General features: G+C 48.8%; 53 protein-coding genes (1 of these 53 running past the window's edge). 36 read left to right on the top strand and 17 right to left on the bottom strand.

Annotated elements, in window-relative coordinates; all coding sequences use genetic code 11:
- On the bottom strand, positions 1 to 1,220 hold the 5' portion of the coding sequence (locus GOU96_RS04640) for an MATE family efflux transporter (RefSeq protein ID WP_071179779.1). It extends 163 nt beyond the left edge of the window; only the first 1,220 of its 1,383 coding nucleotides appear in the window; its start codon is at positions 1,218 to 1,220; its stop codon lies off the left edge, out of view.
- Positions 1,221 to 1,337: 117 nt separating this feature from the next.
- Positions 1,338 to 2,111, bottom strand: coding sequence for a triose-phosphate isomerase (gene tpiA, locus GOU96_RS04635; RefSeq protein ID WP_001254171.1), 774 nt, complete (start codon positions 2,109 to 2,111; stop codon positions 1,338 to 1,340).
- 243 nt (positions 2,112 to 2,354) lie between these two features.
- Between tpiA and GOU96_RS04630 the strand changes: the two genes are divergently transcribed.
- Entirely contained in the window at positions 2,355 to 2,705 is a 351-nt protein-coding gene (locus GOU96_RS04630) for a 5-carboxymethyl-2-hydroxymuconate Delta-isomerase (RefSeq protein WP_001133286.1), read from the top strand.
- Between the two features lie 19 nt (positions 2,706 to 2,724).
- Positions 2,725 to 3,165: a DUF805 domain-containing protein gene (locus GOU96_RS04625; protein WP_000058340.1), complete on the top strand. Its 441-nt coding sequence runs from the start codon at positions 2,725 to 2,727 to the stop codon at positions 3,163 to 3,165.
- A gap of 128 nt (positions 3,166 to 3,293) precedes the next feature.
- Here GOU96_RS04625 and GOU96_RS04620 read toward each other — a convergent pair whose 3' ends face one another.
- Together GOU96_RS04620 and GOU96_RS04615 are read right to left on the bottom strand one after the other, a co-directional pair.
- A complete protein-coding gene (locus GOU96_RS04620; protein ID WP_019829437.1) occupies positions 3,294 to 3,653 on the bottom strand; it encodes a DUF3135 domain-containing protein in 360 nt (119 codons plus the stop codon).
- Positions 3,654 to 3,791: 138 nt separating this feature from the next.
- Complete coding sequence (locus tag GOU96_RS04615; RefSeq protein WP_001887300.1) at positions 3,792 to 4,409, bottom strand: helix-turn-helix transcriptional regulator; 618 nt, start codon at positions 4,407 to 4,409, stop codon at positions 3,792 to 3,794.
- A gap of 359 nt (positions 4,410 to 4,768) precedes the next feature.
- Here GOU96_RS04615 and GOU96_RS04610 point away from each other — a divergent pair, with 359 nt between their 5' ends.
- From GOU96_RS04610 to GOU96_RS04600, 3 genes are all read left to right on the top strand, one after another.
- Positions 4,769 to 5,059 (top strand): co-chaperone GroES, encoded by a 291-nt coding sequence (locus tag GOU96_RS04610; protein ID WP_001026274.1) that lies wholly within the window; start codon positions 4,769 to 4,771, stop codon positions 5,057 to 5,059.
- A gap of 53 nt (positions 5,060 to 5,112) precedes the next feature.
- Positions 5,113 to 6,747, top strand: a complete 1,635-nt coding sequence (groL, locus tag GOU96_RS04605; RefSeq protein WP_000729140.1) for a chaperonin GroEL — start codon at positions 5,113 to 5,115, stop codon at positions 6,745 to 6,747.
- 220 nt (positions 6,748 to 6,967) lie between these two features.
- Positions 6,968 to 7,528, top strand: a complete 561-nt coding sequence (locus GOU96_RS04600; protein ID WP_001039513.1) for a VC2662 family protein — start codon at positions 6,968 to 6,970, stop codon at positions 7,526 to 7,528.
- 37 nt (positions 7,529 to 7,565) lie between these two features.
- Here GOU96_RS04600 and epmB read toward each other — a convergent pair whose 3' ends face one another.
- The gene (gene epmB / locus GOU96_RS04595; protein WP_001120179.1) at positions 7,566 to 8,588 is read right to left on the bottom strand and encodes an EF-P beta-lysylation protein EpmB; all 1,023 of its coding nucleotides are present in this window, start codon (positions 8,586 to 8,588) and stop codon (positions 7,566 to 7,568) included.
- A 32-nt stretch (positions 8,589 to 8,620) separates the two neighbouring features.
- Here epmB and efp point away from each other — a divergent pair, with 32 nt between their 5' ends.
- A complete protein-coding gene (gene efp / locus GOU96_RS04590) occupies positions 8,621 to 9,187 on the top strand; it encodes an elongation factor P (protein WP_000246893.1) in 567 nt (188 codons plus the stop codon).
- Between the two features lie 113 nt (positions 9,188 to 9,300).
- On the opposite strand, the gene frdD is transcribed toward efp, so the two are convergent.
- Genes frdD through frdA form a run of 4 tightly spaced genes read right to left on the bottom strand, consistent with a single transcriptional unit; the run spans position 9,301 to position 12,626 of the window.
- A complete protein-coding gene (gene frdD / locus GOU96_RS04585; RefSeq protein ID WP_000611152.1) occupies positions 9,301 to 9,663 on the bottom strand; it encodes a fumarate reductase subunit FrdD in 363 nt (120 codons plus the stop codon).
- A gap of 10 nt (positions 9,664 to 9,673) precedes the next feature.
- Positions 9,674 to 10,057 (bottom strand): fumarate reductase subunit FrdC, encoded by a 384-nt coding sequence (frdC, locus tag GOU96_RS04580; protein ID WP_000071094.1) that lies wholly within the window; start codon positions 10,055 to 10,057, stop codon positions 9,674 to 9,676.
- A gap of 2 nt (positions 10,058 to 10,059) precedes the next feature.
- Positions 10,060 to 10,818, bottom strand: coding sequence for a succinate dehydrogenase/fumarate reductase iron-sulfur subunit (locus GOU96_RS04575; protein WP_001276017.1), 759 nt, complete (start codon positions 10,816 to 10,818; stop codon positions 10,060 to 10,062).
- Complete coding sequence (gene frdA / locus GOU96_RS04570) at positions 10,818 to 12,626, bottom strand: fumarate reductase (quinol) flavoprotein subunit (RefSeq protein ID WP_001166594.1); 1,809 nt, start codon at positions 12,624 to 12,626, stop codon at positions 10,818 to 10,820. Before frdA ends, GOU96_RS04575 begins: the two co-directional genes overlap by 1 nt.
- Positions 12,627 to 12,934: 308 nt before the next feature.
- On the opposite strand from frdA, the gene epmA reads away from it, so the two are divergent.
- The 5 genes from epmA to cysE all read left to right on the top strand — a co-directional run bounded on the left by epmA (position 12,935) and on the right by cysE (position 17,222).
- Positions 12,935 to 13,909, top strand: coding sequence for an elongation factor P--(R)-beta-lysine ligase (epmA, locus tag GOU96_RS04565; protein WP_000185041.1), 975 nt, complete (start codon positions 12,935 to 12,937; stop codon positions 13,907 to 13,909).
- A 129-nt stretch (positions 13,910 to 14,038) separates the two neighbouring features.
- Entirely contained in the window at positions 14,039 to 14,473 is a 435-nt protein-coding gene (locus GOU96_RS04560; protein ID WP_001158897.1) for a rhodanese-like domain-containing protein, read from the top strand.
- 166 nt (positions 14,474 to 14,639) lie between these two features.
- On the top strand, positions 14,640 to 15,104 hold the full coding sequence (gene secB, locus GOU96_RS04555) for a protein-export chaperone SecB (protein ID WP_000796512.1): 465 nt from the start codon (positions 14,640 to 14,642) through the stop codon (positions 15,102 to 15,104).
- 189 nt (positions 15,105 to 15,293) lie between these two features.
- Complete coding sequence (gene gpsA, locus GOU96_RS04550) at positions 15,294 to 16,328, top strand: NAD(P)H-dependent glycerol-3-phosphate dehydrogenase (RefSeq protein ID WP_000005325.1); 1,035 nt, start codon at positions 15,294 to 15,296, stop codon at positions 16,326 to 16,328.
- 72 nt (positions 16,329 to 16,400) lie between these two features.
- The gene (cysE, locus tag GOU96_RS04545) at positions 16,401 to 17,222 is read left to right on the top strand and encodes a serine O-acetyltransferase (RefSeq protein WP_000806519.1); all 822 of its coding nucleotides are present in this window, start codon (positions 16,401 to 16,403) and stop codon (positions 17,220 to 17,222) included.
- A gap of 115 nt (positions 17,223 to 17,337) precedes the next feature.
- Here cysE and GOU96_RS04540 read toward each other — a convergent pair whose 3' ends face one another.
- From GOU96_RS04540 to argE, 3 genes are all read right to left on the bottom strand, one after another.
- Positions 17,338 to 17,877, bottom strand: coding sequence for a PadR family transcriptional regulator (locus GOU96_RS04540; protein WP_000056565.1), 540 nt, complete (start codon positions 17,875 to 17,877; stop codon positions 17,338 to 17,340).
- Positions 17,878 to 18,235: 358 nt separating this feature from the next.
- Positions 18,236 to 20,866 carry a phosphoenolpyruvate carboxylase gene (ppc, locus tag GOU96_RS04535; protein ID WP_248430167.1) on the bottom strand — a complete coding sequence of 877 codons (2,631 nt, stop codon included), beginning with the start codon at positions 20,864 to 20,866 and terminating at the stop codon, positions 18,236 to 18,238.
- A gap of 206 nt (positions 20,867 to 21,072) precedes the next feature.
- Positions 21,073 to 22,209 carry an acetylornithine deacetylase gene (argE, locus tag GOU96_RS04530; protein ID WP_001130852.1) on the bottom strand — a complete coding sequence of 379 codons (1,137 nt, stop codon included), beginning with the start codon at positions 22,207 to 22,209 and terminating at the stop codon, positions 21,073 to 21,075.
- Between the two features lie 155 nt (positions 22,210 to 22,364).
- Between argE and argC the strand changes: the two genes are divergently transcribed.
- The 4 genes from argC to argH all read left to right on the top strand — a co-directional run bounded on the left by argC (position 22,365) and on the right by argH (position 27,064).
- Positions 22,365 to 23,366, top strand: coding sequence for an N-acetyl-gamma-glutamyl-phosphate reductase (gene argC, locus GOU96_RS04525; RefSeq protein WP_000921317.1), 1,002 nt, complete (start codon positions 22,365 to 22,367; stop codon positions 23,364 to 23,366).
- 9 nt (positions 23,367 to 23,375) lie between these two features.
- On the top strand, positions 23,376 to 24,164 hold the full coding sequence (gene argB / locus GOU96_RS04520) for an acetylglutamate kinase (protein ID WP_001281564.1): 789 nt from the start codon (positions 23,376 to 23,378) through the stop codon (positions 24,162 to 24,164).
- A 75-nt stretch (positions 24,165 to 24,239) separates the two neighbouring features.
- Complete coding sequence (locus tag GOU96_RS04515; RefSeq protein WP_000049176.1) at positions 24,240 to 25,454, top strand: argininosuccinate synthase; 1,215 nt, start codon at positions 24,240 to 24,242, stop codon at positions 25,452 to 25,454.
- A gap of 233 nt (positions 25,455 to 25,687) precedes the next feature.
- Positions 25,688 to 27,064 carry an argininosuccinate lyase gene (argH, locus tag GOU96_RS04510; protein WP_134986608.1) on the top strand — a complete coding sequence of 459 codons (1,377 nt, stop codon included), beginning with the start codon at positions 25,688 to 25,690 and terminating at the stop codon, positions 27,062 to 27,064.
- A gap of 250 nt (positions 27,065 to 27,314) precedes the next feature.
- Here the strand turns inward: argH and GOU96_RS04505 are convergent, their stop codons facing one another.
- The 3 genes from GOU96_RS04505 to GOU96_RS04495 form a co-directional block, all read right to left on the bottom strand.
- Positions 27,315 to 27,569 carry a DUF3624 domain-containing protein gene (locus GOU96_RS04505; protein ID WP_000742079.1) on the bottom strand — a complete coding sequence of 85 codons (255 nt, stop codon included), beginning with the start codon at positions 27,567 to 27,569 and terminating at the stop codon, positions 27,315 to 27,317.
- Between the two features lie 231 nt (positions 27,570 to 27,800).
- Complete coding sequence (locus GOU96_RS04500; RefSeq protein WP_000809403.1) at positions 27,801 to 29,255, bottom strand: dihydrolipoyl dehydrogenase; 1,455 nt, start codon at positions 29,253 to 29,255, stop codon at positions 27,801 to 27,803.
- A gap of 71 nt (positions 29,256 to 29,326) precedes the next feature.
- A complete protein-coding gene (locus GOU96_RS04495) occupies positions 29,327 to 30,058 on the bottom strand; it encodes a glutathione peroxidase (protein ID WP_230612688.1) in 732 nt (243 codons plus the stop codon).
- Positions 30,059 to 30,197: 139 nt separating this feature from the next.
- On the opposite strand from GOU96_RS04495, the gene oxyR reads away from it, so the two are divergent.
- Positions 30,198 to 31,091: a DNA-binding transcriptional regulator OxyR gene (oxyR, locus tag GOU96_RS04490; protein WP_001914100.1), complete on the top strand. Its 894-nt coding sequence runs from the start codon at positions 30,198 to 30,200 to the stop codon at positions 31,089 to 31,091.
- Between the two features lie 75 nt (positions 31,092 to 31,166).
- Here oxyR and GOU96_RS04485 read toward each other — a convergent pair whose 3' ends face one another.
- Entirely contained in the window at positions 31,167 to 33,644 is a 2,478-nt protein-coding gene (locus tag GOU96_RS04485; RefSeq protein WP_267781448.1) for a penicillin-binding protein 1A, read from the bottom strand.
- Positions 33,645 to 33,786: 142 nt separating this feature from the next.
- Here GOU96_RS04485 and pilM point away from each other — a divergent pair, with 142 nt between their 5' ends.
- The 15 genes from pilM to GOU96_RS04410 all read left to right on the top strand — a co-directional run bounded on the left by pilM (position 33,787) and on the right by GOU96_RS04410 (position 50,167).
- On the top strand, positions 33,787 to 34,803 hold the full coding sequence (pilM, locus tag GOU96_RS04480) for a type IV pilus assembly protein PilM (protein WP_267781446.1): 1,017 nt from the start codon (positions 33,787 to 33,789) through the stop codon (positions 34,801 to 34,803).
- Positions 34,793 to 35,377: a PilN domain-containing protein gene (locus tag GOU96_RS04475; RefSeq protein WP_071179300.1), complete on the top strand. Its 585-nt coding sequence runs from the start codon at positions 34,793 to 34,795 to the stop codon at positions 35,375 to 35,377. Before pilM ends, GOU96_RS04475 begins: the two co-directional genes overlap by 11 nt.
- Positions 35,370 to 35,960: a type 4a pilus biogenesis protein PilO gene (locus GOU96_RS04470; RefSeq protein ID WP_000157690.1), complete on the top strand. Its 591-nt coding sequence runs from the start codon at positions 35,370 to 35,372 to the stop codon at positions 35,958 to 35,960. The genes GOU96_RS04475 and GOU96_RS04470 overlap by 8 nt, the downstream gene beginning before the upstream one ends.
- Positions 35,950 to 36,468, top strand: a complete 519-nt coding sequence (locus GOU96_RS04465; protein ID WP_267781462.1) for a pilus assembly protein PilP — start codon at positions 35,950 to 35,952, stop codon at positions 36,466 to 36,468. The genes GOU96_RS04470 and GOU96_RS04465 overlap by 11 nt, the downstream gene beginning before the upstream one ends.
- A gap of 25 nt (positions 36,469 to 36,493) precedes the next feature.
- Complete coding sequence (locus tag GOU96_RS04460; protein WP_000788428.1) at positions 36,494 to 38,209, top strand: type IV pilus secretin PilQ; 1,716 nt, start codon at positions 36,494 to 36,496, stop codon at positions 38,207 to 38,209.
- 186 nt (positions 38,210 to 38,395) lie between these two features.
- Positions 38,396 to 38,920 (top strand): shikimate kinase AroK, encoded by a 525-nt coding sequence (gene aroK / locus GOU96_RS04455; RefSeq protein WP_000818616.1) that lies wholly within the window; start codon positions 38,396 to 38,398, stop codon positions 38,918 to 38,920.
- Positions 38,921 to 38,947: 27 nt separating this feature from the next.
- A complete protein-coding gene (aroB, locus tag GOU96_RS04450; RefSeq protein WP_000439809.1) occupies positions 38,948 to 40,033 on the top strand; it encodes a 3-dehydroquinate synthase in 1,086 nt (361 codons plus the stop codon).
- Between the two features lie 54 nt (positions 40,034 to 40,087).
- On the top strand, positions 40,088 to 41,563 hold the full coding sequence (locus GOU96_RS04445) for an AAA family ATPase (RefSeq protein ID WP_044127028.1): 1,476 nt from the start codon (positions 40,088 to 40,090) through the stop codon (positions 41,561 to 41,563).
- Positions 41,564 to 41,632: 69 nt separating this feature from the next.
- Positions 41,633 to 42,466: a Dam family site-specific DNA-(adenine-N6)-methyltransferase gene (locus GOU96_RS04440; RefSeq protein ID WP_000744680.1), complete on the top strand. Its 834-nt coding sequence runs from the start codon at positions 41,633 to 41,635 to the stop codon at positions 42,464 to 42,466.
- Positions 42,467 to 42,592: 126 nt separating this feature from the next.
- Positions 42,593 to 43,267, top strand: a complete 675-nt coding sequence (gene rpe / locus GOU96_RS04435) for a ribulose-phosphate 3-epimerase (protein ID WP_000651337.1) — start codon at positions 42,593 to 42,595, stop codon at positions 43,265 to 43,267.
- 19 nt (positions 43,268 to 43,286) lie between these two features.
- Complete coding sequence (locus GOU96_RS04430; protein ID WP_267781442.1) at positions 43,287 to 43,967, top strand: phosphoglycolate phosphatase; 681 nt, start codon at positions 43,287 to 43,289, stop codon at positions 43,965 to 43,967.
- Positions 43,968 to 44,094: 127 nt separating this feature from the next.
- Positions 44,095 to 45,111, top strand: coding sequence for a tryptophan--tRNA ligase (gene trpS / locus GOU96_RS04425; protein ID WP_000042609.1), 1,017 nt, complete (start codon positions 44,095 to 44,097; stop codon positions 45,109 to 45,111).
- A gap of 174 nt (positions 45,112 to 45,285) precedes the next feature.
- Complete coding sequence (locus GOU96_RS04420) at positions 45,286 to 46,041, top strand: substrate-binding periplasmic protein (protein ID WP_267781460.1); 756 nt, start codon at positions 45,286 to 45,288, stop codon at positions 46,039 to 46,041.
- Between the two features lie 268 nt (positions 46,042 to 46,309).
- A complete protein-coding gene (gene xds, locus GOU96_RS04415) occupies positions 46,310 to 48,919 on the top strand; it encodes a GlyGly-anchored extracellular endonuclease Xds (RefSeq protein ID WP_267781440.1) in 2,610 nt (869 codons plus the stop codon).
- Between the two features lie 261 nt (positions 48,920 to 49,180).
- Positions 49,181 to 50,167, top strand: coding sequence for an immunity 49 family protein (locus GOU96_RS04410; RefSeq protein ID WP_258503426.1), 987 nt, complete (start codon positions 49,181 to 49,183; stop codon positions 50,165 to 50,167).
- Between the two features lie 58 nt (positions 50,168 to 50,225).
- Here the strand turns inward: GOU96_RS04410 and rimO are convergent, their stop codons facing one another.
- A complete protein-coding gene (rimO, locus tag GOU96_RS04405) occupies positions 50,226 to 51,638 on the bottom strand; it encodes a 30S ribosomal protein S12 methylthiotransferase RimO (RefSeq protein ID WP_174500060.1) in 1,413 nt (470 codons plus the stop codon).
- Between the two features lie 253 nt (positions 51,639 to 51,891).
- On the opposite strand from rimO, the gene GOU96_RS04400 reads away from it, so the two are divergent.
- The 5 genes from GOU96_RS04400 (at position 51,892) to GOU96_RS04380 (ending at position 57,634) form a co-directional block, all read left to right on the top strand.
- Positions 51,892 to 52,473 (top strand): aminodeoxychorismate/anthranilate synthase component II, encoded by a 582-nt coding sequence (locus tag GOU96_RS04400; protein WP_000925686.1) that lies wholly within the window; start codon positions 51,892 to 51,894, stop codon positions 52,471 to 52,473.
- A 397-nt stretch (positions 52,474 to 52,870) separates the two neighbouring features.
- On the top strand, positions 52,871 to 54,082 hold the full coding sequence (locus GOU96_RS04395; protein ID WP_000215474.1) for an aspartate aminotransferase family protein: 1,212 nt from the start codon (positions 52,871 to 52,873) through the stop codon (positions 54,080 to 54,082).
- A 131-nt stretch (positions 54,083 to 54,213) separates the two neighbouring features.
- Entirely contained in the window at positions 54,214 to 55,233 is a 1,020-nt protein-coding gene (gene astA / locus GOU96_RS04390) for an arginine N-succinyltransferase (RefSeq protein ID WP_113629132.1), read from the top strand.
- A gap of 9 nt (positions 55,234 to 55,242) precedes the next feature.
- Positions 55,243 to 56,700 carry a succinylglutamate-semialdehyde dehydrogenase gene (astD, locus tag GOU96_RS04385; RefSeq protein WP_114812242.1) on the top strand — a complete coding sequence of 486 codons (1,458 nt, stop codon included), beginning with the start codon at positions 55,243 to 55,245 and terminating at the stop codon, positions 56,698 to 56,700.
- A 142-nt stretch (positions 56,701 to 56,842) separates the two neighbouring features.
- A complete protein-coding gene (locus tag GOU96_RS04380) occupies positions 56,843 to 57,634 on the top strand; it encodes a DUF1338 domain-containing protein (RefSeq protein ID WP_000189091.1) in 792 nt (263 codons plus the stop codon).
- The last annotated feature ends 37 nt before the right edge of the window (positions 57,635 to 57,671 follow it).

Here is a 57,671-nt window from a genome sequence, read left to right as displayed (position 1 = left end):
CGCATAAAGCTCCACTGAAAAGCCTTGAGTGGTTGATGTAAGGCGTTAAGGGCGGAAACCAACATCATCACCACGCCTTGGAAGCCGTAGCTGACCGGTACGACTAACAGATAGTGCCACAGCAGATCGCGCACGGCTTGCTCTTGAGAAAACAGCGCTGCCAGTGGAATGCTCAGCGGTACCATCATGATAAACACCATCAGTTGAAACAGCAGAGAAAAGCGTAGGCTCAGAAAGAGTCCGGCAAAGCTGCGTGCAGGATTTTGCGCCCCAAGATTTTGCGCCATGAAGGGGGTGAGGGCAGACGTGAGCGACATCAGTACCAAAATCAGAATCGACTCAATGCGCTGCGCTGCACCATACGCGGCCACCGCTGCAGTGCCGTGGCTTGAGAGCATGATCATCAGCAGTGCGCCAGAAATTGGGTTCATTGCGGTAGAAAGCGCAGCCGGAGTGCCGATTTTTAAAATCTGTTGCCAGTCATCGCGCAGATGAGGCAGCGATGGTATGGCGAGCAGTTTTTCACGCTTGATCAGCAAATAGAGTGAGCCGATTAATGCCCCCAACCAAGAGAAAGCGCTAGCAATCGCAGCACCTTGGATGCCGAGTTCAGGAAATGGGCCGTAGCCAAAAATCAGCAGTGGGTCGAGCGCGCCGTTAATCAGCCCCGCCAGCATCATAATTTTGGCGGGTGTTTTGGTATCGCCAGTGGCGCGAATCGCGCTGTTACCGGCCATAGGTAGCACGAGCAGGGGAATCGTGAGGTACCACACCACCATGTACTCTTTGATAAGAGGGATCAGCTCATGGCTGGCACCAAGCAGCAAAAACAGCGGTTCTATGGTCAATAAACCGAGTGTCGAAGCTGCGGCCACTAGCAATAAGGCGAGCAGTAACCCATGACTAGACACGCGCGCGGCTTGTCGCCCATCGCCTTGTCCGAGCAAGCGCCCTATGCAAGTGGATAACCCAACCCCAATGCCCATGGTAATACAGTTGACCGCAAAGGTGACCGGAAAGGTATAACTGATTGCCGCCAGCGCCTGTGTGCCTAATAAGGAAATAAAGAAAGTATCGACGAGGTTGAACATCAAAATGGCCACCAAGCCGAAAATCATCGGTACGGTCATTTGCCGTAAAACGAGGGGGATGGGGGCAGAAAGCAGGCCGTGTTTATCGTGCATAAGCTGGGCAACGAAGGGAAACAAGGTGCCTAGCATACCTGAACTTAAAAACAGGGACTAGGGAAGGCAGCCTAGGGAGTGAATTGCGAGGGGCTAAAAACAACAAGGCCAGCATTATGCTGGCCTTGAACGATCAGTGGCGAGAATCGCAAATTACGCTTTTTTCGCTTCTGCTGCGGCTTTGGCGATCGCGGCAAAGCCTTTCGCATCCAGTGATGCACCGCCAACCAGCGCACCGTCGATGTCTGGTTGTGCAAAGTAAGAGGCTGCGTTTTCTGGTTTTACAGAACCGCCGTACTGGATGATCACTTGCTCTGCCACTGCAGCATCTTTCGCAGCGATCAGTGCACGGATTGACGCGTGGATACGCTGTGCATCATCTGCTGTCGCGGCTTTACCCGTACCGATTGCCCAGATTGGTTCGTAAGCGATGATCGCGCCGTTCAGTGCTTCAACGCCGTAAGCATCGATCACTGCGTTGATTTGGCGAGCACATACCGCTTCTGTTTCGCCCGCTTCGTTTTGCGCTTCAGTTTCACCGATACAGAAGACTGGCGTTAGGCCGTTTTCTTTCAGGAACGCAAATTTCTTAGCGACGAACTCATCCGATTCTTTGTGGTAATCACGACGCTCAGAGTGACCGATGATGATGTGCGAAGCACCGAAATCTTTCAGCATCGCAGGAGACATATCACCTGTGTACGCACCACTGTTGTGAGTATCGGTGTTTTGTGCACCCAGGATCAGCTTGTTGCCGCCTTCTTTGATCAGGCGCTCAGCCAGATCCAAATACATTGCTGGTGGCGCAACGACAACATCAACACCTGCAACACCTTCAAGTTCTGCATTCAAGCCGTTTAGCAGGTCAGTGACCATAGCTTTGCTGCCATTCAGTTTCCAGTTACCCATCACAACAGGACGACGCATAGGAATATCTCCATATCTAATCAATGTAAAAAATAAACTCGCAGGACTATAGCAGAATAAATTCGTCAGATCATGACTCGTATCATGTCTTTATGGGATCTCACTGACGCGACAAATCAGCAATCGAGTGATCTGAGTGACAGATTATTCGGTAGTGGCTCGGTTTTTGTGGTTTAACTTGTTATTACTATCCCTCTCTCTAAGTCGGAACCACTTTTATCCACCGTTAGCAAGGAACTGCCAATGCCTAATCTCGTTATGGAATACTCAAACTCAGTCGATGAACGCATCAATGTGCAAGGATTGCTGGAAGATTTGCATCGAGCCGCGATTGATTCAGGACTGTTTGAAATAAGTTCGGTAAAATCTCGCGCGCTGCGCTGCCACCATTGGTTGATTGGGGATGAAGGCGACAGCGTTGATTTTATTCACCTCAGTTTTGAGTTGCTGGCAGGACGCAGTCCTGAGCAAAAGCGAGAGTTATCGCGTAAGCTGATGGAGATTCTGGCGGCGAAAGCCAGCCATGTGCGCAGTTTGACCATTAATATTCGAGATATGGATACAGACTGCTTTCAAAAAGTCATCAATCGATGACCTTGTTTAGGTAAAAGTCATGTCGTTACAAACACTGTTGTTTTCTTTTCAGGGGCGTATTGGTCGCCAAGCTTTCTGGCTGTGGAATATTTGCTACTACGCCATGATTGCCGGCTTTGCAATGGGATCGAATCTGCTATTTCCCGATGTTGCGCACCTGATCTTGCCGGTTTTTCTGCTAGTAGTCCTAGTGCCAGATTTGGCGATTACCGCTAAGCGTTGGCATGATCGTGACAAATCCAGCTGGTGGTTGCTACTCAATGTGCCGCTTGTGATTGGCCGCATGACGATTCCGGCAGGAGAATTGGCCGTGAATACCCAACCCGGGATGCTGGAAACACTTATCTCGTTTGTGGCGTTACTGTGTGGTGCATGGATTTTGGTGGAGTGCGGATTTCTTTCTGGCACGGATGGCAGTAACCGTTTTGGCCCCGATCCGAAGTGGATCAAAAAAAGCTAGTCTAGCAATAAGCGGTATCAAATGCGTAAGAGAGGAGGTTTCTCTCCTCTCTTTATTGTCATCCCTAAACCACCGCTTTTAGCGGTGGTGATTGTTTCTTGCCACTTTTGCCATCTCGGCTGAGAGCGTTATCGCCAGCCGTCGTCTTGAACCATTCTCGGGCGAAACGGCACCACATCCGCGACGGTTTCTTGCTGCAAATCGCCCTCCAATGCATTGCGAAAACGCACCATTTGTTGGCTCAGTTCACGCATTAAAGTTACGTTGGCGTGTACGGGGTTTTTACATTGACCCACCACGCGATCAATATGGCTCTGCTGTGCCCAAAGCCTTTGCTGCATGGCGTGCGAGGCAGAGAGGATCATCTCTTCGCACATCTCCTTCTTAAACTGATCAAAAGCATCAGGATGGTGCTTTGCGAGGGCGACCAACTCATCAAAGGGTGGTAGCACCTGATTACAGGGTTCGGGTGAGTGTGGGGGCGTCATGTGGCAATCCTCCGCCTTTGGCTAAACTGATGCTTTTGTCAACAATACTAGCTTAAGCGATTTTTGCGCAGTTCGGCGGAACGAATATCGCCCTTCTTATAAATAAGACGAAAAGGGCGAAAAACAGCATGAGAGAGATTATCGCGCGGCAATAAAGTAGGTGCAGCGACGCTCTCCGGCGACAATGTGTTCGCGGCGTTCGATATGGCATTCTTCGCCCAATAAACGGCGAAAAACATTCAACTCAGATTGGCACAGGCTGGGACAGCGGGTGGCTGCTTTGCAAATCGGGCAGTGGTTTTCAATCAAAATAAAGCCGTCGGCCGTCGGCTCTAACTCGGCCATATAGCCTTCTTGTTCACGCAGGGTAACCAAAGCTTCGAGTTTTTCTTGTAGAGAGTGGCACCCCACTAAGGCGTTGTGATAGGCAGCAAAGGTTTGGGCTTCCCGTTCCGCCGCCACCTTGGCGAGTCCTTCTTTACCAAAAATATGCTCGACCGCATCAATCACTTGAATGGTCAGCTCACCATGACGATCGGCAAACTGATTGTGTCCTTTCGCGGTTAAAGACCAATGGCGAGTCGGACGACCGACCTTGACTTTCACATCATGAAACGCCAGCACACCTTCTTCTTCCAGACTTTGTAAATGCTGACGAGCGCCCATGGTAGTGATACCTAGGTCTTCAGCCAACTGTTTGGCGGTTACTGTGCCTTCACGTTTGAGCGTGTGAAGAATGCGGTCAACCGTTTTCATCGTCTCTTATTTTCCTAACAAGGTGTGGTTTCTAAGCGGAGTCATTGCGTCTGTCACCATTCATTTTGGGTGTTGCTGGATCGGTGCCTCTTTATGCTGCCGTTATTATGGAATGCGAATTTAATAAAGCAAACTATTTACTATGCCTAAGGACTCGCTAGCGGGCTGCCGTCGATCACCGGCAGGATCGAAAGCGCCACCCTGCTCAGATCGATTTGCTGTTTGAAAATGTTAAATTAATCACGTTTTTTTACGCTTGCCCCCTTGGGATATGCTGCAAGTTCCCCCACATATGTGACACATGCTGATGATCAGCGTTTTATCAACCATACGGAAAATTAAATCAGGAGAGACGACCGATGAATATTCGTCCATTACATGACCGAGTGATCGTTGAACGCCAAGAAGTTGAATCAAAATCTGCTGGTGGAATTGTTCTAACTGGTTCTGCGGCGGAAAAATCAACGCGCGGTAAAGTGTTGGCAGTTGGTAAAGGCCGCATTCTAGAGAACGGTTCAGTTCAACCTTTGGACGTGAAAGTAGGCGACACCGTGATCTTCGCAGAAAGCTACGGCACAAAAACAGAAAAGATCGATGGCAAAGAAGTGCTGATCTTGGCTGAACATGACATTTTGGCAATCGTTGAATAATTGATTCTGAATCCCAACGAAATCAATAACTGAATTTAGAAAGGAAATGAAAAATGGCTGCTAAAGACGTACGTTTTGGTAATGACGCTCGTGTAAAAATGCTAGAAGGCGTAAACATTCTGGCCGATGCGGTAAAAGTGACCTTAGGTCCTAAAGGCCGTAACGTAGTTCTCGACAAATCTTTCGGTGCACCAACCATTACTAAAGATGGTGTATCGGTTGCGCGTGAAATTGAGTTGGAAGACAAATTCCAGAACATGGGCGCACAAATGGTCAAAGAAGTCGCTTCTCAAGCCAACGACGCTGCGGGTGACGGTACAACCACAGCAACCGTACTGGCTCAAGCGATTGTGAACGAAGGCCTAAAAGCGGTAGCGGCAGGCATGAACCCAATGGATCTGAAGCGCGGTATCGATAAAGCGGTTATCGCTGCAGTAGAAGAGTTGAAAGCACTGTCAGTGACTTGTGCCGATACTAAAGCGATTGCGCAAGTAGGTACTATCTCTGCTAACTCAGACTCTAGCGTGGGTAACATCATTGCTGAAGCGATGGAAAAAGTGGGTCGCGACGGCGTGATCACCGTTGAAGAAGGCCAAGCGTTACAAGACGAGCTGGATGTGGTTGAAGGTATGCAGTTTGACCGTGGCTACCTGTCACCGTACTTCATCAACAACCAAGAATCAGGCAGTGTAGAACTGGATAACCCATTCATCCTGCTGGTGGATAAGAAAATCTCTAACATCCGCGAACTGTTGCCAGTACTGGAAGGTGTAGCGAAAGCCTCTCGTCCACTGCTGATCGTGGCTGAAGATGTGGAAGGCGAAGCGCTGGCGACTCTGGTTGTCAACAACATGCGCGGCATCGTGAAAGTGGCAGCGGTTAAAGCTCCTGGCTTTGGCGATCGTCGTAAAGCGATGCTACAAGATATCGCGATCTTGACTGGCGGTGTTGTGATCTCTGAAGAGATCGGTCTGGAGCTGGAAAAAGCGACTCTGGAAGACCTAGGCCAAGCGAAACGCGTTTCTATCACCAAAGAGAACTCAACCATCATCGATGGTGCTGGCGATCAAGCCGCGATCCAAGGTCGTGTTGCGCAGATCCGTCAACAAATCGAAGAAGCCACTTCTGACTACGACAAAGAGAAACTGCAAGAGCGCGTAGCAAAACTGGCTGGCGGCGTTGCAGTAATCAAAGTGGGCGCAGCAACCGAAGTGGAAATGAAAGAGAAGAAAGATCGCGTAGAAGACGCGCTGCACGCGACTCGCGCAGCGGTAGAAGAAGGCGTTGTTGCGGGTGGTGGTGTAGCCCTGATCCGTGCAGCTTCTAAACTCTCTTCTCTGGTGGGTGACAACGAAGAGCAAAACGTGGGTATCCGTGTCGCACTACGTGCGATGGAAGCGCCACTGCGTCAAATCGTGAAAAACGCGGGTGACGAAGAATCAGTGGTTGCCAACAATGTGCGTGCAGGTGAAGGTAACTACGGTTACAACGCGGCAACGGGCGTGTACGGTGACATGATCGAAATGGGTATTCTGGATCCAACCAAAGTAACTCGTTCTGCTCTGCAATTCGCAGCGTCTGTTGCGGGTCTGATGATCACCACTGAAGCGATGATCACTGAGCTGCCGAAGAAAGATGCACCAGCAATGCCAGACATGGGCATGGGTGGCATGGGCGGCATGATGTAATCATCCCCCTTAGCAGGAAAAGCCGGAGCCCAAGCTCCGGTTTTTTTATGCCGTGGTTATGCTAAAGCATGGTTAAGCTTGGTTAAGCTTGGTCAGCATGACCAAGAACATGACCATAAACTGCGCGGAAAAATGACACAATATTCACATTACCTTATGCAAGATATGGATAATGTTGCCTAGTTTTCCCCCTTATCCATCCTGATTGGAGGTTATTTTTATGAACAAGCCGTTTGCTTTGATGGCGCTTACTGCAGCGATGGCTGCACCAGCCGCATTGGCTTCAACACCAGTTATGTTCTCTTCTATCGATAATTTCAACACGCCAGATGCGAACCAAGTTGCGGGTGTACGTTTGTCGGCACTGCACGGTAAAGTGAATGAAGTCAAAGGGGTTGATTTCTCGATTCTTGGCCTGTCTGAAACTGACAAAACCACAGGTGTGAACTTTGGCTTATTCTTCGGTGCAAGCAAAGTGAACCAAGAGATGACGGGTGCATCTCTGGGTCTTTTGAACTGGAACACGGGTAATACTTACGGTGCGAACCTAGGTTTTGTGAACCTGACTCATGATGTGAAAGGCGCGAACTTGAGCTTTGTGAACTACTCAGAAGGTAACACTCTCGTTGACTTAGGTGCGGCCAACTTCTCGAACACTTCAACAGTGCAGTTTGGCCTATTCAACAAAACGGAAAAAATTGAAGGCGTACAGATTGGTTTGATCAACTGTGCGGACAACGGTTTCTTTAAGTGTTTCCCAATCATTAACTTTGCGAAGTAATGATACAAAAAGCGTTGCCTAGGCAACGCTTTTTTCTTTATTCAAGATGCAGATCAAGCGGTGTTTTGCTGGGCCTGCCACCGATTTCTCGAGTTAATTTCGGTACCAGATAGCCTGACACCTGCTCAATCAAGCCTGCCATAATCTGCCTTGCTTTATCATCACTGACGTAAAAATGCGCCGCGCCTTGCACCTTATCCAACACATGCAAGTAATAAGGCAGAATGCCTGCATCAAACAAGGTTTCGCTGAGCGACACTTGTGCGTCAACCGTGTCATTGACCCCTTTGAGCAACACACCTTGATTGAGTAAGGTGACATTGACGGCTCGCAAACGGGCCATCTGCTGTTTAAGCTCAAGATTGATCTCATTGGCGTGGTTGATGTGTGTCACCAGCAGTACTTGCAAGCGGGTTTGCGCGAACAGTTCAACCAATTCATCGGTGATGCGCGCGGGGATCACCACGGGTAATCGCGAGTGAATGCGTAACCGTTTGATGTGCGGAATTGCTGCGATACGCTCCATCAGCCATGCAAGTTCATGATCTTTGGCCATTAACGGATCGCCGCCGGAGAAAATCACTTCGTTGAGCTGTGGATTTTGCGCAATGTAATCGAGACTTTGTTGCCAAGCGCTTTTGCTGCCTTTGTTATCTTCATAGGGAAAATGACGGCGAAAGCAATAACGGCAGTTGATGGCACAACCGCCTTTGACGATCAATAAGCAGCGATTTTTATATTTGTGCAGCAAGCCGGGCACGGTATTGTTTTGTTCATCCAGAGGGTCATGCGAGTAGCCGGGATGGATCTCAAATTCGGCACTCAGCGGTAAAACTTGCCGTAAAAGTGGGTCGGCAGGATTGCCTTTTTGCATGCGATCGACAAAACTTTGCGGCACCCGCTGCGCAAACAGTTTGCGCGCTTCAAATCCGTCTTGCCATGGCGAAGGATCGATCTCAAGTTGCTGCAATAATTGCAGAGGATCGGAGATCGCGTTTGCCAGCTGTTGCAACCAGTTTTGCTCAACAGAAATGACTTTTCGGGTTATGATGTGCGGCATTGATTTTAACTCGAAGATAGTAAGAGGAAAAAATGGCTACTGTTAGCACGAATGAATTTAAAGGCGGTCTCAAAATTATGCTTGATAACGAGCCTTGTGTCATTCTCGAAAACGAGTATGTAAAACCAGGTAAAGGTCAGGCATTCAACCGCGTGAGAATCCGTAAGCTGCTTACTGGTAAAGTTCTGGAAAAAACCTTTAAATCGGGTGACACAGCGGAAGTTGCTGATGTTGTCGATATCGATCTGGATTACCTGTACAACGATGGCGAATTCTACCACTTCATGAACAACAGCACCTTCGAACAGCTTGCTGCAGATGCAAAAGCGGTTGGCGAGAATGCGAAATGGTTGGTAGAAAACAACACTTGTATGCTGACGCTGTGGAATGGTAACCCAATCGCGGTCACTCCACCAAACTTCGTTGAGCTAGAAGTGACTGAAACGGATCCAGGCGTGAAAGGTGACACTCAAGGTACTGGCGGCAAACCAGCGACTCTGTCTACCGGCGCTGTCGTTCGTGTACCTCTCTTCGTACAGATTGGCGAAGTGATCAAAGTGGACACTCGCTCTGCAGAATACGTTGGCCGTGTGAAGTAATCACCTCGGTAACAAGAAAAAACCAACCTTGCGGTTGGTTTTTTTATGCGTGTAGTTTTAGCCTTGCAATCAAAAAGCTGGCCTGTTGTCAGCCAGCTTTTTGATGTTTCATGTTAGATCATGAAGATAAACACGACCGCCAGTGCGGAGATGATGGTTGCAAAGCCGTAGCAAGCGATTTTCCCTGCCACACCGGTGTGGAATTTCAAATCATGCATCCCGTGGTGAACACGGTGCATGGCATGCCACATTGGTAGAGCTAAGGTACCGATGATGAACAGTGCACCAATGATGCTGGTTGCAAAGCTAGATACGCGCTCATAGCTCAGTGCTTCGGCATCAATCACTCCCAGTGGCGCAAGAATGCCCAGTACCAGAACGGTAATCGGGGTGATCATGGCAAACCAAGTGCCACCAGCACCAAACAGGCTCCACCATACGGGTTCGTCTGAACGTTTTGGGTTGGTATTAATCACAATAAGCTCCTTACACCACAATAAGAACAATCAGTGAGATAAAGGCCACGGCCGCCCACTGTGCTAGCACGATGATCTTTTTATCAACCAGTTTGCCGCCTAAACGAATAGGCACGACTTGTGGCATCATGCTAAAGAAGGTTTGCGCATGGAATAAGCTTCCCGCCAGCGCCACTAGGTTGATCGCAATGACGAGTGGGTTAGCCATAAAATCCAACCAGGTTTGCCATGCTTCAGGGCCTTTCACCAGAGAACCTAAACCAACGGTGAGGAACAGGGTAAACAGGATCAATGGCAGAACCGTCGCTTCACGCACCATGTAGAAGCGGTAGAAAGGATGATCCTTCCACCAAGTGCGTTTCATTTCACGAACATAAGGTTTACGGTTACTCATCCTTAGGCCTCCACTTTCTTCGGTGAACCATCTGGGTTCAACATCGCGATCACGAAGTCTAATGAGGACTCCACTTTGCCTTGGTTTACGGCTGCCGCTGGGTCAACGTGTTTTGGACACACTTCAGAGCAGTAACCCACGAAGGTACAACCCCAAGCGCCATTATCACCGTTAATAAGCTTCATACGCTCGGCTTTACCGTTGTCACGGCTATCGAGGTTGTAGCGGTGCGCCAGAGTGAGTGCCGCAGGGCCTAAGAACTCAGGGTTTAGACCAAACTGTGGACAAGCTGCATAACACAAACCACAGTTGATACAACCAGCAAACTGCTTGTAGCGTGCCATTTGCTCTGGAGTCTGCAGGTTAGTGCCGTCTTCAGGCTTACGATCGTTACCTATGATGTATGGCTTGATCGCTTCTAGGCGCTCGATGAACGGCGTCATATCCACGATCAGGTCTTTCTCGATGGGGAAGTTGGCCAGTGGCTCAATTTTTACGCCTTCTGGGTAATCACGTAAGAAGCTCTTACATGCCAGTTTTGGTACACCATTAACCATGATGCCGCAAGAGCCACAAATCGCCATGCGACATGACCAGCGGTAAGAAAGATCTTTATCTAAGTGATCTTTCACATAGCCAATCGCATCCAGTACCGACATAGTTTCATCAAACGGAACTTCGAAGCGTTGCATGTGTGGCTCTGCATCGTTGGCTGGGTCGTAGCGCAGAATGTCCACTTTTTGAATACGTTGTGCTGACATTATTTTTGCTCCTCTACGCTTTTTCCGGCCGCTTCAGCTGCGGCAGCTTTTTCGGCTGCTTCACCGTACAGACGCGCTTTTGGCTGCGACTTGGTGATTTTCACTGGGCTGTAATCGATCTTCGGTGTTTGACCTTCTTGATAGAATGCCAAAGAGTGTTTGAGGAATTGCACGTCATCACGCTCGGTGCAACCTTCATCAAGACGTTGGTGTGCGCCGCGCGATTCTTTACGCAAGATAGCGGAGTGAACCATGGCTTCTGCCACATCCAGACCGTAACCCACTTCAATCGCGTACAGCAGATCCGTGTTGAACACTTTGCCTTTGTCTTTGATGCTGATGCGCTTGTAACGCTCTTTCAACTCGGCCAGTTTGTCGATGGTTTCTTGCATCAGATCTTCCTGACGGTAGATACCACAACCCGCTTCCATGGTGTGACCCATTTCTGTACGGATGGTTGCCCAATTTTCATCGCCTTCTTGCTGCATCAGTGCTGCGATGCGATCTTCAACTGCTTTGACTTGTGCGGCGATGGCTTTTTCATTCCAGCCTTTAAACTCTGCAGCGCGCTCAACCGCTTTTTCACCAGCAACGCGGCCAAAGACTACGAATTCCGCTAGTGAGTTAGAACCTAAACGGTTCGCACCATGCAGACCAACAGACGCACATTCACCCACGGCGAACAGACCTTTAATGCGGGTTTCACATTCGCCATTGGTTTCGATACCACCCATGGTGTAGTGCACGGTTGGACGAATTGGAATCGGCTCTTTTGCTGGGTCAACGTTCACATACGCTTTGGCCAGCTCACAGATGAATGGCAGACGCTCTTGCAGGTATTCTTCACCTAAGTGGCGCAGGTCAAGCAGTACCACATCACCCAGTGGGTGTTTGATGGTGTTGCCTTTTTGCTGCTCATGCCAGAAGGCTTGAGAAACTTTGTCACGCGGACCCAGTTCCATGTATTTGTTCTTTGGTTGACCCACTGGAGTTTCAGGGCCCATACCGTAGTCTTGCAGGTAACGGTAGCCATGTTTGTTGACGATAATACCGCCTTCACCACGACAACCTTCGGTCATCAGAATCCCCGTGCCTGGTAGGCCTGTTGGGTGGTATTGAACGAATTCCATATCACGCAGAGGAACACCGTGACGGAAAGCCATCGCCATACCATCACCGGTCACGATGCCGCCGTTAGTATTGCAGTGGTAAACGCGACCCGCACCGCCAGTGGCTAGAACAACCGACTTAGCTTTAATGGTGACCAGCTCGCCTTCCGACATATGAATCGCAATCAAACCTTGGATTTCACCTTCATCAACCAGCAAATCCACCACAAAGTACTCATCCAATCGCTTGATTTGTGGGTACTTCATTGAAGTTTGGAACAGGGTGTGCAGCATGTGGAAGCCGGTTTTATCAGCAGCAAACCATGTGCGCTCAACTTTCATGCCGCCGAAGCGACGTACGTTGACTTCACCATTCTCTTTACGGCTCCAAGGACAACCCCATTGCTCCATCTGGATCATTTCGCGGGTTGCATTGGCAACAAAGTATTCAACAACATCCTGTTCACATAGCCAGTCACCACCGCCAACGGTATCGTTGAAGTGGTTATCTAGACTATCTTCATCCTTGATAACTGCTGCGGAGCCACCCTCGGCTGCGACTGTGTGAGAACGCATTGGATAAACTTTAGAAATCAGAGCAACTTCTAAATGAGGGTTTGCTTCTGCCGCTGCAATAGCAGTACGAAGACCAGCGCCACCAGCGCCGATGACTGCGATATCTGTGGTGAGAATTTGCACAGTTATCCTCCAGTGTGATTATTTTATTTTATGGACTGAGTTCGTTTCAGTACCTAGAGTTTTCAAAGTATTGATTTGGAAGTTACTGAGATGGAACTCACTGACTCAACACCTGACCACCCATTAAGTGGTAGGGGTAGTGTAGGAGAGCTTGAAGAATGAAAAATTGATTCTGTTGGGCTTTTGCTTCGGTATTGCAAACTTAAGCATACTATTTGCCCTATATGTGACTGGTGTCACAATTGAGTTTGGCTTTTTGTTCTGAAAGAGTACAATTCGTTATCTCTGTTTCTTGTGATGAGCCACCGATGACTAATTCCGATTGGATGCCGACCGCATCAATAAGCCAATTAAAACAACGCGCGACCTTGTTGCGTCAGATTCGTGAATTTTTTGCTGAGCGCAATGTGCTGGAAGTCGAAACGCCAGCCATGAGCCACGCCACGGTGACGGACATCCATCTGCACACGTTTAAAACGGAATTTGTCGGGCCGGGGTATGCCAAAGGCAGCGCACTGCACTTGATGACCAGCCCTGAATTTCATATGAAGCGTTTGTTGGCCGCGGGCAGTGGTTGTATTTACCAGCTGGGTAAAGCTTTTCGTAACGAAGAAAATGGCCGTTACCACAATCCAGAATTCACCATGTTGGAATGGTATCGGATTGGTTTTGATCACCATGCCTTGATGGATGAAATGGACGCCTTATTGCAATTGGTGCTGCGTTGCGGCAGTGCCGAGCGAATGACTTACCAAGAAGCGTTTTTGAATGTGCTTGGCGTTTGCCCACTCGAAGGGGAGATGCGTGAGTTAAAGCAAGTGGCTGCAACGCTGGGTTTAAGTGATATCGCAGAGCCTGAAGAGGATCGTGACACCTTATTACAACTGCTGTTTAGCATTGGCATTGAGCCTAAAATTGGCCAAATCACACCAGCATTTGTGTATGATTTTCCTGCTTCACAAGCGGCGCTGGCCAAAATTAATCCGGCGGATCCGCGCGTGGCTGATCGCTTCGAAGTCTATTTTAAAGGGATTGAGCTCGCGAACGGCTTCCATGAATTGGATAACCCTGCCGAGCAGTTAGCCCGTTTTAAAGCGGATAATGCCAAGCGTTTAGAGATGGGATTGACAGAGCAACCGATTGATTACCATCTGATTGCGGCGCTGGAGGCCGGTTTGCCAGAATGTGCTGGGGTGGCTTTGGGTATTGATCGTTTGATCATGTTGGCGCTTGGCGAGGATCATATTGATAAGGTCACCGCCTTTCCGTTCCCTCGAGCCTGATCGGATTCTCAGTTTGCAACATATTCACCCTGTTCAGGCCCAGTTTTAACGAGGTAAGCGCTCGCGTCATGCTGCCAACCTCGTTATACTCCTTGTCTGATTTGAATCCCCATTGCAAGAGCACAGGATATGCAAGAGTACATTGAGTTTTTTCAGCAAAATATGATCCTTTCACTGGCTTGGATCGGTATTTTGGTTGCGTTAATCGCCAGCATCTACAAATCGGCCACCGCGGCTTATCAAGAAGTCACGGCCACCCAAGCCACTCTGTTGATTAACCGTGAAAACGGCATAGTAGTCGACATCCGTAGTAAAGATGAATTCAAACAAGGCCACATTACCGACGCAATTCACATTTTGCCGTCAGACATCAAGGCGGGTAACTTGGCTGGCCTTGAAAGCCATAAATCGAACCCCATTATTGTGGTATGCAAAACAGGTCAAACCGCACGTGAAAGTGCAGATTTACTGACCAAAGCCGGTTTTGAGAAGGTCAATCTTCTTAAAAATGGCTTGATTGCTTGGAATGAAGCTAACCTGCCTTTGGTACGCGGTAAACGCTAAATCCTTAGAGCACCCCGTCGGCGCTGGTGAAAAGATCAGCGCTTGACGCTCAGAGTTGTGATATCTACCACGTAATGGCTTGCCCACCTAGTGATCGCACACACTCTCAGTTAGTCTCAGGACACATTGACCTTTGAACCGAATTATCTGAATTAAGGATGAAATCATGGCTGAAGCAGCACAAGCCCCACAACAACAGTTTGCTATCCAACGTATCTATCTAAAAGATGTCTCTTTTGAAGCGCCAAGCTCACCAGTGATGTTCCAAAAAGAGTGGAACCCAGATGTCAAACTGGATCTCGACACGCAAAGCCGTGAACTGGGCCAAGGCGTTTACGAAGTGGTACTGCGCCTGACAGTGACTGTGAAAAACGCAGAAGAGACCGCATTCCTGTGTGAAGTACAACAAGCGGGTATCTTCAGTGCAGAGCAGATGGAAGCAGGCCAATTGGCCCATTGCTTGGGTGCTTTCTGCCCGAACATCCTGTTCCCATACGCACGTGAAACCATTTCAAGCCTAGTGGTGAAAGGCACTTTCCCACAACTGAACCTTGCTCCAGTTAACTTTGACGCGCTGTTCATGAACTACCTGCAACAGCAAGCTCAAGAAGGCGCAACGGCGAACGCATAATTCGCGCGATTGAGTTTTCAGTAAGAATAAAATGCACAGCGCCACCGCGATGTGCATTTTTTGTTTATCACTCGAGTATTGGTTTTTGCACTCTTTATCTGAGACAGCCTTGGCGAAGAAGGTGCAGACTGCAATAGCCTATGTTTGGGTATAGAATAGAGCACAACTTCGTTATCGATAGGCGGAACAATGAGCGAAACACAGAACCACAATAGCTACGGAAAACCTGTTGAAATGACCGTGATAGGTGCGGGCTCCTACGGTACCTCACTGGCGATCTCTTTGGCGCGCAATGGCGCAAATATCGTCCTGTGGGGACATGATGCAGAGCATATGGCGCGCCTTGACGCTGACCGCGCTAACCATGAATTTTTGCCCGGAATTGCTTTTCCTGACACTCTGATTGTGGAAACTGACTTGCAAAAAGCGGTGCAAGCGAGCCGTGATCTGCTGGTGGTAGTGCCTAGCCATGTGTTTGGTATCGTGTTGAAAAGTTTGCAGCCACACCTGCGTGCGGATAGCCGCATTTGCTGGGCAACCAAAGGGCTAGAGCCTGAGACTGGACGGCTACTCCAAGATGTCGCCCATGATGTACTTGGTGATAGCTACCCCCTTGCGGTGCTTTCTGGTCCTACTTTTGCCAAAGAGCTGGCGATGGGGATGCCAACCGCGATTTCAGTGGCTTCGCCGGATGCGCAATTTGTACGTGACCTGCAAGAGAAAATTCACTGCAGCAAAACTTTCCGTGTGTACGCCAACAGTGACTTTATCGGTATGCAGCTTGGCGGCGCGGTAAAAAACGTGATTGCGATTGGTGCGGGGATGTCTGATGGTATTGGCTTTGGCGCGAATGCGCGAACCGCTCTTATCACTCGTGGTTTGGCGGAAATGAGCCGCTTAGGCGCCGCTTTAGGCGCGCAGCCGGAAACCTTTATGGGTATGGCAGGATTAGGTGATTTAGTGCTGACTTGTACTGACAACCAATCGCGTAACCGCCGTTTTGGTTTGGCACTAGGTCAAGGTAAAGATGTGGATACCGCGCAAACCGATATCGGCCAAGTGGTTGAAGGGTATCGCAACACCAAAGAAGTGTGGATGCTAGCGAAACGAATGGGCGTTGAGATGCCGATAGTTGAACAAATTTACCAAGTATTGTATCAAGGAAAAGATGCGCGACTCGCCGCTCAGGATTTGCTGGCACGAGATAAGAAGATGGAGCGTTAATCCGCAGCGCAAGAGATGGAATTGAATCGATAGGGTATAGCTTGCCCTGTCTTGATTAGGACTGAGTAAGTAATGAAACAGTGCGCACACACCAAGGTTTGGCAAACTATTGTCGCTGAAGCTCGCGAGCAAGCCGAGCAAGAGCCGATGCTCGCCAGTTTTTACCATGCCACCATTATTAAGCATGACAGTTTAAAAGCGGCCTTGAGCTATATTCTGGCCAACCGTTTGAACACTGCCTCCATGCCTGCGATGGCAGTACGAGAAGTGATTGAAGAAGCGTTTGCTGCCGATCCGAGTATCTCAGAAGCGGCGGCGTGTGATATTTGCGCGACAGTCAACCGCGATCCTGCCGTCTCTATGTACTCAATGCCGCTACTTTACCTAAAAGGCTATCACGCTTTACAAGGCTATCGGGTGGCTAACTGGTTATGGCGACAAGGGCGTAAGGCGCTCGCGACCTATTTCCAAAATCAGATATCAGTGGCGTGTCAGGTGGATATTCACCCTGCAGCGCGTATTGGTCGCGGCATCATGCTCGATCACGCGACGGGGATCGTGATTGGTGAAACCGCCGTGGTAGAAGATGATGTATCGATTTTGCAGGACGTTACGCTTGGCGGTACAGGTAAAGAGTGCGGCGATCGCCACCCGAAAATTCGTGAAGGGGTGATGATTGGTGCGGGCGCGAAAATCTTAGGTAACATTGAGGTCGGTGAAGGCGCGAAGATTGGTTCTGGCTCGGTCGTGTTACAAGCTGTACCGCCCCATACTACAGTTGCTGGGGTTCCAGCTCGAATTGTGGGACGGCCACAATCGGATAAGCCTTCTTTGGATATGGATCAGCAGTTTAATGGTCGTTCGCAGACATTTATCGGCGGTGATGGTATCTAGAGACTCTCTCTATCTCTGCTCTCACGGTATTTAAGTGCGCATTCCTCCCTTGAGCAAAAAATAAAAAGGATGATGGTGACATCATCCTTTTTTACATCGACAGGTTTGGCTTGGCTTATGCCATCGCGTTCAATTCTGCCAACACTTCGTCCGCCCATTGAATCCATGCTTGGCGAACCAGTAAATTACGACGTAGCGTTAAACGCTCTAAACGTTGCTGCTTGTCTAACACGGCTGGGTTAGCGTAATAAGCGGCTTCGATTTCCTGATAGTGAGCGACCAGTTTACGCGATTCTTCAACCAGTTCAGCCAGTTGCAGACGGTAAGGTTCTGCCGATTGTACTGAACAAGCCATCAATTTCGCACTAAACTCATCACGCACGGTTGGGTGTGCGGTTGGTTGATCAAACCACTCACCTAAAGCGCTGCGGCCAGCTTGGGTTATAGAATAAACCTTGCGATCTGGTTTGCCTTCCTGTGGTTCCAGAACACAAGTCACTAAACCCTGTTCCCCCATTTTATTGAGTTCACGATATACCTGCTGATGGCTGGCTTTCCAGAAGTAGCCAATGCTAGCAGAAAACTCTTTGGTTATATCGTACCCGGTTGCATCGCGTGTGCTAAGAACAGTAAGGATAACGTGTGGTAATGACATGTCTTCAATCCAAAAATTAAGTCAACATAAACCTCTATCTAAACGGTTGTTGTGCTTCTAATGGCACGCATATCAACGCATTTAAATACCTGCAGCGCAAAATTCGTCTGCTTATGTCACCTTATAAAGCCGGTTATCACCTAGAGTGGCGTATGTCTTTGCATACTTTAACTGTGAGATTGCTTTACATTACTTATCACAGAAGGAACGTAGTATATCTAAATAATAAGCATAAAGTGGAATACAAATATGCTGATTAGTCGAAAAACTGACATTATTCTCAATAATGCAAAAATGTAAAACAAAAGGCCACAAAGTTGTGACCTTTTAGTTTTTTATACTGACATTTAGCGATTTGTTAACCAGTATTGCGCATTCCCGCCGCAATTCCCGCAATGGTCACCATCAAGGCTTCTTCCAGTTCTGGAGCAGGAAGTTCTGATTGACGGGTACGATACAGCAGTTCTGCTTGCAGCATGTTGAGTGGTTCAATATAGATGTTACGCAGACGAATCGACTCTTGTCCCCAAGGATCGCTTTGCATCAGGTTCTCGTTATTCTCAACGTTCAGCACAACTTTAATGTCTTGCTGTAATTGAGCGCGCAATTTTTCACCCAATGGACGCAAAGTCGGTTCAACAAGTCGCTCATCATAATGACGCGCGATGCTTACACTGCATTTGGTGTACACCATTTCCAGCATGCCAAGGCGAGTTGAGAAGAATGGCCATTCGCGGCACATCTCTTCAAGTAGCGCTTGGTGTCCTTCATTAATGGCAATTTGGATCGCTTCACCCGCACCTAACCAAGCAGGAAGAATGAGACGATTCTGGCTCCATGAGAAGATCCATGGAATGGCTCGCAGGCTCTCGACTCCACCAGTAGGATTACGTTTGGCGGGTCTGGAACCCAATGGCAGCTTGCCGAGTTCTAATTCTGGTGTGGCTTGACGGAAGTAAGGAACAAAGTCTGGCTCACCACGTACGACTTTTCGGTAAGCATTACATGAAATTTCCGACAGAATATCCATCAGCGCACGCCACTCATTTTTAGGCTCTGGTGGGGGTAGCAAGTTGGCTTCCAAAATAGCGCTGGCGTACATGTTAAAGCTGTTGACCGCCACTTCAGGTAGACCCAGTTTAAAGCGGATCATTTCGCCTTGTTCGGTTACACGCAGACCGCCCTTCAAACTCTTCGGTGGCTGAGAAAGGAGTGCCGCGTGTGCAGGAGCACCGCCGCGACCAATTGTGCCGCCGCGACCATGGAATAGAGTGAGTTCGATCCCCGCTTCTTCGCCAACTTTCACTAGCGCTTCCATCGCTCGGTATTGCGCCCAGCCTGCTGCCATCACCCCCGCATCTTTGGCGGAATCGGAATAACCAATCATCACCATTTGGTGGTTCTGAATAAAGCCGCGATACAGATCGATGTTCATCAGTTGACGGATCACCGATTCTGCATTGTTCAAGTCATCTAAGGTTTCAAACAGCGGGCAAACATCCATACGATAAGGACATCCTGCCTCTTGCAGCAGCAGGTGCACGGCGAGGACATCCGATGCAGTACGCGCCATCGAAATGACATAAGCGCCAAAGGCATCTTTGGACTGCGCAGCGATGATCTTACAGGTATCCAACACCTCTTTAACTTGAGGCGATGGTTGCCAATCGCGTGGTAGCAGTGGGCGTTTTGAGTTCAGCTCTGTGGTCAGGAAAGCGATTTTATCTTGCTCGCTCCACTGATTGTAATCGCCGATGCCGAGATGACGAGTCAGTTCCGAGATCACTTCTGCATGGCGTGAGCTCTCTTGACGAACATCGAGGCGAACCAGATGTACGCCAAAGGCTTTAATGCGGCGCAGGGTATCGAGCAAGGAACCGTCTGCGATTACGCCCATGCCACACTCATGCAGTGATTGGTAACAAGCGTAGAGCGGTTCCCATAACTGATCTGCGGTTTGCAAAGGGGCTTTTACTGCCAGTTTTTGGCCGTTGAGTTTTGCATCAAGAATTTCAATCGTCTCTTGCAGCAAGCTTCGTATTGGCTTGAGGATGGCGCGATAAGGCTCGTGCTCTTCGCCGGCTAAAGCGCGTACGGCTTCATTACACTTGGTCATCGAAAGTTCGCTGACCAGTTCATTGATATCGGTGAGATACAAATCGGCTGCTTTCCAGCGTGACAGTAACAGCACTTCGCGAGTGATAGTGTGGGTCACAAAGGGGTTACCATCGCGATCTCCACCCATCCAAGATGAGAAATGCACAGGGCGTGCATCAATCGGTAAACCTTTACCTAGGTAAGATTTCACCTGTTCATCTAACTCACGCAAAAACTCAGGGACGGCGTGCCACAATGAGTTTTCTACGACTGCGAACCCCCATTTGGCTTCATCTAATGGGGTTGGACGCTGCTGACGAATCACATCTGAATGCCAACTTTGGGCAATTAATTGCTCAAGGCGGCGCTCGGTTTTATGGCGCTCTTTCGGAGAGAGGTCGCTGAGCTCAAGTTTGGACAGACACTCGTTGATTTTGACTAGCTTGTTGATCATGGTGCGACGAGTGATCTCAGTCGGGTGAGCGGTCAATACCAGCTCAATGTTGAGATCGCGAATGGCTTGCGCCGTATCGAATTTACTGACCGACTTCTGCGCCAGTTTAGCAAACAGGCTACCAATCGCATCCAACTCATTCACGTGGCTCTCACAGTGGCGTGAGATGGTGTGATACTGCTCGGCAATATTGGTCAGGTTCAGGAATTGGTTAAAGGCGCGAGCCACGGGAGTCAGTTGGTGGTTAGGAAGATTTTTGATCTCTTCGATCAGCAGCTCGCGGTCTGCTTGGTTGCCCGCTCGGGCAGATTTGGAAAGTTTTCGGATGGTTTCCACTTTCGCTAAAATAACGTCACCATCGGCGGCTTGAATTGTCTGGCCGAGTAGTCGTCCTAACATGCTTACGTTACTTTTGAGCGCAGCGTATTTTTCGTTCATTGTCATCCTGCCTTGAAAAAAAATTACATCCAATGTGAGTTCAGTTAATTACACAATCTTGACCATTTTGTCCAGTGGACTTGCGGTTAAGACTAAGATTCCATTTATTGTCATCCGCATAGGTGCAGAGATTGTTTAACTAAAAACACCAAATTATTGAAAATTTCTTACAAAAAAGCCCTGAGGTTGAACTCAGGGCGATCAATTTAGAAACAATATTTCTGCATGGCTCGTGATAGCACGCGTACCGTTGGGTCAATAAATTCAAACGCCAAAAACTCATCCGGTTGATGAGCTTGATCGATCGAGCCTGGGCCTAGTACTAAGGTCGGGCAGATTTGCTGCAAGAAGGGCGCTTCGGTGCAGTAGTTTACGGTCTGTGCTTCTTGCTCACAGATTTCGCTAATGCCATGAATAAACGGGTGATCATGAGCGCACTCATAACCGGGGATCGGGTCATGCAGCGGGACGAGTTCAATGCGCCCCGGCCACTTTTGCTGTACCTCACGTAGAGCGTCACGCATCAAGTTATCTAAACCATCTAAGCTAATGCCGGGTAGAGGGCGAACGTCATAATGCAGTTCGCAGCAACCACAAATTCGGTTTGGGCTATCGCCACCATGAATGTGACCAAGGTTCAGCGTTGGAGTCGGAATTTCAAATCCCGGATGGTGATATTCTTTAATTAAGCGATCGCGCAGCTGCATGAGAGCAAACAGCACTTCGTGCATGATCTCAATCGCATTGACCCCCAGCGCTGGATTGGATGAATGGCCAGATTTACCGGTAACGCGAATGGCATTCGCCACATGGCCTTTGTGCGCGCGGATCGGCACTAAGCTGGTTGGTTCACCGATGATGCAGTAATCCGGTTTAAATGGGGCGTTTTCGGTAAAGTGGCGTGCACCGAGCATAGTAGTTTCTTCATCGCAGGTCGCCAGCACATACAGCGGCTTGGTTTGTTTGCGCCAATCGACGTTTTTCACCGCTTCATAAATAAAGGCGAAGAAACCTTTCATATCCGCGGTTCCTAATCCATAGAAGCGATTATTGGCTTGCGTGAGCGCATGCGGGTTGTAATTCCAGCGACCCTCATCAAACGGCACAGTATCACTGTGTCCTGCTAATAATAAGCCGCCTTCACCGCTACCGAGTTTGGCAATCAAGTTCTGCTTATTCGGGGCGACTTGCTCAATTTGAATCGAAAAACCGAGCGCGCTGAGCCAATCGGCTAATTTTGCGATCACCTGCTCATTACCTTCATCCCAGCGCGCATCGGTCGAACTGATTGAAGAGGTTGAAATCAGGCCTTCATAGACCTCAAGGAAACTGGGTAACGGCATTTTATCTTTGCTCCTGCTATTGACAGAGTGTCGGTGAAACTGTAAAACACATATTAAATCACTTTAAGTGAATAAAAAACCAATTAATCGCAATTTTGAAAGATGAATAATCAGCGTTATCCGCTCTCTTTCACCACTTAATACGGATGTTTTTGATGTTAAAAACCACCATCATCGGCGCAAGCGGTTACACCGGAGCAGAACTGGCTCTTATGGTGCACAAACACCCACAACTCACGCTATCAGGTTTATACGTTTCCGCCAACAGTGTGGATGCGGGCAAATCGCTGGCGCAGTTGCATGGTCGAGTGGCAGGGCTGATTGATATGCCAGTGCAAGCCTTGACTGATGTGGATGCTGTTGCGGCCGAGTGTGATGTGGTCTTTCTGGCCACCGCGCATGAAGTGAGTCATGACCTCGCGCCGCAATTTCTCGCTCAAGGCTGTCAGGTGTTTGATTTATCTGGTGCATTTCGGGTGCAGAGCGAGTCGTTTTATCCAACCTTCTATGGCTTTGCGCATCAGCATTCTGAATGGTTAGAAAAAGCGGTGTATGGTCTTGCTGAGTGGAATGCGGAAGCAATCAAAACCAGCCCAATGATTGCCGTTGCGGGTTGCTACCCAACGGCATCGCAACTGGCGATTAAGCCTCTGTTGGTGGACGGGTTAATCGACACGACCCAATGGCCAGTGATTAACGCGGTGAGTGGTGTCTCAGGTGCGGGTCGTAAAGCCACCATGACCAACAGCTTCTGTGAAGTGAGCTTGCAGCCCTACGGTGTGTTTAACCACCGCCATCAACCAGAAATTGCGACTCACCTAGGCTGTGAGGTGATTTTCACCCCGCATCTTGGCAACTTTAAGCGCGGCATTCTGGCCACCATCACCATGAAACTGGCAGATGGTGTCACCGAGCAGCAAGTCGCAGAAGCTTTTAGCAAGGCGTATCAAGATAAGCCGTTGGTGCGTTTCAGCAATGGTTTACCACGGATTCAAGATGTCGAGTTTACCCCATTTTGTGACCTCGGCTGGAAGGTACAAGGACGTCACATCATAGTGGTGTCTGCTATCGACAATTTATTGAAAGGCGCATCGAGTCAAGCGATGCAGTGTTTAAATATTCACTACGGTTTCGATGAATTAACCGCGTTGGTGTAAGGGTTCAACATGTCAGATCTTAAGCTCAGTCCTTTAGTGATTAAGTTAGGCGGTGCGGCGCTCGATTGCGCAGAGACACTTAGCAAATTGTTTGGAGCGATTGCCCAATATCAGAACCAAGCCCAACGACGCATCGTGATCGTGCATGGCGGTGGTTATCTGGTCGATGAGTTGATGGCGAAGCTGCAACTCAAATCGGTCAAGAAAGACGGTTTGCGCGTCACGCCGTATGATCAAATTCCGATCATTGCTGGAGCTCTGGCTGGTACAGCGAACAAGATGCTGCAAGGACAAGCGATCAAAGATGGCATCAATGCCGTGGGTTTGTCACTGGCGGATGGCGGTTTGTGCCATGTCGAGGAGTTAGATCCTGAATTGGGTGCGGTCGGCAAAGCCACGCCGGGCGATTCCACTTTGCTGCAAGCGATTTTGGCAACCGGTGCGATGCCCATCATTAGCTCGATAGGCCTAACTGCGCAGGGGCAGATGATGAACGTCAACGCTGACCAAGCAGCGGTGGCTGTGGCGGGTGCTCTGGATGCGGAATTGGTCCTGCTCTCGGATGTCAGCGGTGTACTGGATGGCAAAGGCCACCTCATCGCCACCTTAGATGCCAAACAAGCGGATGCACTGATTGCCGGCAAAGTGATTACCGACGGTATGATCGTCAAAGTGAAAGCGGCATTGGAAGCGGCGCAAGATTTAGGACGTCCGATTGAAGTGGCTACCTGGCGTTACCCAGAGAAGCTCGCCAAGTTATTTGGCGGTGAAAGTATCGGCACCCGTTTTTTACCTTAAGATTTTAAGTCACTAATTTGATTAAACCTGAGCACTGACCGCCAAGCGCAGAGCCAGGAGTATGGAGATACATCAATGAGTAAAGTACAAGTTAAAAAAGTAGTTGTGGCATATTCTGGCGGTCTGGACACGTCGGTGATCATTCCATGGTTAAAAGAAAATTATGACTGTGAAGTGGTGGCGTTTGTGGCTGACGTTGGTCAAGGTGATGAAGAGCTGAAAGGCGTTGAAGCCAAAGCGCTCTCATCGGGGGCCTCGGAATGTTACATCGTTGACCTGAAAGAAGAGTTTGTTAAAGAGTACATCTACCCAACGCTGAAAACCGGCGCTTACTATGAAGGTAAATACCTGCTTGGTACTTCCATGGCGCGTCCGGTGATTGCTAAAGCGCAAGTTGAAATCGCGCGTAAAGTGGGGGCGGATGCACTGGCGCACGGTTGTACTGGTAAAGGTAACGACCAAGTGCGTTTTGAAGGGGCTTTTGCGGCACTGGCTCCAGATCTGCATGTGATTGCGCCTTGGCGTGAGTGGAATCTACGTAGCCGTGAAGCGTGTTTGGATTACCTTGCCGAGCGCAACATTCCTTGTGCGGCGTCATTGACTAAGATCTACTCGCGTGATGCCAACGCATGGCACGTTTCTACCGAAGGTGGCGTTTTGGAAAGCACATGGAATGCGCCAAACGAAGATTGCTGGGTGTGGACCGTCGATCCTGAGCAAGCGCCTAACGAAGCCGAATATGTCACGCTGCAAGTTGCGCATGGCGAAGTGGTCGCTGTTGATGGTGAAGCCATGACCCCTTACAACGCTTTGCTGTACCTCAACCAAAAAGGTGCGAAGCATGGTGTAGGTCGTATCGACATCGTCGAAAACCGTTTGGTGGGTATGAAATCTCGCGGCTGTTACGAAACTCCGGGAGGCACCATCATCATGGAAGCGCTGCGCGCGGTTGAGCAACTGGTGCTGGATAAAACCTCATTCGAATTTCGTGAAGAGTTGGGTATTAAAGCATCACACCTTGTTTATGATGGTCGTTGGTTCACGCCACTGCGTCAGGCGGTATTTGCGGCAGCCGATGAGCTAGCGAAAGATGTCAACGGTGAAGTGGTGATCAAACTTTACAAAGGCCAAGCCGTTGCAACGCAAAAACGTTCGGCTAACAGCCTCTACTCAGAAGATTTCGCGACCTTTGGTGCCGATGAAGTGTATGACCACAGCCACGCAGGCGGCTTCATCCGTCTCTATTCGCTGTCAAGCCGCATCCGCGCTCTGAGCCAAAACAAGCAGTAATCAGCGCAGTCATCGGTTTATATAATAAGGATCGCACTGCGATCCTTATCCCCTTCCTCATTGAAGTTGCAGCGGTGTTGGCTACGTTCATTCACCCCAATCACATAGTTTATCTATGCTCATGGGGATTCACTCACTTGCCGCCTACCTGCCACTCCAATGAGTTTGGGGGACATTTTCAGTTATCACATCCTCGACGGCGGTTACGGTGAGAGGAAAGCAGGAGATTAAGCATGGCATTATGGGGCGGAAGATTTACCCAAGCGGCAGACAGTCGGTTCAAATCATTCAACGATTCCTTACGTTTTGATTATCGATTGGCTGAGCAAGATATTGTTGGATCAATCGCTTGGTCAAAAGCCTTGGTCTCCGTCAATGTCTTGAGCGTGCAGGAGCAACAACAGTTAGAGCAGGCGTTAAATCACCTATTGCAATCGGTTCAGCAAGATCCGGAGCAAATCTTAGCCTCTGATGCGGAAGATATTCACTCTTGGGTCGAGCAGAAGCTGATTGAGCAAGTCGGTGATCTCGGTAAAAAACTGCACACAGGGCGTTCGCGTAACGATCAGGTTGCGACCGATCTTAAGCTTTGGTGTCGCGATCAGGGAGTCCATCTGCTGCTTGCTCTGAAAACGCTGCAACAACAGTTGGTGGCTGTGGCGGCTGAGCATCAAGTGACAGTTTTACCGGGCTACACCCATTTGCAACGCGCACAACCGGTGACGTTTGCCCATTGGTGTTTAGCGTATTTGGAGATGTTTGAGCGTGATGAGTCCCGTTTGACCGATGCTCTAGCGCGTTTAAACACCTCACCACTGGGTTCAGGTGCATTAGCGGGAACCGCTTACGCGATTGATCGTGAGGTGTTAGCGGCGGATCTTGGTTTCACTCGCGCAACACGTAACTCGCTGGATGCGGTCTCCGATCGCGATCACGTGATGGAGCTGATGTCAGTCGCATCGATCTCTATGCTGCATTTGTCGCGTCTGGCGGAAGATATGATCTTCTACACCACAGGGGAAGCGGGCTTTATTGAATTGGCCGATACGGTGACTTCTGGCTCTTCACTGATGCCACAAAAGAAAAACCCCGATGCACTTGAGTTGATCCGCGGCAAAACCGGACGCGTCTATGGTGCATTGGCGGGGATGATGATGACAGTAAAAGCTCTGCCTCTCGCGTACAACAAAGACATGCAAGAAGACAAAGAAGGGCTGTTTGATGCGCTCGACACTTGGTTTGATTGCTTGCAAATGGCGGGACTTTGCTTTGATGGCATTAAAGTGAATGCGGCGCGTACGTTAGAAGCGGCCAAGCAAGGCTACTCGAACGCGACTGAATTGGCGGATTATCTGGTTGCGAAAGGCATTCCATTTCGCGAGGCGCACCATATTGTCGGGGTAGCGGTAGTCGCAGCTATTGGCAAGGGTGTAGCGTTGGAAGAGTTGTCTCTGGCGGAACTGCAACAGTTTTCGCCTTTGATTGAGCAGGATGTCTATCCGATCCTGACTATTGAGTCTTGTTTAGAGAAACGCTGCGCACTCGGTGGGGTATCGCCCAAACAAGTGGCGCATGCTCTTCAGCAAGCTCAAGCGCGCGTGAAGTCTTAACATTTCAGCGAGCTGGTCGATCCTATGAGATAAATGGAAAAAAACAGTGGTGCAACTATTTGAGTAATAAGAGAAATCATCTCGGAGAAAAAAGATCGTAAAAAAGATCATTTTTTTATGAACCTTTTGCTTAGAGCTCTGTCTATTACTGTACCACTGCTTTTTCTTAGAAGACTCTAAGAAGGCCCTAAATCTGTACTAGGTTTAGGGCTTTTTTCTTTTCTGCGTAGCAGAAAGTTTAATTCGGGTTCTAATCCTCTTTTCCTTGTCGTTTACGCCAAGGCAAGATCACGTACTTCATCCATAAATGCAGAAACAGTAAGCCGTTAAAGGCAAACCCCGCAAGGATCAAGCTGATCGACTCGATGCTAGCGGGATCCTCTTTAAAGCCCCAAAACCAAATGATCCACACGACAACGGACAACACCGTGAGTTGATCCATACAGCGTTGACAGCGACCCATTTTTTTCCAAAACCAATGTTCGCTGCACTCTCCACAAGCCATACGCTTCACCTTAAGCCAAAAGATGTGATTGTCAGTCGGTGAACAACACCGAGTTGCTAAAACATCAAGGAGTATAACTCAGCGCAAGTATGATGCCGAAGCTTGAGTGCAGAGTTAAGGGCAGTGAGAAGTGAATGAGCTAAAGCAAATGCAATCTAATCCAAAAAGCCTGAGGTTGATCTCAGGCTTTGGCATTTTTACAGAAAGAATCGGTTCTGAGTGCGCGGGAAATTAACAGCCCGGACCACAATCCAAACAGTGTTTGATCATCTCAGGGCCTAAGTGCAGCTTCGCGTTTAAATCACGCAGAGCAGTGCGTACCCCTTCCTCAATCACCGGATGGTAGAAAGGCATATCGAGCATCTGCGAAATGGTCATCTGGTTTTGATGCGCCCAAGCTAGCAAGTGTGCTAAATGCTCAGCATTCGGTCCCATCATCTCCGCACCAAGGAAACGGCCAGTGCCTTGCTCGCCATACACATGCAGCAAGCCTTTGTTGCGCAGCATCACGCGTGAACGGCCTTGGTTTTCAAACGACACTTCACCCACGGCAAAGCAGCCACAGTTACCCAAACGCTGAGTCAATTGCTTATAGGTTTCTCCAACCATGGCAATTTGTGGGTCAGAAAACACTGCAGAAATTGGCGAGCGGCGTAAACCCGCGCGAATGTCAGGGAAGCGGCCTGCGTTATCGCCGGCAATGCGTCCTTGATCTGCGGCTTCATGCAGCAGCGGGATTTGGTTGCTGGCATCGCCTGCAATAAAGATCGAAGGTACCGAGGTTTGCAATGTGTAGTGATCTGCTTTGGGTACACCACGCTCATCCAGCGCCACATCGGTATTGTCCAGTGCGAGCTTATCAACGTTGGGACGACGACCTGTTGCGGCAAGCACATAATCCACGATGAAGGTTTCTAGCTCACCTTGTTGGTTGATAAATTGGATTTCCACTTTATCGCCAGCAATACGTTTCATGCTTTCGACTTTGACGTCTGCATCAAGATAAAACTCTTGTTGGAAAGCACGATTCGCGTAAGCCATGACGTCAGGATCAGTGAGTGGTCCTACTTGACCGCCTAAGCCAAACACTTTCACTTTCACCCCTAAACGATGCAGGGATTGGCCAAGCTCTAAACCGATCACACCCGGACCAAACACCGCGACGGCTTGTGGTAGGTCATCCCACTCAAAGACGTCATCGTTGACCACAAGGCGATCGCCGAGCTCATTCCATACTGCTGGATAAGCAGGGCGAGAACCCGTCGCAATCACGATACGTTTGGCATGAATACGCGTGTGATCATCCACTTGCAGCGTATGGTTATCAATAAACTTGGCGTAGCCTGCAATCTTGTCTTGTTCAGGAATGGAATCCACCCCTTCCAGCACAAAACCGACAAAGCGATCTCGTTCGCGTTTGACGCGATCCATCACTTCACGTCCATTAATCACAATTTCACCTTGCGGGTAAACCCCAAAGCCGGGCGCTTTTTCAATCTGGTGTACACTTTCTGCCGCGGCGATCAGCAGTTTGGAGGGCATACAACCCACACGCGCACAGGTGGTGCCGTAAGGGCCGCCTTCAATCATCACCACATTCGGAGTGTAAGCTTTCGCTGCACGATAAGCGCCAAGGCCAGCAGTACCACCGCCAATTACGGCGACATCAACGTGAATCTGTTTCATTATGGATCCTCAATCGGTTTGTTCTCAGTCTGAAAGGGCAGTTTTAGGCTCCCGGATGGGAGCCTAGAAACTTATTGATTTAGGTAGACTTCTAAGTCGTCGCTGCCACCAATGTGTTTACCACCGATAAACACTTGCGGCACCGTGGTACGGCCAGAAACAGCGCGCAGGCTCACTGTGGTGGCGTCTTTACCTAAAATCAGCTCTTCATACTGTAGACCGGCATCAATCAGCGTTTGTTTCGCCTTGGCGCAATAAGGACAGCCAGGCTTAGTGAAAATAGTCACTGATTCTTGCACCTTGTATTGAGGGGCAATGTATTTGAGCATGGTATCGGCGTCCGATACTTTGAACGGGTCGCCCGGCTCATTCGGTTCGATAAACATTTTTTCTACCACACCGTCTTTAACTAGCATGCTGTAGCGCCATGAGCGTTTACCAAAGCCAAGGTCATTTTTATCCACCAGCATGCCCATACCATCGGTAAATTCACCATTACCATCAGGAATGAAAGTGATGTTGTCGGCATTTTGGTCATCTTTCCAAGCATTCATCACGAAAGTATCGTTGACCGATACGCACAGAATGCTGTCGACACCATGCTCTTTAAAGACAGGAAACAGCTCGTTGTAGCGCGGTAGGTGAGTGGATGAACAGGTTGGAGTAAAGGCACCCGGCAAGCTAAACACGATAACGGTTTTGCCTTTGAACAGTTCATCGGTAGTCACATTGACCCAAGCGTCACCTTGGCGAGTAGGAAAAGTAACCTGTGGAATGGTTTGACCTTCTTTAGATGTAAACATTGTGTTCCTCATTTGTGAAATTTAATTTTAAATCAATAGGATGTGTTTCGTTGTTGGTGGCTATTGTTAAAGAAAAGCTTTGATAGCTCTAATCGTTTAATGCTATGGTTTTAATAGATGCATTCTATCTGGGGAAGCTATGAACATTCGTGATTTTGAATACTTGGTCGCATTAGCTGACCACAAGCATTTCCGTAAAGCGGCAGAAGCGTGCTTTGTCAGCCAACCCACCTTGAGTGGCCAGATCCGTAAGTTGGAAGATGAAATTGGAACGACTTTGCTTGAGCGCAGCAGTCGTCGAGTTCTGTTTACCGAAGCGGGGCTACAACTGGTTGATCAGGCAAAGAAAATCCTTTCGGAAGTGAAAACGTTTAAAGATATGGCTAACCAGCAAACCGGAGCCATGACTGGGCCGTTGCACATTGGCTTTATTCCGACCTTAGGGCCGTATTTACTGCCGAAGATCATTCCTACTTTGAAAGAACGTTTCCCTGAATTGGAGCTGTATCTGCATGAAGCGCAGACTAGCCAGTTAGTGCGTCAGCTCGAAGAGGGCAAACTGGATTGCTTGGTGCTCGCTTCGGTGGAAGAGACGGCACCTTTTAAAGAAATTGAGCTGTATAACGAAGTGTTGAGCATTGCAGTGCCTTGCGATCATGCTTGGGCGGCGCGTGACGAAGTGGACATGCTGGAGCTGAAAGGTAAGACCGTATTAGCTTTAGGAGATGGGCATTGCCTGCGCGATCAAGCGTTAGGTTTTTGCTTTGCTGCGGGCGCGAAAGATGATGAACGCTTTAAAGCCACCAGTTTAGAAACGTTGCGCAATATGGTGGCTGCAGGCGCAGGGATCACCTTATTGCCTGAGTTAGCCTTACCTGAAGATAAAACCAAAGATGGGGTTTGTTACCTGCGGGCGGTTAACCCGATTCCATCGCGTCGACTCGTCTTGGCTTATCGCCCAGGCTCGCCTTTACGCCAGCGGTTTGAGCAGTTGGCAGAAGTGATTAAACATCGCTTACAGCAAAGCGAGTAAGACGGCGAATCCAATACAAAAAAAGAGGCTGATGATTCAGCCTCTTTTTTATTCGGTTTTCTGTGCCAGAGGTTATTAGAACAGCTCTTCGCCAGAGCTGGTCGAATAGATGGACTCATTGACATGTTCGCTGACGTACTCCGTCGGCTCAGTGCCGGCTTCGAAATACTCAAACATCGAGCTGGAGTCGAGTTTGTTGGTCAGTAACCCCGTATCGCGGTCAATGCGGACACGAACGATATTGTTCGGTACCACTTTCTGTTGAACGGGCACATCTTGTAGCGCGAGAGACATAAACTCAACCCAAGCTGGCAAGGCGGTTTTACCACCCGATTCGGCACCGGAAACATCATCTTCAATGTTTCGATTCGGCGCTGTTCTCCCTAGGTTACGGCTATGATCATCAAAGCCCACCCAAGCCACACCAACGATGCCTGGGGCATAACCGTTGTACCATGCGTCTTTTGAGTCGTTGGTGGTACCGGTTTTACCACCGATGTCGCGGCGTTTCAGTGCCTGTGCACGCCAACCTGTACCGTTCCAACCGGTATCTGAGCTCCACTCACCGCCACCCCAAATATTGCTGTACAGCATTTCACGCGTTAAGAAAGCGTTTTGCTCGGAAATCACTTTTGGGGCATAAGGGCTTGCTGCATCTTGCTCGGCAAACTCATCAAGCTCCGATGAGCATTCACGGTGGCAGACGACTTTCGGCTCTGCGCTAAACTCAATGTTGCCAAATGGATTTTCGACGCGGCTGATGTAGAAAGGCTCAACGAAGTAACCATTGTTAGCAAAAACCGAGAAGCCTTGTGCCATTTGTACAGGAGTCAAGCTGCCTGCACCGAGCGCAATCGTCTCAGAGCGCGGTAACTGATCTAATTTGAAACCAAAGCGAGTCAGGTATTCGCGTGTTTCATCCAAACCCACTTCACGCAAAACGCGCACGGCCATAACGTTTTTCGATTGGGCTAAACCAATTCTTAGTCGTGTTGGGCCAGTGTAGGTTGGTGGTGAGTTCTTCGGACGCCATGCCGTGCCTTGACTCTCATCCCATTGGTTAATCGGCGCATCATTAATCAGTGTGGCTAAAGTGAGCCCTTTGTTCAGCGCTGCAGAGTAGATAAATGGTTTGATACTTGAACCTACTTGACGTACTGACTGGGTAGCTCGGTTAAATTTGTTGTGCACAAAGTTAAAACCACCAACCAACGCAGTGACCGCACCGTTTTCTGGATTCATCGCGACAAATGCGGTGTTGGCATTCGGAACTTGAGTTAGCTTCCAAGCAGTAATCGCGCCATCTTGGGTGTGTGGACGAACCCAAATTTGCTGTCCTGCAGCTAAAAATTCATTGGCACTTTTCGGAAGTGGACCTTGGCGATCGTCGTTGATAAAACGGCGCGCCCAATTCATGTCTTCCCAAGCTATGGTTTGCACACCATAGCTTTTTACCCATACTTGAGCCGATTTTTCTTCAACGCTGAGAACCGCGGCAGGGAACATATCGCCATAAGTGGGCTCATTGCTCAGGTATTCAGACAGCTGAGCGGTGCTCCAAGCCGGTTGATTGGCTTGCCATAACTCTTTTTCTGCACCGCGATAACCGTGACGCTCATCGTAAGCCAACAGGTTATTGATCGCGGCTTGGTTAGCGGCTCTTTGCAACTTAGAGTCGACCGTTGTGTAGACATTCATGCCTGACGTGTAAGCCGCTTCTTCACCGTAGCGTTCAACCATCCATGCGCGAGCAATTTCAGCCACATACGGTGCGTTTAACTCAATCTCTGCACCATGGAATTTGGACAGCACAGGTTCGGCACGCGCAGCATCGTATTCCGCTTTAGTGATGTATTTTTCATCCAGCATACGCTGCAGCACCACATTACGACGGTTGGTCGCACGCTCGACGGAATAGATAGGGTTCATGGTTGAAGGGGCTTTTGGCAGGCCTGCAATCAGCGCAATTTCACCTAAGGTTAGATCTTTCACCTCTTTGCCGAAATACGCTTGCGCAGCCGCGCCGACACCATAAGAACGGTAGCCGAGGTAAATTTTGTTGAGATACAGCTCTAAGATCTCTTGCTTGCTTAACAGTTGTTCAATATGGATCGCAATGAAGATCTCTTTGACTTTACGCATCACTTTCTTCTCATTAGAGAGGAAAAAGTTACGCGCAAGCTGCTGAGTAATGGTACTGGCACCTTGCGAAGCACTGCCCGAGGCGAGTACAGCAAAGGCGGCACGCGTGATACCAATCGGGTCAAAACCGTAGTGCTCGTAGTAGCGAGAGTCTTCGGTCGCAATCACCGCTTCGATCAACTCTTTAGGCATTTCTTCCAGCTTGAGCGGGATGCGGCGTTTTTCACCAAATTGGGCGATCAGTTTGCCGTCTTGACTGAAGACTTGCATCGGAGTTTGTAATTGGACATCACGTAGAGTGGCTACATCTGGCAGATCTGATTTCACATAGAAATAGAAACCAAAGATTGTAGTGACTCCAAGAATAATGCAAATCAATGAAAATACTAATAAACGCTTTATGAACTTCACCGGAGAATCCCTGTTTAGTTGAGGCTGCACTAATGCAAACCCTTGTACTCTAGGCTAAAACCTTAGCTCGCAAAATATCATCTGCCTATTTATTGAGAAAATAGGTCTATCGAGCTGAACCTCTTTACTGGAGCTTAGCCTCATGGGTAAATCATTAGTTACGGGTATTGATATCGGCCACCACAGCATTAAAGCTGCGGTGCTCAAACCTATGGGCGACACTTATGCGCTTGTGGGGTATGAGGAGTTGCTCGTTACCGCTGATATTTTCACCGATAATCACACGCTCGATTATCAGAAAATTGTAAAGAAACTAAAAGAACTAAAAAAGGGTTTGCCTCTATTTAGTCATAAAGTCGCGATAGCAATCCCGGATAGCGCCGTGATTAGCAAAGTATTACAAATAGATAGCGATCTTGAGCAGCGCGAGCTGGAATTTGCTGTCTATCAAGCCTTCTCGCATCAATCGCCATTCCCCGTTGAAGAGCTGAGCCTCGATTTCGTCAAAGTGACGGAAAAGAGCCTCGCCCGCAGCAGCACCACGACTTTTCAAGTGTATGCCACCAAAAAAGACGTAGTCGACAGTCGTTTGCATGCCTTTAAAAAAGCGGGTTTTGAACCTGTGTTGATGGATGTGCAAGTACATAGTTTGTTGCATTTATGGCAACTTGCTAGCCGTGCATATCGACGTCCCGACTGGATGTTGGTGGATATTGGTTACACCCAAAGTTCATTGTGCCTCGATTTTCCGGAAAAAATGCCCTTTTACAAAGATATGCCATTAGGAACTCGTCAATTGGAATCAGAACCTAGTGCTGTGAGCTCATTGAGTCATCCGCTGTTACAAGACCCCACACAGCGTTTTATTCAAGAATTGGTCGACAAAATTGCGCGGCAAATCCAGCTCTTTACTTCGGTGCATGGTGCGCAAAGCCTTGGCGGTTTATGGCTATCGGGTGGCGGTGCCACGCTTTCAGGTTTAGAGGACGCGCTTTATCAACGCTTGTCACTGCCTTGCGAAGTGCTCAATCCGTTTTCACTGTTCAAAAACAATGTGGCAAAACGTAAACGCTCACTGGTTGAGGGCCAGCGTTTTAGTACCGCAACCGGTCTTGCATTGCGAGGCTTAGCTTGGTTGGAGAGTGAGCATGTTGCATAAGGTTAACTTACTGCCGTGGCGTGATGCGCGGCGTGAAGCACATAAAAAGCGTTTTTTAGGGCTAGTGACACTCGGTGTTTTGCTGGCAGTGTTGATGCAATTTGCCGCAGGCGAATACTTGGGCGGACAAATGGCTTTGCAGCAAGAGCGGATTGGTTATTTGCAACAACATATTTTCGCGCTGGATCAGCAGATCGCCAAGTTGAAGATCGCTGAAGAAGAACATAAGGCGTTATTGACCCGCTTGACTGTGGTGGAGCAACTGCAGCAAAAGCGCAATAAAACCACTGAGTTTATGAACCAAATGCCAAACCTGATCCCTGAAGGCGTCTATGTCGACAAGATCAAGATGAATGGCCATCAAATAGAAATAACCGGGATCAGCGATTCCACGGCTCGCTTGGCAACCATGCTCGATAACTTGGAGAAGTCGGACAAATTAACCGATGTCGAAATGCATGAAATCGTTTCAGGAAATAAGCGATTTGGTAAGCAATTTCAGAGTTTTAAAGTCTCCTTTAAAGTTTTAAACCCAACCTCTAACTCACAAGATGGGGAGGCACATAATGGCTAGTTTGCAAGAGTTAGAATTGGATGAGATCAGTGAATGGCCGCTGCTGCCTCAGTTGGTGGTGATTCTGCTTATCATGCTACTGATCCAAGGTGCGGGTTATTGGTTCTATCTCATGCCCAAACAAGACGAGATTGCGCTTTTAAAGCAGGAAGAGGAAACCGTCAAGGCCACACTGCGCATCAAAGCCAATAAAGTGGCGGTATTGCCGCAGATCCAAGCTCAGTTGGACGAGCTCAAAGAGCGTTACGATTTTTTACTGCGCCAGCTACCGGTGCAAAAAGAGTTAGCCAGCATGCTGGCGTCAGTCAACCAGCTTGGGCTCGATAGTTCGCTTACCTTTACACGGATTGATTGGGGGGAGCGTGAAAGCCAAGAGTTTCTTTACCGCTTACCGCTCAATATCGAACTGACGGGGAGCTATCACGATATTGGCGATTTTTCGCAAGCGATTGCCAAGCTACCGCGCATCATCAACTTCGACGATGTGGATTGGCAGCGGGTAAGCCAAGAGAGTAGCACGCTGCACTTTCGAGTCAGAGCCTATACCTACCAGTTTAAGCAGGAGGTGGATGATGAAAAATAAGCCGCTTGGATTATGGCTGATGAGTTTGCTGGTGTTGGTTGGGTGTAAGGCGAACCAGGAAGATTTGACCTCATACGTCGCGCAAGTTGAGCGTGAAGCGCGCAAAGAAGTGACTAAGCTCAAGCCCATTTTAGAGTTTGAAGCCACGGCCTATAAGCAGCACAAGGGGCGTGAGCCATTTGTCTTACCGAAAGAAGCGTTAGTGCAAAACCAACCGTTGGCGAAAGCAGACTGTTGGCAACCCGTGCCACGTGCGAAAAATGGGCCGTTGGAGCGTTACCCATTGCACCAATTGCGCTTAAAAGGGGTGATGAGCAGCGGGGGCAGTATCTCTGCCTTAGTGCAAACGCCGGCAGGGAGTGTGGTCAAGGTTAAGGCGGGTCAATATGTCGGAATCAATAATGGAAAAGTCACCCGAGTCGACGACAACTATTTGTTAATTAATGAAACTTTGCCTGATGGCTTAGGGTGTTGGAATCAGCGTAACGTCAAGCTGGCTTTAAAATAATCGGTTGAAGTATAGAGATATAACGATGAAAAATGGATTGAAAACTTATGTCGCACAGACTTGGCTGACCTTGTGGGTTGGTTTGGCACTTTGTGCTTCTTCCATGGTGTTTAGTGCTGAATCCGCTACCGCCAACCAGTTGGAAAACATTGACTTTCGGGTCAACAAAGAGAAGGCGGCGGTCTTAATTGTCGAATTGGCTTCGCCATCGGCGGTCGTGGATGTGCAAAAAGTCCAAGAAGGGTTGAGCATTGAACTCCTGAAAACCGATGTGGCGGATGACAAGCTGTATCTACTTGATGTGAAAGATTTTTCGACCCCTGTTGAGAGCGTGGAAGTATTCCGTAAAGAGCCAAGCACACAACTTGTTGTGACTGTCGATGGGGAGTTTCAGCACGATTATACCTTGAAAGGAAAATACCTTGAGGTCGTGATCAGTAAACTCAAAGCCGATGAAAAGCCTAAGCCCAAGAGTGTCTTGGAAAAAGAAGGCAAGCTTATCTCAATTAACTTCCAAGATATTCCGGTGCGTAACGTACTGCAGCTGATTGCCGATTATAACGGTTTCAACTTAGTGGTTTCCGATTCGGTTGTGGGTAACCTGACTTTACGCTTGGATGGCGTGCCTTGGCAGCAAGTGTTGGACATTATTCTGCAAGTCAAAGGGCTCGATAAGCGGGTCGATGGCAATGTGATTTTGATTGCGCCGAAAGAGGAACTCGACTTGCGCGAGAAACAAGCGCTCGAAAAAGCCCGTTTAGCAGAAGAGTTGGGCGATTTAAAATCAGAAATCATCAAGATTAACTTTGCCAAAGCGTCTGACATTGCGGCGATGATCGGCGGTGAAGGCAACGTTAACATGTTGTCTGAACGAGGTTCGATCAGCATCGACGAACGAACTAACTCGCTATTGATCCGAGAGCTGCCCGATAACATTGCTGTGATCCGCGAGATCATTGAATCGCTGGATATTCCGGTCAAACAAGTTCAAATCGAAGCGCGGATTGTCACCGTCAAAGAAGGTAACTTGGAGGAGCTTGGGGTACGCTGGGGCGTGATGTCGACCAATGGTAGTCACTCCGTGGGTGGAACCATTGAAAGTAACTTATGGCAGCAAGGTTTATTGGCAGATGATGAATTTCCGGTGGATGAATTCTTAAATGTGAATTTGGCTTCCACCTCTGCCAATGCGTCTTCGATTGCTTTCCAAGTCGCTAAATTGGGCTCAGGTACGTTGTTGGATTTGGAGCTTTCAGCATTACAAAATGAATCGAAGGCCGAAATCATCTCTAGCCCTCGTTTGATTACCACTAATAAACAGCCTGCCTATATTGAGCAAGGTACTGAGATCCCTTATCTGGAATCGTCTTCCAGTGGTGCCTCTACGGTCGCGTTTAAAAAAGCGGTATTGAGCTTGAAGGTGACACCACAAATCACCCCCGATAACCGCTTGGTGCTCGACTTGAGCGTGACCCAAGACCGACGTGGTGAAACGGTGAAAACCGGCACTGGCGAAGCGGTTTCTATTGATACTCAGCGTATTGGCACTCAAGTGTTGGTGAATAACGGAGAAACTGTGGTGTTGGGTGGCATTTTCCAACACAGCATCAATAATTCGGTAGATAAGGTGCCACTGCTGGGGGACTTGCCTGTTTTGGGGGCGTTATTCAGACGAACCTATGAGCAAATGGGCAAAAGTGAACTGCTGATTTTTGTCACGCCGAAAGTGGTCATTCAATAACTTAGCGTGTGCGTAACAAGCGAACAAAAATTAAAGTTGCAATAGTGGCACCATATCTAGATAATTTCGGGTCTTATCACGAAATATCGGTGAGGAATAGGTGCCACAAGCATTCCTATGGTTGGCGTATGTCCAGCAACTCTTGTGGCGATGTCATTGAATTAACGTTGTAAATTACTGCTGAACATGGCTGAGAAACGCAATATTTTCCTTGTTGGCCCTATGGGCGCTGGCAAAAGCACAATTGGTAGACACCTAGCTCAACAACTGCACATGGAGTTTATCGACTCTGATACGGTTATCGAAGAACGTACCGGAGCGGATATCGCATGGGTGTTTGATGTTGAAGGTGAAGAAGGCTTCCGCAAGCGCGAAGAAGCCGTTATTAATGATCTAACCGAGCAACAGGGTATCGTACTGGCGACGGGTGGTGGCTCAGTAATTAGTAAAGAGAACCGCAACCGACTGTCTGCTCGCGGTATCGTTGTATACCTCGAAACTACTATCGAAAAACAATTAGCACGTACCAATCGCGATAAAAAGCGCCCACTGCTGCAAACGGATTGCCCGCGTGAAGTGCTAGAGCAATTGGCTGAAGATCGTAATCCTCTGTACGAAGAGATTGCGGACATCACGGTACGCACTGACGATCAAAGTGCAAAAGTGGTAGCCAATCAGATCGTAAAAATGCTAGAAGAACACATAATGTAATGTTTCTTCGAATTGGAGTGCAAAACCATGGAGCGGATTACGGTCAACTTAGGTGAACGTAGCTACCCAATCTCAATCGGTGCCGGATTGTTTGCCAATCCGGCTCTTCTTTCCCTCTCTGCTAAGCAGAAAGTGGTGATTGTCACCAACCACACTGTCGCTCCGTTGTATGCGCCTGCGATCATTTCATTACTTGATCACATCGGTTGCCAGCATGCTTTGCTGGAACTGCCCGATGGCGAACAGTACAAAACTCTCGAAACCTTCAACACTGTGATGAGCTTTTTGCTTGAGCATAACTACAGCCGTGATGTGGTTGTCATTGCTTTAGGTGGGGGAGTGATTGGTGATCTGGTCGGTTTCGCGGCGGCTTGTTATCAGCGTGGCGTTGATTTCATTCAAATACCGACCACACTGCTGTCGCAGGTGGATTCTTCGGTCGGTGGGAAAACCGCGGTCAATCATCCGCTCGGTAAAAACATGATTGGTGCTTTTTATCAGCCCAAAGCGGTAGTGATTGATACTGACTGTTTGACCACGCTGCCCGCCCGTGAATTTGCCGCTGGTATGGCGGAAGTCATCAAGTATGGCATCATTTACGACTCAGTCTTCTTCGACTGGCTAGAAGCACAGATGGAGGCCTTGTACGCATTGGACGAACAAGCGCTCACTTACGCAATTGCGCGCTGCTGCCAAATCAAAGCCGAGGTGGTCGCGCAAGATGAGAAAGAGTCGGGCATTCGTGCGTTACTCAATCTTGGTCACACCTTCGGCCATGCAATTGAAGCACACATGGGCTATGGCAATTGGCTGCATGGTGAAGCCGTATCTGCGGGTACAGTAATGGCGGCGAAAACGGCTCAATTACAAGGCCTTATCGATGCATCTCAATTTGAACGTATCCTAGCTATACTGAAAAAAGCGCACTTACCTGTGCGAACCCCAGAGAACATGACCTTTGCCGATTTCATGCAGCATATGATGCGCGATAAAAAAGTGTTGGCAGGGGAACTGCGTTTGGTGTTACCAACCAGTATCGGCACGTCAGCGGTCGTAAAAGGGGTACCTGAAGCCGTGATTGCCCAAGCGATAGAGTATTGTCGCACGGTGTAATCGAGAGACTTGCAGAACATTTTGATATCAGACAATTGTCATTAGGATGGCCCAATGAGCTTGGCACATGAACTGGATTTAGAATCGCAAACTGAGTTACTGGAACGGCTGCAACTGCTGACCCGTTTTGGTTCTAACTTGGTGAATGTTTGTGGTCGCCAAGGGGCGGGGAAATCGTGGCTCGCGCAACGATTTTTAGACAGTTGGGCGCAAGATAAAAACCAATCTTTGCTCATGTGCCATCCTAACCAAAGTGACGAGCAGCGTCGCGTGACGATGTTGTCACAGCTGTTTTCTGAGCCACTTTACAATCCCAAAGACGCCTTAGCAGAAAGCTTCGCGCGTCTATTTGAAGATCAAAATTGCGATATCGTGATTGTGGTCGATGATGCCCATTTACTCTCTGAGTCTTTGGTGTCCGAATTGTGGATGTTGGTACTCGAAGCACAAACCAATCCACGCTGGAACGTCAATGTGGTGCTGTTTGCTCAAGACAATGGTCTGGATGCGTTATTAACGCGTTTAAGTTATGGGCAAGAACATAAGCCTGTCGATTTAGAAATTGAGATGCTCTCCGAAGATGAAGCAGATCGTTTATTCGAAAATCGCGTCATGCGCTATGTTGATCCACAAGTTGAGCGTAAAGTGCGTAATGCTTATAAGAAGATCAATCCGTTACCGGGGGAAATTATGGCGTTGGCGGAAACGAAAAATGAAAAACGGGTGGTGATCCGCTCGATTGTTGGCTCTCCGTTTAATATTGCCTTGGTCGTATTACTTCTCTTGTTGTTGCTGGGCGGAGGTTATTGGTGGCTGCTGTCTAAGCCTGTTCCACAAGAGGGTAGCCTGCTTGAAGGCGAGATCGCAGAACAAACCGCGATTCCAACCCTCAACTCCGAAGCAAACACTCTAGCTCAAGACGGTACCTCAAGCGCAAATGGCGATGGCATGTCTGATGCTGAAGGCGATGACTTTGGTGCCGACGATGATACCTCTGCTCTGCCACCGGATGTGGTGGATACCACAGCCAGTGTCGGCATTGCCGATGACGGTAAGCGCGTCGTGATTAACTCTGATGTGGTGGATGCCCTGCTGCAAGGCAAAGCAGACACCGCTGATACTTCGGCGATTAACAACTTAGTAGAGTCAACTCAAGCGGCGACGGAGCTAAAAACGCAAACGTTAGAGCAAACACAAGTGCAGAACGCTCAGCCTAAATCGGTGAGTTTCTCTTTTGCGCGTGATGAGCTGAAAGCCATGTCACCACGCAGCTACACATTGCAGTTGGCGGCGATGAATTCTCTGCAAGATGTGCAAGGCTTTATTGATGAGCACAAACTACAAGGGAAAGTCTACGTTTACCCAACACTGCGTAACGATGTCGAGTGGTTTATTGTCACTATGGGCAACTATCCCACCATCCAAATGGCGCGTGATGCCTCAGAAAAACTCTCTGCTTCGCTACAAGCGTTAGGTCCTTGGGCTAAATCACTTAGCCAAGTTCAGCGAGAAATCGAGCGTAAGAAATAAACCTGAGCTTCGCTGAAAAATATGTTACATTCCGCAGCCTTATTTTGTGGCCAACGATTAGAGCAGTAGATGAAAAAGCAGCGCGCCTTTCTGAAATGGGCTGGGGGTAAATATAGCCTAGTCGAGGATATTCAACGCCATCTACCAGAAGCTCGTGAGCTGGTTGAGCCTTTCGTTGGCGCAGGCTCGGTCTTCCTGAATACGGATTTTGAACGCTATCTGCTGGCGGACATCAATCCAGATCTGATCAATTTCTACAATCTGCTCAAAACCGAACCTCAAGCTTACATTCACGAAGCTAAGCGTTGGTTTGTGCCCGAAAATAACCGCAAAGAAGTCTACCTCGATATTCGTAAGCAGTTTAACCAGAGTGACGATGCGATGTTTCGCTCGTTGGCGTTTTTGTATATGAACCGCTTTGGGTTTAACGGCCTATGTCGCTATAACAAAAAAGGGGGCTTTAATGTGCCGTTTGGCTCGTACAAAAAGCCTTATTTCCCTGAGCAAGAGTTAGAGTTTTTTGCTGAAAAAGCGCAGCGTGCCACCTTTATTTGCGCGTCGTATGGCGAAACCTTCGCTCGCGCGCAAAGCGATAGCGTGATTTATTGCGATCCGCCTTACGCACCGCTGTCGACTACGGCCAATTTTACCTCTTACGCGGGCAATGGTTTTACCTTAGACGATCAAGCGGCGTTAGCCGATATCGCCGAGAAAACCGCCAAAGAGCGTGGAATTTCGGTGCTGATTTCCAATCACGATACCACCCATACTCGCCGTTTGTATCGCGGAGCGCAGCTCAATGTGGTCAAAGCTAACCGTACCATCAGTCGTAATGGTGCCGGACGCAATAAAGTGGATGAGCTTTTAGCACTCTTCACGCCTCATCTTTCATCGCAAGCGTGATCTTGTGGGCTGAATGGTGGATTTCCTCTCCCTGCCTCAAGTCACGCGCTAGGATCTCGTCACCAGCTTAGGTAGAATGGCGGCCACATTGTGTTCAGCTTGCATTCAATTCCTAACGAGGTCGGTATGAAAGATTTTCTCATTGCACCATCCATTCTCTCCGCTGATTTTGCCCGTCTGGGCGAAGATGTTGCCAAAGTGCTCGCCGCTGGCGCGGATGTGGTGCATTTCGATGTGATGGACAATCACTACGTACCGAACCTGACGTTTGGCGCACCGATTTGTAAAGCCCTGCGCGATTACGGCATTACGGCACCGATTGATGTGCATTTGATGGTGAAACCGGTGGATCGCATCATTCCGGACTTTGCCAAAGCAGGCGCCTCCATGATCACTTTCCACGTTGAAGCCTCAGAGCACGTTGACCGCACTTTGCAGCTCATCAAAGAGTGCGGCTGTCAGGCGGGCGTGGTACTGAACCCTGCGACACCTCTGCACCATCTCGATTACATCATGGATAAAGTCGATTTAATTTTGCTGATGTCGGTGAACCCAGGCTTTGGCGGACAATCTTTCATTCCACATACTTTAGATAAACTGCGCGCGGTGCGTGAACGTATCAAGCAAAGCGGGCGTCCAATTCGTTTGGAAATTGATGGTGGCGTGAAAGTGGAGAATATCCGGGAAATCGCGGAAGCGGGTGCCGATATGTTTGTGGCAGGCTCGGCGATTTTTGGTCAGCCTGATTACCAAGCGGTGATTGAGCAGATGCGTGCTGAACTGGCGAAAGCCAAAATTTAATCTGATTTAGGATCGTGTTTTGAAATCCATAAAATTAATTGCTTTTGATTTGGATGGTACGCTGCTCGACAGCGTGCCGGATTTAGCGGTAGCGGCGGATCAAGCGGCGCGTGCGGTCGGCTATCCGGCGGTGAGCGAAGCGCAGGTGCGTGATTATGTCGGTAATGGTGCGGATGTGTTGATTGCGCGCGCACTCAGCCAGAGCTTAACGATCAATCCTGAATTAAGCCCAGAGCTACGTGCTCAAGCGCGTCACCTGTTTGATGAGTTTTATGAACAAACGGGGCACAAGCTGAGCCACCTGTACCCTAATGTTAAAACCACGCTTTTAGAGCTGCACCAAGCGGGCTTTATTCTGGCGCTCGTGACCAATAAGCCTTCTAAATTTGTACCAGATGTTCTAGAGCAACACGGCATCGCGCACTTTTTCAGTGATGTGATTGGCGGCGATACCTTCCCGAATAAAAAGCCGGATCCGATGGCGCTGAATTGGTTATTAGAGAAGCATCAGTTAAGCGCTGAGCAAATGTTGATGGTCGGAGATTCGAAAAACGACATTCTGGCGGCAAAAAATGCTGGGTGTTATTCCTTCGGTTTAACCTACGGTTATAACCACGGCGAACCGATTGCCAATGTGGAGCCAGACTTCGTCTCCGATGACATTGGCACGCTGCTTGAAGTGGTGCTCGTTTCGGCGTAAAAGTTGCCGTTCGCACTAGTAAAATACTCGTTAATGAGTACACTGCTTGAACCGCGCCGATTCCGTGCGCGGTTTTTGTCCCTTTGTTTTGTGTAATTTCAATTTTAGTCACAAGGAAATCAAACCCATGAGCAAACCCATTGTATTGAGTGGTGTTCAACCGTCAGGTGAACTAAGTATCGGTAACTACTTGGGTGCTCTACGTCAATGGCAACAGATGCAAGATGATTATGACTGCCAGTACTGTGTTGTGGATTTGCATGCAATTACGGTTCGCCAAGATCCAAAAGCACTGCATGAAGCGACATTGGATGCTTTGGCTATTTGTCTCGCCGTTGGCGTTGATCCGAAAAAGAGCACGCTATTTGTTCAGTCACACGTACCTGAGCATGCTCAACTCGGTTGGGTTTTGAACTGCTACACCCAGATGGGTGAGCTGAGCCGCATGACTCAGTTTAAAGATAAATCAGCGCGTTACGCCAACGATGTGAATGCTGGTCTGTTTGGTTATCCGGTACTGATGGCGGCAGATATTCTGCTGTATGGCGCGCACCAAGTGCCAGTGGGCAGCGATCAGAAACAACATCTGGAACTGGCACGTGATATCGCGACCCGTTTCAACAATATCTACAGCCCAGAACAGCCGATTTTTACCATTCCTGAGCCTTACATCCCAACTGTGAATGCGCGGGTAATGAGTCTGCAAGATGCGACTAAGAAAATGTCCAAATCAGACGATAACCGCAAAAACGTGATCACCTTGTTGGAAGATCCAAAATCGATCATCAAGAAGATCAATAAGGCGCAGACCGATGCGGAAACCCCACCGCGTATCGCTTACGATGTTGAAAACAAAGCAGGCATCGCGAACCTGATGGGACTCTATTCTGCAGCGACAGGTAAAACCTTCGCCGAAATCGAAGCTCAGTACGCAGGCGTTGAAATGTACGGCCCATTCAAGAAAGATGTGGGTGAGGCTGTGGTGGCGATGCTTGAACCCGTGCAAGCAGAATACCAACGCATCCGTAACGATCGCGAATACCTGAACAGTGTAATGCGTGATGGCGCAGAAAAAGCCTCGGCAAAAGCGCTGCAAACGCTGAAAAAAGTCTATGCGGCGGTTGGTTTTGTGGCGCGTCCTTAAGCCAAAGCGAGCACAATCAAGTCACAGTGAATAAAGCTAGGTTTTCCTAGCTTTATTTTTTGCACGCGAGATAGGTTTGCACAGAGCGAAAGTATCTGCGGAATTCTCCCATCTGCGTTTCACACGGCTACACTTAAAACACCGAAATTTAAAAGAGTGTTAGCCATGAGATTCATGTTGCTGTTGATGCTAGTCGGGATGGCGCATGGAGCGCTAGCCAACCCCTTACGTGTCTGCGTTGGGGACGTTAATGTCTGGCCACCGTTTACCTATTGGCAAGGCAGCTCTGCACAAGAAAAGACAGAATCATTGACGGGATCAGCCACGACCTTGGTACTCGAAGCACTGAAAAAACAAGAGATCGAATACCAACTGCATTTCATGCCATGGGCTCGGGTTCAACAAGAATTGGCGCAAGCGACAGGTCGCTGTGACCTAACTTGGGATGCTAGCTATCGAGCCGAAAGGGCGGAATACAGCTATTTCTCGGTACCGCTCTATACGATCCAGTTGGGCTATTTCACCTTGCCGGAAAACAGTAAGGATTTGAATCTGGCTACCGACAGCGATGTACTGTGTGGGGTCAATGGTTTTAACTACCAAAATTTCGCATTACCACGAGAGCCATCACTGACACTCAATTCTGTTCAGCAAGCCTTAAATATGCTGCAAAAAGAGCGTTGTGATTGGTTCGTGAGTGAAATTGAGCCAATTTATGGCGGGGTCATGTTAGGGCTCTATCAGTTAGATAGACCGATTCAGCATCACTTTTTAGGCAAAACCAAGGAGTACCATGTGCAGGTACGGCGTAGCCTACCGAACGCGATGCCACTCTTAAACGGCCTCAATGAGTACATTTTACAAGCCCAATCCAGCGGACATGCGCAAGCGGTTTTTGATCGCTTCTTGTCGATAACGCAAACCGAATAAATCGACGCCATGGCAGTTATGACTTCCTTATCCTCCCAGAGCGGCTCATTCGCCGCGCTGGCTATTTACCCCGCATGTTGAAACTTTGCTATGCATTCAAGTATTTGCTCTATTGATGAGATGAATATCTCGATATCAGTGCTGAATGTTTTTGTGTTGCATGAAAAACAGTAACACTCATCGCGTAAAGTCGTTTTTTTTAGCGCAACACTGGTTCAATACACCCTGTTTTGTCTGTTAATCGCAAATAGGGAGGAGAAGGTACATCATGGAAATGAGAACAACCCCGAATTTAACGCGTTCAACGTTAGCTTTAGCAATTAGTTTTGGCTTAGTGGCACCAAGCTACGCTGACCTACTGATTTCCCAATACGTTGAAGGCAGCAGCTTCAATAAAGCGATTGAAATTGCCAACACGTCCGATCAAACGGTGAGCCTGAATGGCTATCAACTGGCGATGTCGACCAACGGCAGCGGCACTTGGGATAAAACTTTACCGCTCGATGGACAAGTGATTGCGGCGCGCGATGTGCTGGTGATTGCCCACGGCAGCTCAAATAGTGCGATACTGGCAATCGCCGATATGACCAACAACACAGTGGTTAACTTTAATGGCAATGATCCGATTGCGCTGCTCAATAGCGATGGCACAGTGCATGATGTGGTCGGCAGTATGGGCGGCGCAGATTTTGCGAAAGACAATACGCTCGCCAGAACAAAACTCACCCCAAGCGCTACTTACCAAGCTTCCGATTGGGCGACCCAAGGCAAAGACAATATTGATGGGCTTGGCGCACTGGATGTCGCCACGCCGCCGAGTGCATTCAATTGTACGCTAGATGGGGCTGAACCAAGCTTTACTACTATCCAACAAATTCAAGGTGAAGGCAGTACTTCTCCCTATATCCAAGGTTATCCCTACATCACCAATGAGGATTTCTTTGTCAAAGGTGTGGTGAGTGCAGTAACAACAGGACTGACTAAAGGCTTCTATCTGCAAGCGCTGGAAGATGATTACAACCCGAACACCTCGGAAGGTTTGTTCGTGTTTACCAACCAAAGCAGTTCGGACTTAGCACCGGGCGATGTGGTGTGCGTGAAGGGCAAAGTTCAAGAGTATTACAACCTGACGCAGCTAAAAGTAGAAAACAATCAATGGGTGAAACAAAGCCAGCAAGCTGCGCCACAAGCGCAAGCCATCGAGATCTTGCCTTCGGATGAAAACTTTGCGCAGACGCTAGAGCGTTACGAAGGTATGTTGGTAAAAACGACACCTGAGCTGGATATGCGTGTGACTCGCACCTTTGGTTATGACTATGCTTCGCGCCGTAACAACATGGTACTGGCGCAAGGTCGCATCAATATGCATCCAAACCAGCAGCATCCTGCCGGCTCAGAGCAAGCTTCGCAACAGAAGCTGGATAACGTGCAGCGCCGCTTGTTTGTGGAATCGGATGCCAAAGCACCAGATGGGCAAATTCCATATTACCCGACATTTGGCCGCACCGATGTCGATCAAGATGGTTCAACCGAAGACTATATCCGAATTGATGATACGGTTTCAGGCCTCGAAGGGGTTGTGAGCTACAGCTATAACGAATATCGCCTGATTGTGACCAACACCATCTCGGCAGAAAATCTGGTGCATAATGCGCCGCGTCAAGCCAAGCCAGATCTGGATGAAGGCGATCTGCGCATTGCCACTTTCAACGTACTTAACTACTTCAACTCGCCGTTTGGTGGTGATGCTAACCAACATGGGGATAACCGTGGCGCCAACAATCTGGCTGAATTTGAAGTGCAGCAAGCCAAGATTGTGAATGCGATTGTTCGTTTGGATGCCGATATCGTGGGTTTGATGGAAATTGAGAACAACGGCTTTGGTGAAGGTTCGGCGATTGCGCAATTGGTGAATCAGATCAATAGCCAAATCGCGGATAAGAAAAAACACTACCGCTTTGTGGCGATTGACTCGAATGGTGATGGCAAAACCGATGCTGCCGATTCACTGGGTACTGATGTGATCACCACAGGTGTTATCTATCGCGATAAAGTGGTGAAGCTGGCGCAAAATCGTGTCATCCCAATGCCAAGTCAGCAAGCACCAGAGGTGATAGATGCCAACGGTAAAGTGATTGAAGATGGTAAAAACTATCAGCGTGATACGCTTGCCCCAACCTTTAAAGTCAAAGGTGGCAACGAAAAAATCACTGTCGCGGTGAATCACTTCAAATCGAAAGGATCAGCGTGTTGGGAAGATGCCGCGCCCGTTGAGCAAGGCGGACAAGCTGGCAAAGATCTCGATTACCAAGGCGCATGTGAAAACTTCCGCGTTGCCGCCGCGGTAGCGTTGGGTGATGCGCTGGCGAAAATCGATGGGCATAAAGTGATTCTCGGTGATATGAACTCGTACGGCATGGAAGATCCTATGCTGGTGCTGACGGACTACACACCAGAGAAATACGGCAAAACCATTCGCGCCGCACGCAATACTTACATTGCCGGTGTGGAGCAGTTTGGAGATTCAGGCGCAGAGATCAAACACAGCTACGGTTATCTCAACGCAGTTGCAATGAAACATCCAGATAGTTGGAGCTACTCATTTAACGATGAAGTCGGCGCGTTGGATCATCTGTTAGTCAGTCCAAGCCTCAAACACAAAGTCGTGGATGCGACCGATTGGCACATTAACGGTGCAGAATCGACCTTGTTTGACTACAACGATGAGTTCAAAGGCAACCTGCCGAAATACAAGGATCAATTCCGCGCCTCAGATCATGACCCTGCGGTATTGGAGCTTAACATCTACGGTGGGTCATTAGGTTTAGGCGCACTGCTTGGCCTATTGGGGCTTGGTGTTTGGCGCCGCCGTCGCTAGCCACGATTCAACCAATAAGAAGAATTGATACCTAAACAACTTTGGAGTTGCAGTTAGGCGGCAAGTGATTGAATTCCCATGAGTATAAGCAAACTATGTGATTATGGAGAACGAGCTTGACCAACACCGCTGCAGCTTTAAGTTGGAAGGATATAAAGCCAAGTAGTTTTACTTGGTTTTATATTTTAACATCAGCTGATTTTTCCTTATGCCAAGCCAAAACATTGATCAAAACGTACAATATGAAATAGGGATACAGCTATGAACGATTTTTCTCAGCACTACTATCAAGCTATTTTGGCGGAAAATGGCGCACTTGAAGGTCGCCCTGTGACATTGCTAGACGAAATACACACCGAACTTGATAGCTTTAATAATGTAGTACCGCCAGAGCGTTATCCTGTAATTATGAGTTCTTTTGCCTGGAGTTTAGCTAACTACGCGGTGCAGTGTGAATTACTCGGTTGCCCTCAATGGCACGTGAAATGGCTACTAAAAGAAGCAGTTAACGCATGGCGGGCACACTTTAATATGGAGCGTCAACCAAATCAGTCAGTAACCTTTGAATTTCTTGGGGAAAAACGGTGTGCGATAGCGCCAGCTAAAACGCACTTTACCAGTTTTAACAAGTGGATGGAGGCGCTATGTCTTGCTGAGTTGGTCGGCGATAGCGCGGCTCGCAGCGATCTTTTGGCTTATCCAGTGGAAAATTTCCTTAATGTGGGGAGTGTGAATACGGTAAAAACAGACATTGATTTTAGCGAGTTATTTAAATGCTTTTTTTCCCGTGAAACCGATATTACCCGCAAAAGCGAGATATTTAATCGTTGTAATGCATTAGTGCAGCCAGGGGTTATTACCGAAATTGATGGCGATTTTGTTGAAACCTATGCTTGGTTTATGAATATCCCGCTTTTTCAGTTAATTAGCTACCATTGGCAAGTGCAAGAGGAGTCATTAGAAGAGATTACGCAAGCTGCGATGCAGGCAAACTATGAATATTTTAGTGAAATTGCTCCACAACCGGGTGCAGAAAGGGGACGTGATTCGGTAGATCTTTTCGATCCTTTCGCTCTTTTACATTTGCAGATTTTAGCTATTTTACGAGTGATTTATTTAGAAAGCGGTGAGATGGTTAATATTAACTCGCCATTTCTTCCGCAGTGGCTTATTAGAGGTGAGGGACCTAGTTTAGATGAACTTAATCAAACAATGCCCACATTTGATTTAACTATGTTTACGCAGTAGATAAACCAAAGGCTAGCGTGTGCTAGCCTTTTTAGTTTCTTACGTTGGTGGTGTGAACTTACTGCGCGTCGTGCAGTACGCTGCCCCACAGGTCGTATTCATCGGCGTGTTCAATCACAACGTTAACCAGCTCACCCGGTTTCAGGTTGGTTTCACCGTTGAGGTAAACCAAGCCATCAATTTCCGGTGCATCGGCGTAAGTACGGCCAATCGCGCCTTCTTCATCGACTTCATCAATCAGCACTTGCATGGTGCTGCCGATGCGTTTTTGCAGTTTGGCAGCACTGATCTCTTGCTGCACGAGCATAAAGCGCTCGAAACGATCTTGTTTCACGTCTTCTGGGATTTGATCTTCAATCTCGTTCGCTGCAGCGCCTTCAACAGGCGAGTACTTAAAGCAGCCCACGCGATCGAGTTGTGCTTCTTTCAGCCAATCGAGCAGGATTTGGAAATCCTCTTCAGTTTCGCCCGGAAAGCCCACGATAAAGGTGGAGCGGATCACCAGTTCTGGGCAGATTTCACGCCATTTTTTGATGCGCTCTAAAGTGCGCTCCGCTTGTCCCGGACGCTTCATCATTTTCAGAATACGTGGGCTGGCGTGTTGGAATGGAATATCCAAGTAAGGCAGCACTTTTCCTTCTGCCATTAATGGGATGATTTCATCCACATGTGGGTAAGGGTAAACGTAGTGCAGACGAACCCAAATGCCCATTTTGCCAAGCTCTTCACTGAGCGCTTTGATGTTGTGGCGCACCGGTGAGCCGTTGGCAAAACCTAGGCTGTGTTTGGTATCCACACCGTAAGCACTGGTGTCTTGGCTGATTACGAGCAGCTCTTTTACGCCCGCATTTTTCAGGCGTTCCGCTTCACCAATAATCTCACCCACTGGGCGGCTCACCAAATCACCACGCATTGATGGGATGATGCAGAAAGTACAGCGGTGGTTACAACCTTCAGAAATTTTCAGGTAAGCGTAATGCTTGGGCGTCAGTTTCACCCCGTGATCCGGCACTAAGCTGGTAAAAGGGTTGTGGGCTGGCTTTGGCGCGTATTGGTGTACGTGCTCCAATACGTTTTGGTAAGCGTGTGGGCCTGTAATACCGAGTACATTGGGGTGTACTTGGCGAATTTCATCTTCACGCGCGCCGAGGCAGCCCGTCACAATCACTTTGCCGTTCTCTTTCAGCGCTTCGCCAATGGTATCCAGAGACTCTTGCACCGCACTGTCGATAAAACCACAGGTGTTAACGATCACCACATCGGAGTCGTGGTAGCTGTTGACGATCTCATACCCCTCAGTGCGTAGTTGGGTCAGAATGCGTTCTGAATCCACTAAGTTTTTTGGGCAACCTAAGGAAACAAAGCCAATTTTATTGCCTGTGGTTTGGCTATGTTGGCTTTGCTCGGCGATGGTTTTTTTCGCCGTTTCCAGTGTCGTGGTTTGATTTGGCGTAAAAGTCTGAACTGTCATTGCTCTGTGTGCTACCTGATAATTATCGAATCACCGTCCTTATCGCTTCTGTGCAGAGCGTGGCTAGGGGACGGGTATAAAAGTCGGCGAATTATAACTGAGCTTAGGAAATTGAATAGGGGAGAGAAAGGAAAATTGCGCAAAAAATGCGCGCAAACGTCTGCTCAAGTCGGTTAACTTTGCTTAATGCTTGCCTTTAGAGTGGAGTCCTGCACAATAACGCGCACTTTATTTCCATCCCAAGGTCGTATGCATGCTACTGATGATCGATAACTACGATTCGTTTACTTACAACCTGTACCAATACTTTTGTGAGTTAGGGGCGCAGGTCAAAGTGGTACGTAATGATGAGATCGATCTGGATGGGATCCGCGCGCTGGCACCAACACATTTGGTGATTTCTCCGGGACCATGCACGCCTAATGAAGCGGGGATCTCGCTCGCGGCGATTGAAGCGTTTGCTGGCCAACTGCCCATCCTTGGCGTTTGTTTAGGGCATCAAGCCATTGCGCAAGCGTTTGGTGGGCAAGTGGTACGCGCTCGTCAGGTCATGCATGGCAAAACCTCACCCATTCGTCATACGGGACAAGGCTTATTTAGCGGATTGAATAACCCGCTAACGGTGACGCGTTACCATTCCTTGGTTGTGAAAAATGACACTCTGCCCGAGTGCTTTGAGCTGACGGCATGGACTGAGCTTAGTGATGGCAGCATTGACGAAATCATGGGTTTTCAACATAAAACCCTAGCCCTTGAAGCGGTACAGTTTCACCCTGAGTCGATAAAGACAGAACAAGGCCACCAATTGTTGGCGAATTTTTTAAACCGCACCTAATCCCAAGAACGATGCGCAACCAGTGCCGATCGTACTGACTGCGATCACTTTTTTCGCTTTCTATCAAAGATTTATCCGCAAGCTGTCATTTTTCAAGCTTATTCATAGAGGATTGTGCTACCCGCGCCATGCCTTGATTTTGCTGCCTCTTTGCTTCATTTCCTATCGCCTCATAAAAATCACTTCATAAATAATCTTTTTTATTGCATAAATAGTCGTTCGTGGTGTGGGGTTTATCTCACTTGCCTGTGCATACGAGATCTTTCACCATTGAAATGGTTAAATAAATGTAAATACAATGCTGCAAATGCTTTAAGGAAATACATAATCTAACACAGAGCCATTTTGTGGAAGAATCGCTTATCTCTGAGCATGCGGTATCGAGAGGGAATGGGTAATGACGGTGGAAATGAGTGTAGATCGGAGTTCTTTTGATGAGGTGATGGTGCCTTGTTACAACCCGATGGAGTTTATCCCAGTAAAAGGTTTTGGTTCACGGATTTGGGATCAGCAGGGTCATGAGTACATTGACTTCGCTGGCGGGATTGCGGTGAGTTGTCTAGGGCATTGCCACCCAGTGATGGTGCAAGCCTTGACCACCCAAGCCAATAAGCTGTGGCATTTAAGTAACGTAATGACCAATGAGCCAGCGTTGCGCTTGGCGAAAAAACTGACTCAAGTGAGTTTTGCCGAAAAGGTCTTCTTTGCCAACTCCGGCGCGGAAGCTAACGAAGCAGCACTCAAACTGGCGCGTCGTTATGCGGCCGATGTGTATGGTCCTGAGAAATCCGAGATTATTGCCTTTAACCAAGGTTTCCACGGTCGTACTTTCTTTACCGTATCGGTCGGTGGTCAAGCGACCTATTCGGATGGTTTTGGCCCTAAACCGGGTGACATTGTTCATTTGCCTTATAACGATTTGGCTGCACTGCAAGCGCAGATCTCCGATCGCACTTGTGCTGTGATGATGGAGCCGCTGCAAGGTGAGGGCGGGATCATTTCACCCAGTGCCGAATTTGTGCAAGCGGTGCGCGAGTTGTGTGACAAACATAATGCACTACTGATTTTCGATGAAGTGCAGACGGGGAATGGTCGTACCGGTGATTTCTATGCGTACCAAGGGATTGGTGTGACACCAGATATTCTGGCGACCGCAAAATCTCTCGGTGGCGGTTTCCCAATCGGTGCCATGCTGACCACGGCGAAAATTGCTGAGCACATGAAAGTGGGCGTACACGGTTCGACTTATGGCGGCAACCCATTAGCGTGTGCCGTAGCGGAAGCCGTGGTGGATTTCGTCGCGCAACCAGAAATACTGGCTGGTGTGAAACAGCGTGAGCAGTGGATGCGCGCTGAGCTAGAGAAAATCAATCAGAAATATCACTTATTTAAAGAGATCCGCGGTAAAGGTTTGCTACTTGGTGCGGCACTCAACGATGAATGGCAAGGCCGCGCGCGTGACATTCTGGTCGCTGCGGGTAAGCAAGGCTTGATGGTGTTGGTGGCCGGGGCGAGCGTGGTTCGCTTTACGCCATCTCTCATCATCAGCCAACAAGAAATCGAAGAAGGTATGGCTCGCTTAGACAAAGCGATCGCCACACTGATGTGATAGCCACGAGCTTGTTGCCCAAGCTCTAAATGATGAACCACGGAGGTTCGTCGCTATCACTGACTGCATTAGGGTGAACGGAGACATCGGTTCGCCCTAATGTAGAGAATACGCATCGGGAGGGAGTAAAGATGCTGATTGTTCGTCCGATTAGCATGGCCGACTATGAGGCGCTACATACCTGCGCTGTCGAGTCCGGCCATGGCTTCACATCATTACCAGTAGATCAAGAGCTACTGACTAATCGTATTACCCACTCAGAATACAGCTTCAGCAAACCGAACGTCACCACGCCCGGCGATGAAGGCTATTTGATGGTGGGTGTGGATACTGAAACTGGGCAAGTGGCCGGAACCACGGGTATTGAAGCCTCGATTGGCTGGGATGTGCCGTTTTATTCTTACCACATCAGCACCATAGTTCACTCGTCGCCTAAATTGGGCGTCAACAATGTAGTGAAGTTGCTGACGTTTGGTAACAACTACACCGGATGCAGTGAAATCTGCACCCTGTTTTTACGCCCACAGTATCGCCAAGGCTTGAATGGTCGTTTGATGTCGAAATGCCGTTTTCTGATGATGGCGGAACACTCACACCGTTTTTCCAAAACCATTTTTGCTGAGATGCGCGGCGTCTCCGATGCCGATGGCAATTCACCATTTTGGAAGTGGCTACAAGAGCACTTTTTCTCGATTGATTTCACTTTGGCCGATTATCTGACTGGAATTGGCAAAAAAGGCTTTATCGCTGACTTGATGCCCAAGCTGCCAATTTACGTCAATTTGCTGAGCAAAGAAGCGCAAGCGGTGATTGGTCAGGTGCATGAAAACACGCGACCCGCCTTGGTATTGCTTGAGAAAGAGGGCTTCACCTGTCGCAATTACGTCGACATTTTTGATGCGGGCCCAACCGTGGAATGTGAGCTGAACAACATCGAATCGGTGCGCCACTCAGTACGCGCTATTGTTGAAGTGGCAGAACATTCGAGCTCGCAGAATTTCATTATGTGTAACACCTCGTTTGAGAACTTCCGGGCTACGGCGGCCAAAGCCGCATACAGCCAAGAAGATAACGCGGTGATCATCTCCCCCAAAGTGGCCGCGGCGTTAGAAGTGAGCACGGGGGATTATTTACGGATTTTGGCGCAGTAGGGGATAGCCATGACACATTGGATAGCCGGTGAATGGGTTGCGGGGACCGGTGAAAATCTACAATCACATACGCCTTATAGCCATGAGCTTTTATGGCAAGGCTACAGCGCTAGTGGCGAGCAAGTCGACGCGGCGGTGAAGGCCGCTCGCCGCGCTTTTCTCGACTGGAAAAAACGCCCATTTGCTGAGCGTGAACAGAAGGTGTTGGCCTTTGCGGAATTGGTGAAAGCCAACAGCGAACAGATTGCGCAAGTGATTGCTAAAGAGACGGGCAAGCCTTTGTGGGAAACGCGCACGGAAGCGGCTTCAATTGCCGGAAAAATCGCGATTTCGATTCGTGCTTATCATGAGCGTACCGGTGAAACCGTGCGTGAAGCGGCAGGCAATCAACTGGTATTGCGCCATCGACCGTTGGGTGTGATGGCGGTGTTTGGGCCGTATAACTTCCCCGGCCATTTACCGAATGGGCATATAGTGCCTGCGCTGCTGGCGGGTAATACCGTGGTGTTTAAGCCTTCTGAACAAACCCCGTGGACTGGCGAAGTCTTGATGCAGTTATGGCAACAGGCTGGCTTGCCTGCTGGTGTCATCAATCTGGTTCAAGGCTCAAAAGAGACGGGGATAGCTCTCGCGCAATCCCGCGGGATTGATGGTTTGCTGTTTACGGGGAGTGCCAATACTGGGCATCTGCTGCATCGCCAATTTGCAGGTCAGCCGGACAAAATGCTGGCGTTGGAAATGGGTGGCAATAACCCTATGGTGATCTCAGAGCACTATGGCGATCTGGATGCCACGGTTTACACCATTATTCAATCGGCGTTTATCAGTAGTGGTCAACGCTGCACCTGTGCGCGTCGCTTGTATGTGCCACTCGGGACGAAAGGCGATGTACTGCTCGATAAACTGGTTTCCGTAACGGCCAAGCTGCGTATTGATCAGCCCTTTGCTGAGCCCGCACCCTTTATGGGACCGTTAGTTTCTGAAGCAGCAGCACAAGTGATCCTCAAGGCGCAAGCAGATCTACAAGCGCTAGGCGGAAAAAGTCTACTTGAAGCTCGCGCCTTGCATGCGGCGTTTATCACTCCGGCCATCATTGATGTGACGGCGATTGAGCGCTTACCGGATGATGAGTATTTCGGGCCTTTGCTGCAAGTAGTGCGTTACCAGACTTTGGCGCAAGCGGTAGAGCTTGCCAATGATACCCGCTTTGGTTTATCCGCTGGGCTTGTCTCGACGGATGATGGCGAGTGGGATTACTTTGTCGAACATATTCGTGCGGGCATCGTCAATCGTAACCGCCAATTAACCGGAGCCAGTGGTGATGCGCCATTTGGTGGTCCAGGAGCATCGGGCAACTTACGCCCCAGTGCCTTCTATGCAGCCGACTATTGCGCTTATCCAATGGCCTCAATGGAAGGGGAGACAACGCTGCTTCCTGCTACCTTGAGCCCGGGAGTTGAACTCTAATCATAATTTATTTTGTGCCTGCGCAGCCAAGTAGGCACTTTTTTCGTCACAGGTTGAAAGCTTTATCGTGTTAGCGCTGGATAAATTACACGGCGTCTAACCCTAGTCCGTTTGCGTTTCATAGGATCAATAAGGAGGCGTTATGACGCCAACAGCTTTATTCCAATCGCTCTGGAATGATTATATTGAGCGCCTCTGCCCATCGGCAGACAGAGTGCATCAACTCCTACAAGAAGATGAGCCGCTGATTAATGATCATATTGCGCTGCGCACATTTAATTTGGCGCCGCTGGGCTTAGAGACGCTGGCTAAACCGTTTCTGGCACTCGGCTACCAAGCGTGTGGTGAGTATGAGTTCAAAAGTAAAAAACTCTTTGCTAAGCATTTTGAACATCCCGATCCTTTGCAGCCTAAGGTTTTTATCAGTGAGCTGAAAGTGGAAGAGTGTTCACCTGAGCTGCAAGCGATTGTTGAAAAGCTGGTGGCACAAGTTCAGCCACAAGCATTAGCCAGTGAGGCTTTTTTGTATGGCGGTCGCTTATGGAGCTTAAGCCATGCCGACTATCTTACTTTGGCGAAAGAGAGTGAGTATGCTGCTTGGCTTGCGGCGCATGGTTATGGTGCAAACCACTTTACAGTCAGCGTGAATCAGCTCAATGCGCTGCATGAAGTGAAACAGGTCAATGACCATCTGCGCCAACATGGCTTTAGCATCAATGAATCGGGTGGGGAAGTAAAAGGCTCACCAGAAGTCTTGCTCGAACAGTCTTCGACCATGGCTGATAAAGTGTTAGTGCGTTTTAACGAAGGCGCGGAGATGATCCCCGGTGGCTTTTACGAGTTTGCCAAACGCTATCCTATGGCTAATGGTCAGCTCTATCCCGGATTTGTCGAAGCTTCGGCGGATAAGATTTTTGAAAGCACGAACCGTTAAATCTAACGCATCATACAAATAAAAATAGCCACCGCAG

The sequence above is a fragment of the Vibrio sp. R-1 genome, assembly GCF_035615595.1.
Classification (GTDB): Bacteria; Pseudomonadota; Gammaproteobacteria; order Enterobacterales; family Vibrionaceae; genus Vibrio; species Vibrio cholerae.
Note: the sequence above shows the minus strand (reverse complement) of the source record. Positions and strands in the feature narration are given on the sequence as shown.

Excerpts from the sequence above, each read along its gene's own strand:
- oxyR (WP_001914100.1), top strand. The coding sequence starts at position 30,198 with ATGAACATTCGTGATTTTGAATACTTGGTCGCATTAGCTGACCACAAG.
- GOU96_RS04380 (WP_000189091.1), top strand. The coding sequence starts at position 56,843 with ATGACGCCAACAGCTTTATTCCAATCGCTCTGGAATGATTATATTGAG.
- GOU96_RS04460 (WP_000788428.1), top strand. The coding sequence starts at position 36,494 with ATGAAAAATGGATTGAAAACTTATGTCGCACAGACTTGGCTGACCTTG.
- astD (WP_114812242.1), top strand. The coding sequence starts at position 55,243 with ATGACACATTGGATAGCCGGTGAATGGGTTGCGGGGACCGGTGAAAAT.
- GOU96_RS04400 (WP_000925686.1), top strand. The coding sequence starts at position 51,892 with ATGCTACTGATGATCGATAACTACGATTCGTTTACTTACAACCTGTAC.
- GOU96_RS04625 (WP_000058340.1), top strand. The coding sequence starts at position 2,725 with ATGTCGTTACAAACACTGTTGTTTTCTTTTCAGGGGCGTATTGGTCGC.
- GOU96_RS04475 (WP_071179300.1), top strand. The coding sequence starts at position 34,793 with ATGTTGCATAAGGTTAACTTACTGCCGTGGCGTGATGCGCGGCGTGAA.
- tpiA (WP_001254171.1), bottom strand. The coding sequence starts at position 2,111 with ATGCGTCGTCCTGTTGTGATGGGTAACTGGAAACTGAATGGCAGCAAA.
- GOU96_RS04410 (WP_258503426.1), top strand. The coding sequence starts at position 49,181 with ATGAACGATTTTTCTCAGCACTACTATCAAGCTATTTTGGCGGAAAAT.
- GOU96_RS04495 (WP_230612688.1), bottom strand. The coding sequence starts at position 30,058 with ATGTTTACATCTAAAGAAGGTCAAACCATTCCACAGGTTACTTTTCCT.
- ppc (WP_248430167.1), bottom strand. The coding sequence starts at position 20,866 with ATGAACGAAAAATACGCTGCGCTCAAAAGTAACGTAAGCATGTTAGGA.
- frdC (WP_000071094.1), bottom strand. The coding sequence starts at position 10,057 with ATGAGTAACCGTAAACCTTATGTTCGTGAAATGAAACGCACTTGGTGG.
- GOU96_RS04610 (WP_001026274.1), top strand. The coding sequence starts at position 4,769 with ATGAATATTCGTCCATTACATGACCGAGTGATCGTTGAACGCCAAGAA.
- cysE (WP_000806519.1), top strand. The coding sequence starts at position 16,401 with ATGAAACAGTGCGCACACACCAAGGTTTGGCAAACTATTGTCGCTGAA.
- GOU96_RS04615 (WP_001887300.1), bottom strand. The coding sequence starts at position 4,409 with ATGAAAACGGTTGACCGCATTCTTCACACGCTCAAACGTGAAGGCACA.
- rpe (WP_000651337.1), top strand. The coding sequence starts at position 42,593 with ATGAAAGATTTTCTCATTGCACCATCCATTCTCTCCGCTGATTTTGCC.
- GOU96_RS04600 (WP_001039513.1), top strand. The coding sequence starts at position 6,968 with ATGAACAAGCCGTTTGCTTTGATGGCGCTTACTGCAGCGATGGCTGCA.
- gpsA (WP_000005325.1), top strand. The coding sequence starts at position 15,294 with ATGAGCGAAACACAGAACCACAATAGCTACGGAAAACCTGTTGAAATG.
- GOU96_RS04630 (WP_001133286.1), top strand. The coding sequence starts at position 2,355 with ATGCCTAATCTCGTTATGGAATACTCAAACTCAGTCGATGAACGCATC.
- GOU96_RS04420 (WP_267781460.1), top strand. The coding sequence starts at position 45,286 with ATGTTGCTGTTGATGCTAGTCGGGATGGCGCATGGAGCGCTAGCCAAC.
- groL (WP_000729140.1), top strand. The coding sequence starts at position 5,113 with ATGGCTGCTAAAGACGTACGTTTTGGTAATGACGCTCGTGTAAAAATG.
- GOU96_RS04505 (WP_000742079.1), bottom strand. The coding sequence starts at position 27,569 with ATGGCTTGTGGAGAGTGCAGCGAACATTGGTTTTGGAAAAAAATGGGT.
- GOU96_RS04440 (WP_000744680.1), top strand. The coding sequence starts at position 41,633 with ATGAAAAAGCAGCGCGCCTTTCTGAAATGGGCTGGGGGTAAATATAGC.
- astA (WP_113629132.1), top strand. The coding sequence starts at position 54,214 with ATGCTGATTGTTCGTCCGATTAGCATGGCCGACTATGAGGCGCTACAT.
- argE (WP_001130852.1), bottom strand. The coding sequence starts at position 22,209 with ATGCCGTTACCCAGTTTCCTTGAGGTCTATGAAGGCCTGATTTCAACC.
- argH (WP_134986608.1), top strand. The coding sequence starts at position 25,688 with ATGGCATTATGGGGCGGAAGATTTACCCAAGCGGCAGACAGTCGGTTC.
- GOU96_RS04515 (WP_000049176.1), top strand. The coding sequence starts at position 24,240 with ATGAGTAAAGTACAAGTTAAAAAAGTAGTTGTGGCATATTCTGGCGGT.
- aroK (WP_000818616.1), top strand. The coding sequence starts at position 38,396 with ATGGCTGAGAAACGCAATATTTTCCTTGTTGGCCCTATGGGCGCTGGC.
- GOU96_RS04560 (WP_001158897.1), top strand. The coding sequence starts at position 14,039 with ATGCAAGAGTACATTGAGTTTTTTCAGCAAAATATGATCCTTTCACTG.
- argB (WP_001281564.1), top strand. The coding sequence starts at position 23,376 with ATGTCAGATCTTAAGCTCAGTCCTTTAGTGATTAAGTTAGGCGGTGCG.
- epmB (WP_001120179.1), bottom strand. The coding sequence starts at position 8,588 with ATGCCGCACATCATAACCCGAAAAGTCATTTCTGTTGAGCAAAACTGG.
- secB (WP_000796512.1), top strand. The coding sequence starts at position 14,640 with ATGGCTGAAGCAGCACAAGCCCCACAACAACAGTTTGCTATCCAACGT.
- argC (WP_000921317.1), top strand. The coding sequence starts at position 22,365 with ATGTTAAAAACCACCATCATCGGCGCAAGCGGTTACACCGGAGCAGAA.
- xds (WP_267781440.1), top strand. The coding sequence starts at position 46,310 with ATGGAAATGAGAACAACCCCGAATTTAACGCGTTCAACGTTAGCTTTA.
- GOU96_RS04470 (WP_000157690.1), top strand. The coding sequence starts at position 35,370 with ATGGCTAGTTTGCAAGAGTTAGAATTGGATGAGATCAGTGAATGGCCG.
- efp (WP_000246893.1), top strand. The coding sequence starts at position 8,621 with ATGGCTACTGTTAGCACGAATGAATTTAAAGGCGGTCTCAAAATTATG.
- GOU96_RS04620 (WP_019829437.1), bottom strand. The coding sequence starts at position 3,653 with ATGACGCCCCCACACTCACCCGAACCCTGTAATCAGGTGCTACCACCC.
- trpS (WP_000042609.1), top strand. The coding sequence starts at position 44,095 with ATGAGCAAACCCATTGTATTGAGTGGTGTTCAACCGTCAGGTGAACTA.
- pilM (WP_267781446.1), top strand. The coding sequence starts at position 33,787 with ATGGGTAAATCATTAGTTACGGGTATTGATATCGGCCACCACAGCATT.
- GOU96_RS04465 (WP_267781462.1), top strand. The coding sequence starts at position 35,950 with ATGAAAAATAAGCCGCTTGGATTATGGCTGATGAGTTTGCTGGTGTTG.
- rimO (WP_174500060.1), bottom strand. The coding sequence starts at position 51,638 with ATGACAGTTCAGACTTTTACGCCAAATCAAACCACGACACTGGAAACG.
- aroB (WP_000439809.1), top strand. The coding sequence starts at position 38,948 with ATGGAGCGGATTACGGTCAACTTAGGTGAACGTAGCTACCCAATCTCA.
- GOU96_RS04395 (WP_000215474.1), top strand. The coding sequence starts at position 52,871 with ATGACGGTGGAAATGAGTGTAGATCGGAGTTCTTTTGATGAGGTGATG.
- GOU96_RS04540 (WP_000056565.1), bottom strand. The coding sequence starts at position 17,877 with ATGTCATTACCACACGTTATCCTTACTGTTCTTAGCACACGCGATGCA.
- GOU96_RS04575 (WP_001276017.1), bottom strand. The coding sequence starts at position 10,818 with ATGTCAGCACAACGTATTCAAAAAGTGGACATTCTGCGCTACGACCCA.
- GOU96_RS04500 (WP_000809403.1), bottom strand. The coding sequence starts at position 29,255 with ATGAAACAGATTCACGTTGATGTCGCCGTAATTGGCGGTGGTACTGCT.
- epmA (WP_000185041.1), top strand. The coding sequence starts at position 12,935 with ATGACTAATTCCGATTGGATGCCGACCGCATCAATAAGCCAATTAAAA.
- GOU96_RS04445 (WP_044127028.1), top strand. The coding sequence starts at position 40,088 with ATGAGCTTGGCACATGAACTGGATTTAGAATCGCAAACTGAGTTACTG.